This window comes from Cutibacterium sp. LaCa_286 (genome assembly GCF_057198075.1).
The window spans coordinates 2,018,504-2,076,174 of the sequence record NZ_CP191091.1 but is presented as its reverse complement, the minus strand read 5'-3'; the positions used below and the strand labels follow the sequence as shown (position 1 = coordinate 2,076,174).

Here is a 57,671-nt window from a genome sequence, read left to right as displayed (position 1 = left end):
CAGGTCTCCGCCGTCAAGGCCACCGCCCTCAAGACGGGCGAGCAGATCACCATCAACACCAAGTTCGTCCTCAACGCCGCTGGCCCGTGGGCCGGCAAGATCGCCGAGATGGTCGGATGTCACGACGTTGACGTCGTCGCCGGTCGCGGCATCATGATCGCCATGAACCACCGTCTGGTGAACACCGTCGTCAACCGGTGTATCTACCCGGCCGACGGTGACATCCTCGTGCCGGTGCACACCGTGTCGATCATCGGTACCACCGACGTCAAGGAGGAGGATCCGGATCGTCTGCCGATTCCTCGCAACGAGGTGCAGCAGATGCTCGACTCCGGCGAGGCCCTCATCCCCGGGTTCCGCGAGTCCCGCGCCGTGCACGCCTGGTCGGGCGCCCGTCCGCTGTTCAAGGACAAGCGCGTGGCAGCCTCCGACACCCGGCACATGTCGCGCGGCATGAGCATCCTCGACCACGGCTCCCGTGACGGCGTCAAGGGCATCGCCTCCATCATCGGCGGCAAGCTCACCACGTACCGCCTCATGGCCAAGAACATCGTTGACGTCATGGTCGAGCAGCTGGGCGACGATCGCCCCTGCCGCACCGCCGAGGAGGTCGTGCCCGGCTCGACCTCCGGCAAGAACTACCTCATCACCCATCGCCTGGGTGAGAACGAGGAGCGTCGTGCCGCCACCGGCCTGGTGCGCGGCGGCGACCCTGCCAAGGTGCCCGCCAAGTCCAAGATCGACGACCAGGTGATCTGTGAGTGTGAGCTCATGAGCCGCAAGGCCTTCACCGATCTGCTGGCCGAGCAGCCGGACGCCACCTTCGACGACCTGCGTCGTCAGCTGCGTCTGGGCATGGGGCCCTGCCAGGGTGGCTTCTGCTCCATGCGCGCCACCGGCGTCGCCCTCGAGGAGGGTGCCATCGACGCCGAGCGCGCCACCGGCCTGCTGCGCCTGTTCCTCAAGAACCGGTGGATCGGTCTGTGGCCGATCCTCTACGGTGAGCAGGTCCGTCAGACCGCTCTCGACGACTGGATCTTCCAGGGGACCTTCGACGTCGAGCACCTTCCGGTCCCCGAGAGCGAGGTTGTACTGTGACCGCCACTGCAGCACCTGAGTCCATCACCGTTGCCCGAGCCAATGCGCCCCACGTCGCCGTCATCGGCGCCGGTCTCGCCGGTCTCGTCACCGCGCTGCGTCTGCGCCGTGCCGGAGCACGCGTGACCCTGGTCACCAAGGGAGTCGGCGGCCTGCAGCTGGGCCAGGGCACCATCGATCTGCTGGGCTACGACCCGGAGCGGGTCACCAATCCCGCCAAGGGAATCGAGGCCTTCGCAGCCAAGCACCCCGAGCACCCGTACGCCAAGATCGGCGTCGAGGCGGTGCGCTCCGGTGTCGAACTGCTGTCCGAGATCCTCGGTGAGAAGCTCGTCAACGGCTCCGCCGACGAGAACGTCCTGGTGCCGACCGCCGTGGGCGCTGCCCGTCCGACGGCGTTCATCCCCGAGTCCATGAAGGCCGGTGTACTGCATGGCGACGCCAAGATGGTCATCATCGGCGTGGCCCAGTACAAGGACTTCCACCCCTCGCTCATCGCGCAGAACCTTTCGCGCACCGTCCTGCCCGATGGTGGTAAGCCGCAGGTCCGCGCTGTCATGGTGGACTTCGAGGCTCGCCCCGGCGAGTACGACGCCACCGGCCTCAACCTGGCTCGTCGCCTGGACGACCCCGAGGTGCGCAAGATCTTCCTCGAGGGTCTCAAGGCATTCGTCAATCCCGGAGAGGTCGTCGGTCTGCCGGCCATCCTCGGTATCGACAACCATGACGAGGTGCTGGCCGACGCTCGCGCCATCTTGGGCACCGACGTCTTCGAGATCGCCTCGCTGCCGCCGTGCGTTCCCGGCATGCGCATGAACAATCGGTTGGTCAAGCTCGCCAAGGACGAGCGCGTCGACTACATGCTCGGCACCAAGGTCGTCGGTGCCACCGCCGGGTCCGACGGCAAGCTGGAGTCGATCACCCTGCACACCACTGGACACGAGCGCGAGCTCAAGGCCGACGTCTTCGTGCTGGCCGCTGGCGGTTTCGAGTCCGGTGCCCTGCAGCTCGACTCGCACTACGAGCTGCACGACACGATCCTTGGTCTGCCGGTGAAGATGCCCGAGGGCGTCAAGACGGAGGATCTGACGCATGGCGACTACTGGGGCGACCCGCAGCCGCTGTTCCTCTCCGGCGTCGACGTCGATGAGGACATGCGTGCCATTCACGACGGCAAGCCCGTCTACACCAACGTTTTCGCTGCTGGTGGCGTGATTGCCGGCGCAACTCGTTGGCAGGAGAAGTCCGGTGAGGGAATCGCGTTGGGATCGGCGATCAAGGCCGCTGACGCCATCGCCGCCCAGCTGGGCGTCACTGCTGCGGAGAGGAACTGATCATGGGCGTCATCGAAGAGACATTTTCCGGACACGAGGCCTCCCGGGCCTCGCTGGACGCATGCGTCAAGTGCACCATCTGCGAGACGATGTGTCCGGTCGCCAAGGCGACCCCGCTGTACACCGGCCCGAAGTACAACGGTCCGCAGGCCGAGCGGTTTCGTGACGGAGCCTCGGTGGACAACTCCCTCGAGTGGTGCAACTTCTGCGGCATCTGCACCCTGCACTGCCCGCAGGGTGTGAAGATCGCCGAGCTCAACGAGCAGGCCGCTGCCAAGATGAAGCACCAGAACGGTGTTCCGTTGCGTGACCGTCTCATCCCGCTCACGGTGCTCGAGGGCAAGGTGCTCTCCCCGATCGCTCCGCTGGCCAACTGGGGCCTCAAGCAGAAGCCGATTCGCTTCGCCGTCGAGAAGATCATCAAGGTGCACCGCGAGGCCCCGATGCCCGAGGCCCACACCGAGACCCTCTCCAAGTGGATCCGCAAGCACAAGCCTGCCACCAAGCCCACCAAGGGCCCGGTGATCTTCTTCCAGGGCTGCGCCGGCGGCTACTTCGAGACCGAGACCTCCGTGAAGTCCATCGAGGTGCTCGAGCACCTGGGCTACGAGGTGCTCGTGCCCAAGCAGGGGTGCTGTGGCCTGGCCCAGCAGTCCAACGGTCTGTTCAAGCAGTCCACCAAGACCCTGCTCGACATCTGCGACAAGATCATCGCACGCGGCAAGAACATCCCGGTGGTGTCCTCCTCGGGTTCGTGCATCGGCATGATCAAGCACGAGGCCCACGAGATCATGGGTGTCGACGACCCGCGTCTGCACGACGTGTCGGTGCGCTCGTTCGACTTCTGCGAATTCCTCATGGAGGAGTACCGCAACGGCGAGATCGACCTCAGCGACCTCAAGCCGCTCGATCTCACCGTGCCATACCACCAGCCCTGCCAGGTCAAGAGCCAGGGCATGGGATTCCCGGCCGTGCAGCTCATGGAGCTCATCCCGGGCGTCAAGGTGCTGGAGTCCAACGAGCCCTGCTGCGGTATCGCTGGTACCTATGGCCTCAAGGCCGAGCGCTACGACGTCTCCCAGCGGATCGGCGCCAAGGTCTTCGAGCACATGCGTGAGTACAACGAGGGCGTCGGCGTCTGCGACACCGAGACCTGCCGCTGGCAGATCACCAAGTCCTCGGGCGTGAAGATCGTCCACCCGGTGTGGCTGCTGCACCAGGCTCTGGGGCTGTCGGACAACCTGCTCGACTGAGAGAGAACCGAGAGCCGGTTGATCGGCTGCGGTCTGGTTTGACCGAGTGACATGTGGATCCGGGGCTGCCCTGCGTGGGCGGCCCCGGATTTTGCGACCCAGCATCGTGGCTGTCTCGGGTCTGTGGTTCAGCATTGTGGCTGGTCTCGGGTTTTGCGATCCGACATCGTGACTGGCCCTGATTTCGGGCCCAGCAATTCGTGATTGGCAGCTGCCCCTGGGCAGAGGATGGGGCCACTTGGTGGCCATCGGGTCGTCGGTGACATGCCGAGCCGTCAAGTGCCAGTGGCGGCATCCTCTTCCATGACCGCGAGAGCGCCACTGGACGGTCCCCCTCTCTTGAGGCAAGGGAGTACCGAGGTAGACGCAGGCCGGTTGTCTGCCGACCCCCAGGTTCATCAGGTGTGGACGCAGGGATGTCCCACATCTCATAGCTGGCGAATGGGCGATGGATTGATGGACTCACTGGTGGGCACCGGGCAGGGTGACTGGACGGAAGAAGGTCAGACCCGAGTGCAGCGCCGGGACGTGCCCCGTGGGAGCGTGAGTATGACCCGGTCGAGTCCTGATCCTTCGATTCTTGGGGCACACCACTGGGTACGAGAGTGGACATCTTCTAGCAGCAGGTTACCCCGCCCTGTACACGTGTGGCGAGCCGTTCCGCTCCTCCAATCATCTGAGCTGTAGGGGATCGGTGGGCTGGACGGCCTCGCCGGACGTGCATCGAGGCAGCGAGTGGCCGGTCACTCCAGGACGATCGCGTCCGGAGTGGCCGTGGTGGCACGCATCGTGACGTCGATCTCGGCACCCACGGTGACGTTCACCCCACCCGGCACCCAGACCAGACTGGCCTGCATGTGGGGTGGCTCGACGAAGAACCGTTTGCGGCCCCCGATGCTGAACGGTGACAGGGCCAGCCGGGAGGCGTTGAGCAGACCACCCGCAGCAGCCGTGAGCTGCTGGCGCACCGAAGCGCCCGGGGTCGGGGCGCTCATCGCCACCCCGTGGCTCGTGCCCCCGTCGACGACGACCACCTGGCCGCCACGCGGATCGGGAACGGCGCGCTGCCAGTAGCCCACCCGCTCGCCGCGGCTCACCTGGTGCACGTCGGTGACACTCGAGGTGTAGCGGTAGGCATCCGCGCCACCCAACCACAGGTGCGTACCGACCCGGCGTCGCACCGTCACCGGCATCCGATGACGCAGCACGTCGAGCTCGTCGTCGTCCAGGTGCGAGACCCACAACGGGACCTTGCAGGCCGCCACGGCAGAGGTGGCAAGATCGGTGGCCTCCTGCAGGTGCTCACCTGTCATGGGCAGGTGGATCGTCCAGCCGACGATCTCCAAGCGATCCTGGCAGGCAGCCACCGCATGACGGAACTCCTGGGGAGCCAGCCCGAAGCGCAGCATCGAGGTGAGGACCTCCAGTATCACCCGTAGTCCGGGGCGTGACTCAGCCAACGCCTGGGCGTCCGCCACCCGCGAGACCGTCATGATGACCCCCGAACCACTCCGGGCGGCCTCGTCCAACATCTGCTCGACGATCGGATCGCCGGGTCGCCACGGCGTCAACACGACGACGTCACCGGTGAACCCACCGGCGCGTACCGCCGCGACCTCACCGGCCGTCCCCACGGCGACGACGTCCGCCGTCAGACGTGCCGCCTCACCAGCCAGCCGCTCCAGCCCGAACCCGTAACCATTGCCCTTGATCACCGGTACGGTCAGCCGGTCGCCGGCCAGAACGGCATCCTGGTGCGAACGCCAGGCTGCGGTATCGACGTGCATGACGAGACTCATCGGCTCCTCCGCTCCATGTAGAGGTCGAAGGCCTTGTAGAGCAGTGGATCGATGACGAGGTCCCACTCGCCGATGTAGCTCACGGCCTGCCCGCCCGAGCCCACCTTGAACTTGATGAGGCCGAGCTCGGGATCGTCGGCGGTCAATCCCTCGGTGATGCCGCGCATGTCGTAGACGTCGGCGTCGACCGCCATGGCGTCCTGGATCATCTGCCACTGGATGGCGTTCGATCCGCGTACCTCGCGCTTGGCGTTGGTGGAGGCGCCGTAGGAGTACCAACAGTGCCGGCCCACGTGGATCCACGTTGTCGCGGCGACAACGTCGCTCTCGTGGCGAGCCAGGTAGACGTGCATCCGATCGGGATCCTCGGCATTGAGGGCGTCCCACATGTGTTCGAAGTACTCCAACGGACGTGGGGTGAAACTGTCGCGCTCGGCAGTCTCCAGATAGACGGTGTGGAAGGCAGCCAGGTCGTCCCGACCACCGGGGACCACCTCGACGCCCTTCTTGGCGGCCTTGCGAATGTTTCGGCGCCACAGCTGATTCATTCCAGCCAGCACCTCGTCCTCGCTCAGACGTACCCGCTCACCGTCCTTCCACCGCACGAGGGGCAGCTGGAAGTTGAACTTGGGTTGGCCGGCGGCGAATCCCTGCTCATCCTTTGGTGGACGCCACCCCAGGTGGCGCAGCTGGTTGGCCAGGTAGGTTGCTCGGCGGTTCGTCCGGTCGGCAGGCACCTCGGACAGTGCCGTGACGGATTCATCGGCGATGGCTGCCTTGATGGTGTCCTTGGCCCACACGCGATGTGGCAGGGTGGGGCCGATGCGCAGGGCGAAGGCGCCGCGAGACTTCACGTGGCTGCGCAGGGCGGTGAGGATTTCCGGCAGCTCAGGGGAGGACCAGTCCATCACCGGGCCCTCGGGCAGGTAGGCCAAGTAGCGGTGCAGTTTGGGCACCTGGCGGTAGAGCACCAGGCCGACACCAAGCAGCTCGGTGCCGTCCCGCACGATCCCGATGGACTCAGAGCGCCAGTCGGTTTTCACCTGCGCCCAAGCTGGGGTCTGCAGGAAACTCACCGTTTCGCACGCCTGCGACCCCGGGCTCGCCCAGTCCTGTAGAAAAGCCAGATGTTGATCGGCAGAGATACGTCGTACCTGAATCGTCACCCCTCAACCATACGGGGTTCACGAGTGCCCAGCGAGCTCGCGAGCCGGGAGTTTTGTGCACCCGGATGCCACGAGGCGGGACGCGGCTGATCGAGAAGGGGTGGTGGAGCCGGAAAGCTCGTGGAGTCTGGGAGTGAGGTCCGTGGTGGATGCACAAAATTGTCAGGCGAGCGGTGGATGAGTCAGATGAGGGACTGTGGCACCGGTGAGTCGGGATTTTTGTGCATCGAGGCTGGCCGGCGACTGCGATCCCAGGGGGACGAGACTCGGGTGGGCGCAGAGGCGTGGGCGGTCGCCTAGGTGGGGGCTCCTGGATGGGGATGCTGCGAGCCGGGAGTTTTGTGCCTCGGGATGTGTGGCCGGTGCGTGGTCGGAGGCTGCTGTCTGAGTCGTGGAGTTGTGTCTGGGCATGGGCCTTGCCAGCGGTGTGCACATTTTTGTCAGGCGAGGGGTGGGCGAGGCACTTGAGTGACGCGACGGACGGCGTGCTGGGATTTTTGTGCTCTGGGTTTCCGGACCTGCGCCCTGTGCGCATCAGGCCCTGTGGGAGGCGCCCCGAAGGTGCGGTTCTGTTGAGGCCACGCCCCTGTGCGCATCTGGCCCTGTGTTCATCTAGCCCTGTGCCCCATCAGTGCCGGTGCCTGATCCAGCCTGGCCCTGGGCTGGTCAACGGATTCTGGGGTGAGCGGCAGGAGACCGCTGTGCAGATGGCGTCCCTGAGCCCCGTCACATTTCGTCGGGGTACGGCACCACGGGAAAGCAGACGTCGCAGGTGGGATCGTCGATGGCGGCATCGTTCCACTCACCCCAGTACACCTCGCGGGGAGCGCCGTTACGCTGCCAACCGCGATCGGTGAGGTCGGCATCCAGGCCGGCGTAGATCTCGTCGATCTCGGGAAAGGCAAGCTCAGCCCGGCTTACCGTCACCCACGCTTCCACATGCTCCGGCTCCACCCGCCGAATGATTCCCTCGGGCAGCTCCAGTCGACGCCCGAAATCGGGGTCGATGGGCTGGCACACCTCCACGGTTCCCGGAGAATCCACCGTCAGACCGTCGTGGTAGATGACGAACGGGTACCCGTTGCCCTCCAGCAGTCGCGCCATGCCGTTCATCGCCTCGTCGATGAACTCGTCGAGCCCGTCGACGCTGACCCGGCGATTCACCGAGATGATGTGTTGATCGGCAACCACTCGTCTGTGGGGCTCCTTGGCGTTCATTGTGGGCTCCTTACGATTTTTTGGGGGGTGAAGGCGGCTTGGTCTGGGTGATGCCAAGGTGAGGGGCCGGTGCCCAGACGGCTCTGGGACGAGTGGTTAGAGGCAGTTTCAGCCATCACCTGTCGACGACGGTCGGCGCGTCGTCGATCTCACTTGGAATGGGGCTCCTCACCGGCAGTTTTCGTCGTCGACCGTTCCAGGGCGAGGGTGCGGGCGTACTCGGCAAGGGTGGGCATCCCGTATGCCCGGGCGGTCTGGTCATGCAACTCGATGATCTGACGGCGCACTCGTTCGGAGAACTTGTGGGCGATCTCACCAGGGGCCGGCTCCATCGGGTGCCCGTAGACGACGTGAACCGGCGGACGCCCCTTGGGCAGCCCGCTGTCGCTGGGCATGGCGGCGAAGGCGCCAACGATGGCCACCGGGATGATCGGCACCTCACGCGAGATCGACAGGGCGGCTGTTCCGGGCTTGAACGTCCCCATGGCGCCGGTGCGGGACCGGGTGCCCTCCGGGAAGATGAGCAGCGGCACGCCGTCGGTGAGCAGGGACCCGGCCATCCCATGCGCGGTGGTCCCTCGAGTGGCCACCCGAGCCTTGCCCTTGCCTCGATCGACCGGAAAGGCATTGAAGAACATCACCGGTGTGATGGCGTGTAGCCAGTTGGTGAAGAAGTGGTCGGCAGCTGCCCCGGTTGCCAAGTACTTCGACAGCCGACGTGGCATCGACCCGAAGATGAGCGGTGTGTCCAGGTGCGAGGAGTGGTTGGCCACGACGATGTAGGCACCGTCCAGGGAATCCAGATTGGCAACTCCGTGCACGGTGACATCGGTGAGACGCCACACCAGCGGCTTGAGCAGCAGCAGGTTGGCGGCCTCTCGGCTCACTGCTGACAGAGTGCTGGTGTAGCGCCCTCGAGACTTGGTTGGCTTGGCCCCCATGTCATGTCTCATGGGTCAGGCCTCGGTGCTGTGTGTGGAGGGGGCGTCGTGCGTGGTGGGGGAATTCGTCGTTTGCGGGTGGTCGTCCTTGTCACGACTGGAACTCAGGGTGCGGGAGAGGAACCGCATTGCTGAGTGCGGGGCGTGACTGGCCACTGCGATGAACAGTTTCCACAGCGGGGTCGGCACGCTCACCACCTTGCCGCGGTCCAGATCGGCCAGGGCCTCGCGCACCAGCACGTCGGCCGGGATCCAGAAGAAGTCCGGAAGGTGGTTGGCCGTCACCCCGGCACGGGAGTGGAACTCGGTGTGCACCCAGCCGGGGCACAGGGCCATGGCGTGCACGCCGGTGCCGTGCAGCTCGTTGGCCAAGCCCTCGGTGAAGGTGAGCACCCAAGCCTTGAGGGCCGAGTAGTTGCCAGTGTTGATCCAGGCGCTGGAGCTCGAGACGTTGAGGATGGCACCGTGCCCACGGGCAACCATGGCGCGCCCTGCCGCCGCCGACAGCTCCAGAACGGCGCGGCACATCACCTCGAAGGCGCGATTCTGCAACTCCAGCGAGTCGGGATCGAGAATCTTGGCGTGCACGGCAAAACCGGCGTCGTTGACGAGCAGGTCGATGGGGCTGTCCGAGTCTTCCAGACGCTCCGCCACCGAGGCCACGGCGTGCCGGTTGGAGAGGTCGGCCTGGATCGTCTCCACGCTCACGCCGTAGCGGGCCTCGATCTGCTCCTTGATCTGCGCCATCCGAGTGGTGTCCCGGGCGACGATGACGATGTCGTCGCCCCGTGACGCCAGCTGGGTGACGAACTCCCGGCCAATTCCCGACGTGCCGCCCGTGACCATGCTCGTTGCCATGACCACCAATCTACGGCAGCTTGCTGCCTCAGACCACAGCAGCCGAGGACTCTCTGGTTAGTCTTGGCCCATGAGTGCTCATCCCATCGGTTCCCACGTCAGTCTGGACGACGTCCTTGGCGGCCGTGTCCTGGGCAATCTGGCCCAGGTGACGGTCTCGGATCCCCAGTCGTGGAAGAAGCCACGCTTCGACAACCCGGGCGGGGCTCAAGCCGTCCGGGAGGCGGCGCAGAAGGCCGGTGTCACCGTGGTGGTCCATTCCCCGTTCCTCATCAACCTCGCCTCACTCAACAACCGGATCCGCATCCCGAGTCGAAAACTCGTTCAGCAGACTCTCGACGCCGCAGCTGAGATCGGGGCGATCGGTGTCGTCGTGCACGGCGGGCACGTGCGTCAGGGTGAGCCGATCGAGAAGGGGCAGGACAACTGGCGCAAGGCCATCGACGGATTCGACTTCCCGGTGCCGCTGTTGGTGGAGAACACCGCCGGCGGGGAGAACGCCATGGCTCGCACCTTGGAGCGACTCACCGGCACCTGGCAGGCAATCGGGGCGGCGCGGGGTGCCGAGAACGTCGGATTCTGCCTGGACACCTGTCATGCGTTCGCCGCCGGTCTGGACATGGACACGCTCGTTGACGACATCCGAGCCATCACCGGACGCATCGACCTGGTGCACGCCAATGACTCCCAAGGGGCTGCGGGATCCGGACGTGATCGGCACGCCAACCTCGGACAGGGGCAGATTGATCCGCAGACATTGGGCGAGGTCGTTGCTGCCGCCGATGCCCCGACGGTGGTGGAGACCCCGGGTGACGAGTCAGATCGCAGAGCTGACGTCGAGTGGATCGAGCAGGCCCTGGAGCGGCAGTGAACAAAAATGTCACCAGCCCGGGGCGTGCGTCCCGATCGTGACTGCAGCCAGCGCGGGGCGGTATTTTTCGCAAGCTCTGGTCCGACGCATCGAGTTCTGACCTGCATCATGCTGGTCCGGTCACACCCGGTGGCTCCAATCACGTCCCGCTGAGCGGCGCTGCTCTGATTGGGTTGTCGAATTTCACCGGGCGGGACTGGGGCCGCACCGGGCAGCGATTGTCCGTGGCCCGGGCACCGTGCGCAAGGTCGTTTTCGCCGGGGCACTTGGTCTTGGCTTCACGCCCCTCGGAAGAGATGGTCAGGCCCCTGTGGGCTCCTGGCCCGTCCCCCATGGAGCGTCATGCTGGCGTTTGGAGTGTCATGCTGGCGTTTGGCCCCTGTGCGTGGGCTCCTGGAGGGGCGCTGGGGAGAAAGTCCGATGGCAATCGAGATTTTCCGGGCGGAGGCTGCCCACGGCCACACAGATTTGCCGAGGTTCGCGGTCAGGTCGGGTTCCTTGGGCAGGATCGCCCCACCATACTCGCGTTTTCACCGCAATCGTGAGCTGCCATGCATTGCAAGGACGGAGGACTGCCGGAATGGACAGTTCTGTGCAACGAGTGGCGTGGGAGGTTGCCGTGGTCGAAGTGGTGAGCTGGTGGCTGGAACAGGGCTGGGGAAGGTCTGCGTGCGATCGTGCTGCCGTCCGTCTGACGTGATCACATTCCTCGGTCACCACGGATCAGGCCTAGGAACTCGGCAGCCATTGATCGGGACGTGGTCGCATTCCTGGTTGGCCACCGGTCAGACCGCCAGTGGCCGTAGGATGGATGCCATGAATTCGCTCTGCGGTCAGGAGTCATGATGACGCAGGAATTGGCCGTCAACCACTTGGCGCATCTGTTCGCCCGCACGCGGTCCCAGCACGGTTTCCGTCCGGCCACCCGGGTACGCCGTGACGGGGAATGGGTGCTGCACACCTACGCCGAGCTGGGGCGTCGGGTGGACGCCATCGCCCGCTGCCTGGTCGATCCGGGGTTCGTCACCGACGACGGACTGTGCCGTGACGATCGCATCTCGATCTTCGCCCACAACTGCCCGGAATGGCTCGAGCTGGATCTCGCGGCGTTGACGGTCGGCGCGATCCCGGTGCCGATCTTTCCCACGAGCACCCCCGAGCAGATCGTCCACATCATCTCCGACGCGCAGGTGCGGGTGCTGGCCGTCGCCGACAAATCCTTGGCACAGCGCGCCTTGAGCGTCGCCGACCGCATGCCGAGCCTGGAACGAATCATCGTCCTCGACGGTGACCTGCCCGACGATCCTGCCATCGCCACGATCTCCTTCGCCGATCTGGTGGCTGGTGGTGGACTGGACGACTCCGGGGCGCTGACGTCAGATGGTTCGCGGTGGCCCGCCGTCGCGTCTGACGCGCAGCCCTCGCAGACGGCCCGCGTCGCTGGGCAACCAAGGAAGGGACAGTCAGAGCCAGGAGATGACCGACTGCGAGATGAACGGTCGGAGGGCTCGTCCAGCAGCGATCGTCCCAGCGCCGCCCAGGCGTCCACCGACCAGTCCGCCGGCCCCGTCCGTGACGCGCAGCAGGATCATCGTGCCCAGCTCGACGCGATTGTCGCCGAGCGGATGGCTCAGGCTCGCCCCGACGACGTCGCTGCCCTCATCTACACCTCCGGGACCACGGGTTCCCCCAAGGGAGTCCTGCTCACCCACGAGGGTGTGCTGTCCGAGATCGCGTCGCTCGACGCCTTCTTCGACTTCCAGCCCACCGACCACTCGCTGTGCTTCCTGCCCCTCTCCCACGCTTATGAGTGGGGTTGGTCGATGACGCTCATCAGTCACGGCTGCCTCAACACCTTCGTCACCAACCCCAAGACGGTCGGTTCGATGCTCGCTGAGGTGCGTCCGACGCTGTTCGTGAGTGTTCCCAAGCTCTACGAGCAGGTCATGACGGTGGCTCAGGAGAAGGTCTCCGACTCCCCGGCCAAGAAGCGGATCTTCGACTGGTCGTTGCAGGTGGGCAAGCAGTGGTGGGACGTCGGCGAGGCCGGCGGCACCCCCGGGCGCATCCTCAAGGTGCAGCACAAGCTGGCTGACGCCTTGGTGCTGCACTCCATTCGCGACGCCGTCGGTGGCCCCAAGAAGGTGCTGGCCGCCGGTGGTGCCCCACTGCGCAAGGAGGTTGAGGAGTTCTTCGCGGCCTGTGGGATCCTCGTGAGTCAGGGCTACGGACTCACCGAGGCCAGCCCACTGGTGAGCTTCAACTGCCCAGCAGCCCACAAGTTCGGTACCGCCGGACGCCCGATCCACGGTTCCAGGATCCGCATCGCCGACGACGGCGAGGTGCAGTACTGGGGCAAGAACGTCATGAAGGGCTACTGGAACCAGCCGGAGGCCACCGAGGCCGCGTTCGACGACGGGTGGCTGCGCACCGGCGATGTCGGACGTCTAGACGAGGATGGCTACCTGCTCATCACCGACCGGCTCAAGGACATCATCGTCACCCTCAACGGCAAGAACGTCGCTCCCCAGCCGATCGAGGCCGAACTGCTCAAGGACCCGCTCTTCGAACAGGCCGTGATCCTGGGCGACAATCGTCCCTGCCTCACCCTGCTCGTCAAACCGTCCCTGCCGCAGGTCGAGCAGCTGGCCGAGCGCCTCCACATCACGAGTCTGTCGGCCAACGAGAAACTGCGCAGCCCGGAACTGGCCGAGGAGATTCGCAGGCGGGTGGCCGAGCTGAGTGCCAAACTGCCCCACCAGGAGCAGATTCGGGATCTGAGCGTGCTGTGGGACGAGTTCACCACCGACAACGGGCTGCTCACCCCGACCCTCAAGGTGCGTCGTCGTGAGGTGGAGAAACGATTCGCCGAGCTCATTGAGGAGATGTACTCCAAGATCGCCATCCGACGTAGGGGCGGTGCCGGCAAGGACGCTCGCAGGAACGGCAGGGCGCACAAGGACGACGGGTCCAGCGTGAGGCATTGAGTACCGCATGAGGACGAGCCTGAGCGAAGAACTCCGGCTGGGGGAGCGGGCAACATGAGATGATTTTCGATCCGTGGTTCGGGCCAGGGTCCCGGGTGGGGGCAGGCCAGGGGAAGATCTTCAGCTCGATTTCCCCACGAACGGACCTGTCCTGCGACCGGGATCCGACCAAGGGCGCCTGCTTTCCCTCGCTCACCTCTGGGCAATCGTGCCCACGGGGGCGGGGCCAAGGATCACGTCCACCCCGACTCTCATGGCCTTCCGACCGTACCCACGTGGGGTGCGAGGCTCCATGGGGTGACTGTGCGGCATGGGGTCGGGCTGTGCGGCCTGCCCCTCTGTGCCCCCGGAAAGTAATGACAAAAATTCCCACCAGACCCCCGCCTTCCGCACTCTCGTAGACTTTCACCCATGGGACTGCGCAATTTCCTCACCAATCACGGCATGCCCTCCGACGGTGTCGACGTGCCCACCGCACTGACCGCCCTGTCGAAGGGTGGGGTTCTCGTCGACGTGCGAACCGTGGGTGAGTTCGAGGCTGGCCATGCCCCCGGCGCCCGATGGGTGGACCCCAAGGAACTGCTCGCCGACCCGGTGTCGGCCGTCTGGGCCGATGACCCTCTGGCGGAGCCGGACCCGCATTTCGTGCTGATGTGCGACACGGGACTGCGCTCCGGACATCTGGCCCATGCCGTGCGGGAGCAAGGTTTTCGAGTCGATTTCATCACCGGCGGTCTGCTGGCCTGGCGCGAGGCGGGGGAGATCCTCATTCCCGGTCCGGAACGTCGACGCTGAGACGGTCGACCTCATTCGGCGTCATATTTTTCGTGGGCACCGAGAATCCAGCTTCGCTGGTCGGTGTCATTTCCCCTTGGCTTGGTCCACGGGGCCTGAACAGATATAGTGAAAGCTCGGCGTCCTGTATAGACGTCGATGTCACCCCAGCCAACTGGAGTGGCAGGCATTACGCCCTCCTGCCACGGGACGTACCCGTGGCCGCAGAGACCAGAGGAGGTGGAGTCAGCGTATGCGTAAGTACGAGGTCATGATCCTCATCGATCCCACCGTCGAAGAGCGCCAGGTCGATTCCGTCATGGAGAAGTACCTGAAGGTTGTCACCGACGAGAAGGGAACCGTCGACAAGGTCGACGTGTGGGGCAAGCGTCGCTTGGCCTATGAGATTCAGAACAAGTCCGAGGCGATCTATGTCGTCCTCAACGTGACCTGTGAGCCGGCGACGGTTCAGGAGATTGATCGTCTCTTCGCCATTGACGAGAAGATCATGCGTACCAAGGTCATGCGTCCGGAGATTCACTGAGCAAACCCTCACGTGAGAGGACGCCCGCTGCGACTACCGGGCACTTGGTTGCCGTGTGGACCTGCTGGTCGATGAAGTTTGACAGGAAACTGTCTCACCAGTCGGGTAGACATGGAACCAACGGAGTCACGTGAGTGACCCATCGATCCACGCCTTTCTGATTCGGAGTCTCACATGGCAGGAGAAACATCCATCACCGTGATCGGCAACCTCACCGCCGATCCTGAACTGCGTTTCACCCCGTCCGGGGTTCCCGTGGCCAACTTCACGGTCGCCTCGACGCCGCGCACCTTTGATCGTCAGACCAACGAGTGGCGTGACGGCGAAGCCATGTTCCTCAACTGCTCGGTGTGGCGGCAGTATGCCGAGAACGTCGCCGAGTCGTTGTCGAAGGGCATGCGAGTCATCGTCCAGGGCAATCTGCGTGCACGCAGTTACGAAGCCCGTGACGGCAGCCGTCGTACCAATCATGAGATCGACGTCCAGGAAGTGGGCCCCTCACTGCGGTACGCCTCGGCATCGGTGACCCGAAATCCGTCCGGTCAGGGCGGGGGACGGGGTTCCTTCGGCGGCAACAACCAAGGTTTTGGCAATGGTGCAAGCCAGTCGTTCAACGGCGGCGGGCAGAGCCAGAACCAGGGACAGGGATCCTACGGGTCCTACGACCAGACCAACGACAACCGCGGCGGCGGTACGGACGTCTGGGGCCAGGCCAGCAGCGAGGAACCCCCATTCTGATCCATGTTGCCTCGTGCGAGGCAACCCCCACATTCCATCAATCCATCGTCAGGTTCCGCGCCCCGCATGGGGTAGGGACAGGCACATTCCGGCGAGAGCCGGGCTTCTCAGAAGGAGAGCACCACAATGGCCAGTCCACAGCGCAAGTCTGTGAAGAAGAAGGTCGTCCCGGTCAAGACCGTCCACATCGGAGAGGTCGACTACAAGGACACCGCAATGCTGCGCAAGTTCATCTCTGAGCGTGGCAAGATTCGTGCCCGTCGCGTCACCGGACTGTCGGTGCAGGATCAGCGCAAGGTCGCCATCGCGATCAAGAATGCGCGTGAGCTTGCCCTGCTGCCGTACGCATCGACGGCTCGCTGAGGACGGAGGGACGACACATGAAGCTCATTCTCACCGCTCCGATCGACAAGCTGGGTGTTCCCGGCGACATCGTCGAGGTCAAGGACGGTTACGGCCGTAACTACCTGCTGCCCAACAACTACGCCATCCGGTGGACCCGTGGCGCCGAGGTGCAGATCGACCAGATCAAGCGTGCCCGCGCCGCCAAGGAGATCAAGACCAAGGAGCAGGCCGAGCTGGTCCGTTCCCAGCTGGAGGATCTCAAGGTCCAGATCACCGTCCAGGCCGGCAAGTCCGGACGCCTCTTCGGCGCCGTCACTCCTGCCGACATCGCCCTGGCCGTGAAGAAGGCTGGCGGGCCGGCCCTGGAGAAGCGTTCCATCGAGATCGCCAAGCCGATCAAGACCATCGGTACGCACGCTGTGGCCGTGAAGCTGCACGACTCCATCACGGGGCATGTCAGCGTCGAGACGGTCGCCGCCAACTGAGTGCGGCCTGAACCAAACTGAGTTTGGTGTGAGGGGCTCCCGGAATCCCGGGAGCCCCTCACGCATGTTTAGGGGTGTCCGTAGCGCGGCGCTGGCAATGGGACCGGCAGAGGCGGGATCGGTAAAGGGCCCCTCCCATGTTTGGAGAGCCGTGGACGACACGGTCGACGAACGACAGGATTGGTAGTCCCATCTGTGCATGTCGAGGTGGTTCTCCGCTGTCTCGGCGGGGTGAACATCACCACCCCGGCAACGCGCACTGACTCGACGGGATACGGCCGTGGTGGTCGTCGGGATCTGGTCGTGGTGGTCACTTCGTTGGGGCCAGCCGTGGTAATCACCTCGTCGGCTACCGAATGATCGCGCAATCAGTGGGTGATCTTGTTGCGAGACTTCTGCTTAATCTCGCGCACCACTCAGTCATGTCTCGTGACGGCTGGTGCAGTCTCGGTGATCCCATGGCTGACGGATTCTGGCATGACCCGTGGTCTGGAACTTTTCTGACGATGCATCACTGGTTGGGGAATCTCTGTTGCTTCGTCTCCCCGGAGTTGACATTTTTGTCACATCGTCACTCGCCTTCGCAATGTGGACTTCTCGGTTGAGGTGGTGGTTCCTCCCTGCAGCCCACATTCTGTAGCCCACATCGGGGACTGCGGGGAGGAACCACTTTCTTGAGGCATCCATCAGGAGGGGCTTTTCGGGACGAGGCTCTTCATCAGAATCTTGACGTACCGCGGGTATGACGCTCATGGCCTGGCGCTGGTGGTCTGACACTGGGGAGACTGACAATTTTTGACACTCCCCGAGAGATGTGGGCGCTTGCGTGTCGGAACTGGGTTTCCGACGACGAAGTCCCCGCCGACTTGGACCCGGAACCTCAGTCTTGAATCCGGTGACCCCGGCACCCCAGCTTGACTCCGGAATCCCAGTACCTGATTTTGAGCTTCCCGAGTGTTGTCGGCACCGCCACCGAGGCGTTCCCGCGTCATGACCAAGGGGAGTCGACAATTTTGTCACTCGGGGCTCGGTGGCGTAGTTCGCGTGACCCCATCTGCCGTGGGGTGATGTTTTTGACACCTCTGGTGTTGGCTATCACCGCTGCCGTTCCAAGGGCCCGTTTTACTGTTCTGCGGGTGGTGTGGCGACTGTTCTGCGGGTGGTGCGACAGGGGAGGGGTACCGTCCCAAGGACGTAGCAGTCTGTCCAGGGACGAGGCACTTCACACTGCCGTCCCGTGGGAGCACGCCGCTGACAATTTTTGACGCTCCGGCGGTGCCCCAGACATGTGAGTGACTGAGCCCCAGGGGAACTGACAGTTTTGTGAAGAGTCGTTGTGGGGCTTGTGCTCGTTGTGGGGGTTCGTGCAGAGGTGGTGCAAGACCACGTCAATTTTTGATAACGATTCGTTGCGAAATTTAGGTATGCTCTCGTCCATGTCAAAGGAACAGCGCCTGGTGCGGGTTCACGACGTCCGCCACGAGATCCCACACGTCATCTCGATCGACTTCGAGCCGTGCGGCATGCCACCCATCACCTCGGTCGATGACCACGTGAAGGTGGTTCTGCCACCTGATCGCTCCGATCGTCGCCATGACGACGATTCTGTCTCCCAGCCGCTGCTGCGTACGTACACTCGCCGTCGATGGTTCGAGGATGGCAGGTGGGGTATCGATGTGTTGCAGTTTGGCCCTGAAACTGGTGCTGCGGCCCACGATGGCCCTGGAACCCAGTGGTCGAGAACTGTCCAGCCGGGCGACGAGGTTGTGGTGCGTGGCCCCGGGGGCCACTGGCAGATGCCCGATGATCTCACCCATCTGCTGGTCGTCGCCGATGCCGTCGCGCTACCAGCGGTTGCGAATACCCTGGCTGTCCTGCCAAGATCCGCTGCGGCAACCGTCGTTCTGGCTGGGGGACACCATGACTACCCCCTGACTGCCGACGAGCGGTTCACAGTCGTTCGAGTCCCTCGAAGCCCTGATGGATCCCACGACCCTGCCAGTGTCATGTCAACCGTGCGGGAACTCGAACTCCCGGATGACGTCCATGCTTTCGTCCACGGTGAGGCAACAATGGTCCGTTCGGTGCGGCGCCATCTGCGTCTCCAGCGCAATCTCACCAAGGATCACGTGCACCTGTCCGCATACTGGTTCGCCGGGCGGGACGCCGACGGATGGCGAGCCATCAAGAAGGATTTCAACCAGTCAATGGAGGCCGAGTCCGGCGACTGAGCTGCTCGGTGTCGGGCATACGCGACATCCTCGATCGGGTCTTGCCCACCAGCGATCCGGTGTCGGTGTGTCGATCCGGCTGCCGTGCTCCGACTACCGGGGTGTCATGCCTTTTCGTGCCGCGCTTTCGTCTCGGCTGACATTTTTGTCACCACGGGTTGCCGGACAGCCTTCCAAGGCTCGAACCAGGCATCTGGATGCAGTAGACGTGCGGCGCTGTCACGGGCAGCACGTGCGCTGGATCTGCCACTACCAGCCCCGTGTGCTCCCACGCGTCACTACACAGGTGCCCGTGCGAAATTTCCCGCCACAGGCGGGATAGAGGCATGCATCTTCCCGATCATGCTGTGAGCCGTCAAAAATCGTCACGGTGCGGATGACAGGGGCTCGGTGGTGATCGTCAATTGCCCAGTTGCTCATCTGCCCGGACCGCACAGTGAGGTTCTCGGGTGCGTCTGGGCGCAACGCCGCCGAGGCATGGTACGGTCTCCTGCGCTGGAAATGGAGTTCGCAGATCAGAAAGTGCCGGTGCTGTCCGTATCGATCGGTTATGGGATCCACCGCTGCGGGTATCTCGCTGATGGCGGTGGTGCTGTCCACACCGGCCAGCCACGGGATCCACACCTGTGCGAGGCTGAGTGCTGTGGATGATGCAACAGGGTGATGGAGGGCGAATGCCGACGGATGACTGGCAGAGCGACGTCGTGTTCACTCATGTCATGTCCCTCGTCCTGGATGAGGCTGCGCAGCGCACCGTCTGCCACATTCGCGAACAGATGCGTGCTCACGGGCTGCCGGTGATCGATCAGCCTGCACACATCACCCTCACCTGCGTTGACCGCATCGAGGGAATCACCGCCGAGGTGGCTGGGGACGAGTGGCCGCGTGACGTCATCCTCAACGCAGCCTGCCAGCTTCCGAACTCCCAGAATGTCGTGTCACTGTGTCCACATCCGCCAGACGCCCCGCCGAGTATCGCCGCGAACCGGGCAGACGAATCGCTTGCCAGGCCACACCGGCTGCTCCATGAACGGCTCGCTGGGACTGGTGTGACGACTTTCAACTACTACGCTCCGGGGCGCTGGCACCCGCACGTCACCCTTGGGTACGGGGTGCCCGCCGAACGTCTGGACGAGGCTGCCCTTCTTCTGCAGGAGTGGGTTCCGATGCGGGTCGGGGTCGACTCGCTCACCTTGTGGCAGGTCGGTCCGGACCACTACCGATCCACGACGGTGATGAAATTGTGAGCTGGTCGGCGACCAGAGTGAACTGGTGACACGAGACGGTGGGGTGTGTCTGGGCAGGGGCCGGTCGGCGCCCTGAGCGAGCTGATTGCCACGAGACGGTCCGGTGAGTGTCTGGCGCAGCTGGTCAGTGCCCAGAGCTGTAGCGATGGCACGGGGCGATCCGGTGTGAACGGCGCAGCTGGTCAGCAGATCCGGGAGAGGCGTTCTGCAGCTTGGTATCAGCGTCTGTCGGCGGTGGCGTGGATCGGGTGCGTCTGGGCAAGGGCCGTGCAGCGCCGTGACGTGGAGCTGGCTGCGTAGCGAGGAACGCGCGTCATCACTGCAGGCCATCATCAAACGGTCACACGAGATCGCAGCAGGTTTGAGCCAGTCACGTACACTGGCCGGGCGCGTGCCCACCCGCGCGTTGGCTGATGAAAGGTTGGACAGTGAACTGGCTCCACGCCGTCATCCTCGGCATCGTCGAGGGAATCACCGAGTTTCTGCCGGTGTCGAGCACCGGCCACCTGAGGATCGTCGAGAAGCTGCTCGGCTACGACATTCAGGGGGCGGGGATCACCGCATTCACCGCCATCATCCAGGTGGGGGCGATTCTTGCCGCGATCGTGTACTTCTGGTCCGACATCGTGCGGATCGTCGTCGCCTGGTGCAAGGGGCTGGCCAACACGTCGGCTCGCGAGGATCCCGACTACACCTTGGGGTGGGGGATCATCATCGGCTCCATCCCGGTGGCGATCGTCGGGCTGGTGTTCAAGGGCGCGATCGAGACGACGTTGTCGTCACTGTGGGTTGTTGCCGGGGCACTCGTCATCTGGTCGGGCGTCATGTGGGTGGCTGATCGTCGTACCGATCTCGATCGCGGCATGAAGCAGGTGTCACTGGTCGATGCCGTCATCATCGGATGCTTCCAGGCGCTGGCCCCGCTGTTCCCTGGTATCTCACGATCCGGGGCGACGATCTCGGCGGGCCTGTTCCGCCGGTTCGACCGTCCGACGGCCACCCGGTTGTCGTTCTTCATGGGCATCCCGGCCTTGGTCGCCGCCGGGATCTACGAGGCGATCGGGGCTTCCGGGGACATCGCGCACTCCTCGATCGGCTGGGGACCGGCGATCGTCGCCACTGTCGTGTCGCTCTTGGTGGCCTACGTCTCCATCGCCTGGCTGTTGAAGTTCGTCTCGTCGAACAAGTTCACCGGGTTCATCTGGTACCGAGTGGGGTTGGGTGCGCTCATGATCGTGCTGCTGGCCACCAATGTGGTGAGCGCCTGATCGAGACGAGGGCCCAAGACCCCCGGCATGACGCCTGTAGACGCATCTGGTGACTTGGTCCAGATGGTGCGGACGCACGATTTGAGTCTGACCGCCGGTCTGCACATCGTCGCACTTACCGGTGGACAGTGGCACGGAGGGCTTGCTGCCCAAGGCGACGCTCGTCCAAGGCTTCTGGGCCTCCGTGAGGTTGTGAGCAGGGCCAACTCGGGGGGATTCTTCTGCGGCCGGGCGATATCTCGGGGGTGCTTGGTCACCCCTGCTGGGCGACGACGTTGTCACCCAGCACGGGTCGAGGCTCAGAACGGGAAGTTCGTCCGCCATTCACGTACGCTGACCACGCGGACGGCGTCTGCCGGGTAGGGGTCGGGGGCCATGAGCTGGTCGAGTTCTGCGCGGTCCTTGGCGAGGTAGACGAGCACGGCGCCAGTACCGTCCGCCAAGGGGCCGGCGTTGGCCAGCTGGTGGCGTTCCATGAGGCCGTCAAGGTATTGCAGGTGCTGGGGACGGATCGCCAGGCGCTCTTCCTCGTGCGCGGGATCGTAGCGAGTTTCGACAATGAAAGCTGACATGGCGACAGCGTAGCGCCGCGCGTCCAGGTACGCGGGGAATTGATCGATTCATGATGACGATTCTGTGGCTGTGGCGTACCGGGAATCTCATTGGTGTGCGGCACATGGTGACGGGGCTCTCTCCGCGTCACCGAGGCAGCCGCGTCGGGAAGTTCCTACGATCCCCATCACGTGACCCGTCAGGACACGCCGAGGTGGGCTGGCTGGCACCAGGTGGCACCTGTTGTCCCCATGCCTCCCGTCGCTCGTGAGCGGATGGTGTGTCGACCTGATCGGACCAGGTCAGATCGGTATCAGTCCGTCCTGGATCGGGACCAAGCCGATCTGATCGGCACCAGTCCGTCTTCGGATCGATACCAGCCAGATCGGACCGGGCCAGATCGGAACGGGCCAGATCGGACCGGTGTCAGGGGTGTGGGAAAGTACTCCACAACCATCGCCTTCCTGTGGATAACTTTTCGGAACGTGGGGACAACGGCGATGGAGCGCGGCGTGGCAAGGTTCGTTCGTGGTGGCATACTGTGCTGAAAAACCGCGTCATGTCGCGGTTGTGGAATGACACCGATGTGTTTTCCCCAGCCAGACAGGTTATCCACAACCCAGCTGTGTACAACCTGGGAACAGACGGTGGAAACGGTGGATTACTCCGATGTGAGCAGCGACTCACTGCCTGCCGACTCATTCCCGGCGACGTCGTCCGGATCGACGGTGGGCAGGTGCATGGTGAACAGGGCACCACCGCCAGGGGCCCGGGAAGCCTTGATCCATCCGCCGTGGGAGTTGACGGTGTGGGCCACGATCGACAGCCCGAGTCCGGTGCCCGGGGTGTTGCGGGACTGGTCGGATCGGTAGAATCGGTCGAAGATGTGAGGCAGGTCCTCGTCGCTGATGCCCGGCCCCTCGTCGGCCACGGTGATCGTCTCGTCTGCCATGCGCACGGTGATCCTGCCCCCACTCGGTGAGAACTTCACGGCATTGTCGAGCAGATTCGTCACGGACCGCTCGATGGCCTGCGAGTCGCCGAGCACCAGCTGCGACTCGGTCTGCACGTCGAAAACCATCGTGGGGCCGCGGCGTTTCGCCCGCTGGACGGCTCTGGCCACCACATCGGCCAGATCCATGATCTCTGGACGGGGTGGTGGGGCGTCCTCACGGGAGAGCTGCACGAGGTCGCCGATGAGTGAGGAGAACTCCCCGAGTTGGGCGGCAATGTCGGTGAGGATCTCGCCGCGTGCCTGCTCGGGAAGCATTCCGGTCTTCTGATCGGCCAGCAGCAGCTCGACGTTGGTGCGCATTGAGGTGAGGGGGGTGCGCAGCTCGTGGGAGGCGTCACCGATGAGACGTTTCTGGCGCTCCCGCGACTTCTCCAGGTTCGTCAGCATGACGTTGACCGAGGCGGCCAGCTCGCCCAGCTCGTCGTCGGAGTGCACCTTGATCGGGGTGATCTCGCCGGTCTCGGCCACCTCGTGCACGGCCCTCGAAAGATCACGGATGGGGCGGATGGTGTTGTTGGCAGCCCACAGTCCGGTGAGCGTGGTGGCAATGACCCCCACCGCTCCGGCGACGATGAGGATGATCCACAATGACTGCAGCACACCATATGTGGTGTCCAATGGTTCTCCGATGACCAGGGCGTAGTGCTCAACGGGGTCGGAATTGCCCCGGTCGATGCTCAGGGGTACGGCGACGATGCGGATCGGCTCGTTCTGCGAATCCACGCCGGTGCGCGAACTGATTCCCCAACCCAGTCGGGCAACAGCGAGTTCACTGGGTTCGGTGACGACGGTCCGGTTGGTTCCTGACACGGCTGTGATGGAGTTGTCGGCCCGTACCAGGTTGACGATGACCTCGTCGGTGACGTCGACCGAGCGGGAGCCCACACCGTCGAGGTTCTTCATGTCGACCTGGATCGGCCCGGAGACGGTGCTGGCGATCCGCGTGAGTTGGGAGTCAAGTTTGTTGAACAGCGTGATGCGGGTGGTGATGTAGGCGGCGACTCCCATGGCAATCACCGAGAGCGCCACGCTCAGGGAGACGAGCAGGGCGACACGTCGCCCCACCGTCATTCGGACTGTCCTCGTGCGTGGGTGCCAAGCTCGCAGTCGCATCCACCAGCGGCGAATCACGAAGTCGCTTCCCGCATGACGTAGCCGACTCCGCGGACGGTGTGGATGAGCCGGGGCTCACCGTTCTGCTCGGTCTTGCGGCGCAGGTAGCCGATGTAGACCTCCAGGGAGTTCGCCGTGGTCGGGAAGTCGAATCCCCACACCTCGTGCAACAGCCAGGATCGCTCCAACACCTTCTCCGGGTTCTGCATGAAGACGGCGAGCAGCGCGAATTCGGTTCGGGTCAGGGAGATCCTGCGCCCGGCACGGGTGACCTCTCGGGTCTGTGGGTTCATGCGCAGATTGGCGAAGGTGAGTGTCTCGGTGTCGGGTTCATGCTCGCTCTCGTTGCGGGAGCGGCGGGTGAGTGCGCGCAACCGAGCGAGCAGTTCGTCCAGGGCGAAGGGTTTGACCATGTAGTCGTCCGCGCCGGCGTCGAGTCCGTCCACCCGGTCGCCGACGGCGTCACGGGCGGTGAGGATGAGGATGGGGACGTCATTGCCGTTGTCGCGCAGCATTCGCGTGGTCTCCAGGCCGTCGAGCCGGGGCATCATGACGTCCATGATGACGGCGTCGGGATGGTTGCCGGACAGCCAGGCCAAGGCTTCCACCCCGTCCTCGGTCGTCTCGACGCCGTACCCGCTGTACTGCAGGGATCGTGCCAGGGACTCGCGTACCGCACGATCATCGTCGACCACCAGAATCGTCATTGCCATGTCCGCACCTCCTACCGATGGTTTCAGCTCTCGATGGTTGCGCCAGGGCCGCCGACTGGGGACGTGGGCACATCGGGTGCGGTGCCGTTCCCAGCATCACCGGCCCGAGACGCATCGGGGGCCTCCGGTGCAGTGGGGTTCTCGGCGGCAGTCGAGGCCGGGGCGCTGGCGGCGCTTGAGCCTTTTTTGGTGTGTGCTCGGTTCTTGCTCGTCGCTTTCGGTGAGTTCCGCTGGGTTGGTGTGGAGCTCTTCGTGTCGGCGGTCTCGGTGGCAGCCTCGTGCACCTTGGCGGCTTGCCGAGCAGCCCGTCGGGATGCGGCGGCAACCTTGGCGAGACCGTCGAATCGGGGTGGTGCCGGAGTGTGCGACGTGGTGGTCTTGGGAGCCTGGCCATGCTCGGTGCGTACCAACACGCCGTCCGCCTGGGGGGTGAACCATCGCACGATCCCACTGCCCATGACGTGGCACCGACCCGAGGAATGGTGCACCACCAGACAGGTTTTCTCGTCGATGGACACGGCCGAGCCCAGATGACCGGACTCAATCGCGCTGACGAGCACCCCTTCGGGACTCAACTGGTCAAGATGGGTGCTCACCGTCAGACCGATGAACCCCAGACCCTCGACGATCGTGAGGTCCTCGAACCCCCTCGAACCGGCCTCGGGGCCAATCTGACGCCCATCCAGACGCCATCCTCCGGCCAGGGTGGAGCACGAGCAGATCATCGCTCCGCCCGAGAACCCCAGCCACGGGGCGCCGCTGCGCACCATCCGGGAGAGCTGCTCGGCCGCTGGCCCCAGCCCGGCAAGATAGCCGGGTACCCAGCCGCCGCCGACGATGATTCCTGCCAACTGGTCGAGATCGGCGGGAAGCTCGTACTGGGGGTTCTCCGGCCAGGTGGGCACGCCGTCAACGATGGATGAGGTTCCCGGGCCATCCAGGTGAATAGGGACGATGGTGGCTTGAGGCCATCGGGAGCTCACGATCTGGCTGAGCTCCGCCATCTTCTGCTGGTTCTGCTCAGCCGGCCCGGTGACGGCGATTCCGACACGATCACCATGTGGGCGAGCCTCGTCGATGAACTCGTCATAGACCTGCTGCAACGATGCGTCATGGGGGCCGCCGACCAAGAACAGACTCATGGGACACAGCCTAGCCGGGATCGGCGTCACAGGCCGTTTCGACGCTCGCGGCAGCTGCTTACCGACCGGCACTTTTGGCAGCCAGCGCATCTCTGCCCGTGCCCTCCTCGGCATGGGCACTGTGCCCTCCACGGTGTGGGTGGATGTCATGGAGATTTCCCCTGTGGCTGCAGATTCTGCTCACCGGTTCTGTGCAGGTGACGCTGGTGTGCTTGTGCGGGTGGCGTCGGTGTCTGTGCGGTGGTGTTGGTGCGTCTGCCCCGGTGTGTGGATCGGGGGCGGTGTCTCATCGGGGCTCCGGGGGATGTGTGCTGAGTGACTGTCTCGTTGCGTGGGTCGAGGGCTTCGGGGGACGTGCTGAGGGGCTCCTCGTTGTCCTCGTTGCGTGGATCGGGCTGGTGTCAGCTCCTGGGGATAGCTGAGGGGATGCCCCGTTGTGCAGGTCGGGGCGGGGCTTGCAATGTCTCGGGGCTCGGGTATGGAAGTGCTCGCATCGGATGGCAATTTTTGACGGTTGCGGCCCCACTCAGGCAATCCACGTGCATGAAGGGGCTTGGCCTGTCAATTTTTGACAGGTACCTCTCGGCCACGTCTCTCAGCAGATTCTCGCTCGTAGGGCCTTCCCTCGGCAGAACTTTGCCTCAGCCAGAGTCTCGCTTGTGGCCCTCGCCTCAGCGGAGCCTCGCCTGTAGGTCTTCCCCCAGCGGGGCCTCGTAGGCCTCGGCTCGTGCTCTCGCCATCGCAGCGGACACTTCACCGTCCGTGCCGACACGGATTCCGTGCTTCCCAGATCCCCGCGTGCCGTGTCTTTCGCAAGTCACTGAGGTCTTCCGCAAGTCGCACCAGGTGGGGGAGTGTCGATTTCTGACAGCACCGGCCCCCCTCGGGCACATCATTTACCCGCAGGGGCTGGGCTGTCATTTTTCGTCAGTGGTCACCGCACCGAGCATGTTCTTGACGCAGACAGGGCATGCTTCTGGTGCGGATCGGGCATGCTCCTGGTGCAGAACCTGGTTCCGGGTGTGGGAGACACCTGGTGCAGGATGCGGAAGGTATGGGCACGGTCGCGGTGCCGGGGTCATTTCCTGATGGCTGCGACAAGGCCGGGCATGGCCGCCTCGATCTGGTCAGCGATGGTCTCGAATCCTGACGCGTCGCCGAACCAAGGATCATCCAGTGGGGTGCCGGGTGTCACCGAGGGGTCGTAGTCGCGCAACAGGACGATGTTCCTCGTCGACGGTGCCATGCGGGCCATGGTCTGCACCTGGTAGGGCTCTGCTGCCACGACGAGATCGGCACGGCGAATCTCCTCAGCACTGATCTGGTGGGCCGTGTGCGGGCGCACGTCGTAGCCGCGGCGGTTGAGCACCGCGCGGGCCCGAGGATCCATCGGGTTGGCGTGCTCCTCGTCGGTGATCCCGGCACTGGTGACCTCAACGTCCAGCCCGGCATCGGCGAAGAATCGCTGGGCGATGCGCTCGGCCATGGGAGAGCGGCAGATGTTTCCTCGGCAGACGAAGATGACGTGCAGGCTCATGCTCCCACGATGCCACATGCAGCGCACTGACGGGGAACTCCAGAGTGGCACTCAGACACACGCGTCGACACGGGCTGTCCACATCGACACAGGGCTGTCAATCTGGTGTCATCGACGCGGGGTTGTCCAATCGGGTGTCAATGAGGACGCGGATTGTGCCCATGATGTGTGCGAGACGCTGATCCATCCATCTGAGTCGGCGGGCAGTCACTTTTTGGCAGTCACTTTCTGTCCACGAGCGTACGGACTCTGCCGAGGATGCGTCGGCGAAAGGCCGAGCGCTGCCCACGTCGGCACTGCACAATCCGGGAGCCCTCTCTGGAGGAGATGTGGCTCGCCCCTGCCGTTGAGGTCGACGGTGCCGAGATAGTGGGTGAACACGTCCTGGAGTTGTTCGGTCTCGGTGAGGAAGCCGTCGTGGCCCACGTGGGAGACGATCGTGTCCAGACCGATGGGGTTGCCGAGATGCTCGGCGAGGAACTCCTGCTGGTGCAGGGGGTACAGCAGGTCGGTGTCGACTCCGGCCACGAGCACCGGGATGGTGATCGAGGCGAGGGCCTCCTTGACCCCGCCGCGCTCACGTCCGACGTCGTGGCGATTGACGGCGTGGGTGAGGGCGACGTATGTGCCGGCGTCGAAGCGTTGGAGCAGCTTACTGGCCTGGTGGTCGAGGTAGCTCTCCACGGCGAAGCGTCCCTGCGAGCTGCGGTAGGCGCTGAACGGTTCCTCACCTTTCTGCGGAGCCGATCCGAAGCGGGCGTCGAGCTCACGCTCACCCCGATACGTCAGGTGGGCGATCCGTCGCGCTGCCCCCAAGCCCCGGTCGGGGCAGCGTCCGGTGTCGTAGTAGTCGCCGTTCTGCCAGTCGGGGTCAGTCTCGACCGCGCAGATCTGGGCGGTCTGGATACCGATCTGCCAGGCCGAGGATCGCGCTGAGGTCGCGATGACGCAGGCCGACCCAGCCATTTCGGGGTACATTGCCGCCCACTCCAGGGCTCGTGCGCCACCCATCGAGCCCCCGACAACTCCCAGCAGCTCATCAATGCCCAGAAGCGCAAGGAGCTGCCTTTCGGCAGCCACCATGTCTCGAATGCACAGAGCGGGGAACCTCGACCCCCAGGCCCGCCCGTCAGGGGCTGGGGTTCCGGGGCCCGTCGATCCCGAACATCCACCCAGGACGTTGGTGCAGATGACGCAGTACCGGTCGGTGTCGATGACCAGACCCGGCCCGATGAGCCCGGGCCACCAGGAGCATGCGTCGGCGTCCCCGGTGAGCGCGTGCTCCACGAGGATGACGTTGTTCCCACGCTGCTGCCCCCACATCTCGTAGGCAATCCTCACCTGCGGGATGATGGCCCCGGCCTGCGTCGTGAAATCGCCGAGTTGAACATACTTCATCACCATGCCTCCTCTCCTGGGTGTGCGGATGGTGTACATACATGTGCTGCGGGCGTTGCGGCACATGGCATCCACGACGTACGCGATACGCCGTGGATGGGTGTGGGACGTTGCAGGTTGACGCCGCCCCGGGAGGGACGGCGTCAACAAGAGATGTGATCAGGCCTGTGATAGTGCGGCGAAGCCGAGCTTGAGGTCGTCGATGATGTCCTCGGGGCTCTCCAGACCGATCGAGAGTCGGATGGTCGCCTCGGTGATACCGGCGATCTCCTGACCGCGCTCGTCGCACTGCGCGTGGGTCGTCGTGGCCGGATGCACCACCAAGGACCGGCTGTCGCCGATGTTCGCGACGTTGGAATGGAGCTTGAGCGCGTCAATGAAGGCCCAAGCTTCCTTGCGTCCACCCTTGATGTCGAACGACAACACTGCGCCGACCCCGTCGAGGCCGAGCTTCTCCTTGACCGGGTACCACGGCGAGGACGGAAGACCCGGATAGTTGACCTTCGTCACCTGCGGCTGATCGGCGAGGAACTGCGCCACCTTGAGGGCATTCGAGCAGTGACGCTGTATCCGCAACTCCAAGGTGTCGAGGCCCTGCAAGGTGACCCAGGCGTTGAACGGCGACAGGCAGCCGCCGATGTCGCGCAGGACACCCACGCGCAGCTTCACGCCGAACGCCATCTCGCCCAGATCGGCGTACACAATGCCGTGGTACGTCGGATCGGGGTTGACGAAGCCGGGGAAGATCGGCTGTCCGTCGCGGGTGACGGTCCAGTCAAAGGTGCCGCCATCGATGGCGATGCCGCCGATGCCAGTCGAGTTGCCCGTGTAGAACTTCGTCAGCGAGACCACGACGACGTCGGCCCCCAGCTCGAGCGGACGGATGAGCGCCGCGGTGGGGACGGTGTTGTCGACGACGAAGGGCACCTTTTCCTCGTGGGCGACGGCGGCGACCGCGGGGACGTCAAGGATGTCGGCCAGCGGGTTGGCGGTGCTCTCGGCGAAGAACAGCTTGGTGTTCGGGCGGACGGCGTCACGCCAGGACTGCGGGTCGTCGGGGTCGTCGACGAAGGTCACCTCGATGCCCAGTCTCGCCAGGGTGAACTCGAACAGGGTGAGGGTGCCACCGTACAGACGCGGGGAGGAGACGATGTGGTCACCGGCGCTGGCGAGGTTGAGAACCGTCGCCGTGATCGCGGCCATGCCCGAGGCGAACGCCACGGCGCAGCTACCGCCCTCCAGGGACGCCATTCGCTCCTCGAGGGCGGTGATGGTGGGGTTGTTGAGACGCGTGTAGATCGGGCCGTCCTCCGCCAGGCTGAATCGCTTCGCGGCGTTCTCGCAGGAGTCAAAGACGTAGGAAGCCGTGTTGTAGATCGGCATGTTCCGGGCACCTGTTGCATCGACGGGCTGACCCGCGTGAATGGAGCGGGTGCCGAAGGCCCACCGGTCGACCTCGGAATTGTCGTAACGGTACGTCATATCAATGTTCACTTCCCCTCGAGGGCGTAGGAAAATTTTTCTGCAGCATAGAAAATCCATTGTCGGCCCGCAATGGATTTTCCCCGATGTGGAAGTGGTGAGGAGGTGCCCTCGGTCAGCGGTATCCTATGATGATCGTTTGTGCCCAAACCCGTTTTCAGACGCTGGTGGTCGATGGATTGGGAAGATCACAGGTGGGAGGACCCACGCGTCGGCTGGCCAGATCGTCTGAGCCTGTCACCGCCACCGAGCTGATCATCGAGGTCGCGCACGGTGCGACGCGATGGCACGACGGTGCGGGTGTGGCCATGTCATCTGCCAATGGCGGCGTGGTGATGAGCCGGCACGTTCCACCGCCCCCGTTGCAATGTGCTCAGCGCACGGGGATCGGGAAGGCAACGGTGATCGGGAATTACCATCGCGAATCCGACTCAGCTGTCGATCCCCTCGGGCTCTCGTCGGTGTACCCCCGCGGGGGTGTGGGCGCCCGATGAGTCGGTGGCCAGGTCGAACCCGCCCCGGGAACAGTACTGACGTGTGGTGAACATTTCTGACGCCAGAGCGAGGGGCAGGGCATTGTCCTGACACGTGTGGCCGTGCGGTGGGAAAAATGTTCACGCCGTGAGGTGGAAATGAGGAGAGCTGCCCCACCGGTGGGAACGTAAGCACAATCATTCTTGACCTACCGGGGCGAGTGCGCGAGAAAACAATGGCGGGGTCTCGGGAACGTTCCCGAGACCCCGTCATGAACTGATCAACCGATGTGATCAGTCCGAAACACGTCGGTTCTGGACCACCTCAGTTGCCGGTTCGTGGCAGGGCAGGGGTGGCTCCCGCGGAGGTGACGTCGCTGCCCGGGATGGTTCCGGTGGCGCCAGCACCCGACTCCACACCCACAGCGGCGCTGGTACCCGCAGCAGCGCTGGGCGTTGTGCTTGGTGTCGCGGAATCACTGGGCGTCGCAGTTGCACCGGTTGCATCGGGCGTCTCGTCTGCCCCCGGGTGACGTCGACGCTCGGGCTGGGATTGCTGCTCGGGGTGCCCGCCGTGGCACTTGGCTCGGGCGTTGAGGCGTCGTCCCTGGTGATGGTCACCTCCACCGGGATGACGGTGCCAGACTCCTCGGCGGTGAAGTAGACGACGTGCGTTCCGGACTTCAGCGAGGTCTTGGAGAAGTCGATCGTGCCGGTAGCGACACCGTCCTTGACGTCGAAGGTGGCCAAGGCCTTGGCGTTCGCATCCTGGGAGGTGCGGGCGACGAGCTTGGTGTTCGTCGGGGCGCCCTTGGAGGTGAGATCCAGGGTGTCGGGGGCGATGCCCTTCTCGGCGGTCTGACCAAAGGTGAACGAGAATGCGGTGTCGCTCACGCGCTTGGCGGAGACCGACACACCGCGACGGGCGAAGGACGGGGTGAGCTTGCCCTGATCCTTGATCCAGCTCACCCAGGCGTCCAGATCGACCTTGCCGGTGTCGACCGGCCTGGATCCCTTGGCGAGGGTGTGGAAGTTGTCGCCACCGTTGATGAGGAACGAGCCGGACCCCACGGTGTAGCTGGCCTTCGGGCCGATCGGCTTGCCGTTGACCCAGACGCTGGTGATGCGCTGCCCCTCCGGCAGGTTCTCGTCGTAGGTGTAGGAGACGTTGTTCGACAGCCCCAGGGAGAGGAACGGGCGCGAGGGCACTTGGCCCTTCTCGTCGTGCTGCCACTGTTCCTCGAGCACCTGCTTGAACTGCTCGCCGGTGATCTTCGTGGTCATGAGCGAGTTGGCGAACGGCAGGACGAGGGCGGCGTCCTTGTAGGTGATCTCACCGGACTGCAACGAGGCACGGGTGCCACCGGGATTCTGGATGCCGATGAAGTTCGGGTCGTCCTTGCCCAAGGTGTCCTTGAACATCTGGGCAACCATGTTGCTCATGGCCGATTCGCGATTGCGCACGCTGGAGCCGAACGACGAGTCCTGCGCGTCGGAGGCGGTGGTGATGGGCGCCGTCGCCGTGCCGATCACCTTGGCACCGATGACGTCGGCCTGCTTCCTGGCGGCCTCGGTGTCGGAGTTGATCTTGGCGATCACCGGGTCGGCGAGGTTGGCCTGTTTGGGGGCCGGCACCGTCCTGGCGGCGGTGGAGCACAACTGGGCACTCCTGGTGTCGTAGGCGAGGTCCACCTGGGCCAGGTGGGTGCCGTAGGATGCGGCTTGCAGCAGCGGTGCGCCGTTGCGTCCCTTCCATGAGTACAGCTGGTGGGTGTGCCCGTTGAAGGTGACGTCCACATCGGTGCTCAGGTTGTTGTAGATCGGGGCGAAGTTGCCGTTGACCTTGGCAGGGGCGAAGTCGCCACCGGAGGCAGCACCCTCATGGATCGAGGCGACGACGACGTCGGCCAGGTGCTCGGACTTGAGACGTCTGGCCTCGGCGTTGACGGCCTCGACCGGATCGCCGATCGTCAGGTCGGCAATGCCGGCCGGGGAGACCAGCGAGGGCAGGTCCTTGGTGACGGCGCCGATCACGCCGATACGCACCCCACCCTTCGTGAAGACGGTGCTGGCCCTGAGATCGTCGGTGACGGTCGTGGTGCCCTTCTTGTAGACGTTGGCTCCCAGGTATGGGAAATCCCCGTCAATGCGTTTGTTGACGTGCTCGGTGAGATCGGTCAGTCCCTTGTCGAACTCGTGGTTGCCCACCGCCGAGGCCTCCAGACCGGCGTCCTTGAGGATGTCGATCGTCGGGTTGTCGTCCTGGGAACCGGACTCGAATGTCGATCCACCGATGTTGTCGCCGGCCGAGGTGAGCAGGACGTGGTCGGCCCCCTTGTCGGTGCGGGCCTGCTGCACGGGGGTGAAGAGCTTGGCAGCCTCACCGATACGACCGTGGAAGTCGTTGAAGCTGAAGACGGTGACGTCGGAGTCCGGGGTGCAGGTCGCCGGGGAGCTGCTGGCCTGGGCAGAGCCGGTCGCGGCGCTGGTCGACGGGGTGGCGTCCTTGCTGGGTGAGCTGCTGGCCGATGCGCTCGCTGACGGAGCGGCGCTGGCAGATCCGGTGGGGGCTGCGCTGCCGGTGGGGGTGCTCGCGCCACTCGGTGTTGCGGACTCACTCGGACTCGGCGACTCGCTGGGGGTGGCACCTGCTGCCGGACCCGTCACGGCGATCGAACCGATCATCGCGGTGAGGCACAGTGCCGACAACGCGATGCGGTGCGTCGGGATGTTGATCATGTGTTCTTCTCCCGGGGTGGTGAGGTGGCGCGTCATGGGTGACGGACCATCATCACCATCTCACCCCGTGAGAAGTCCTGGTGGCAAGGCCCGGGGGAAATTGTCACCAAGAGTTCAAGCGCCGGATCGCCCCCGGAACCAGCGGCTGAATCACCGCTCGATGCCCTCGGGCAGCTCGCCGGTGTACCCCGCGGGGATGTGGGCGCACGACGGGTCGGAGGCCAAGTAGTTGCCGGTCATGGCGTAGGCCGTGGACCTGGATCCGCCACAGAAGTGGTTGAACTCGCAGGCCCCGCACTTGCCCTCGAACCCCGACGGGTTGCGCAGTGCCCGGAACACCTCCGACTCGCGGTAGATCTGTGGGAACGGCGTGTCCTTGATCGAGCCACAATGGATCGGCAGGAACCCCGACGGATAGACGTCGCCGGTGTGGTCGATGAACGCGAATCCCGATCCGGAGTTGATGGCGAGTGGGGTGCGTGGGGGACGCGGCTCCTCGATGTTCTCACCGAGCAACTCGTGGGTCTCCTTGGTGAGCCAGTGGTACAGCTCCCCGTGCTTGGCCGGGGCAGCCTTGCCCTGCCGTACTGCCTCGCGCTGGAAGGCGATGCGGCGATACTGCGGTGCCTCGGTCGTCTTGATGGCGATACGGGTGGAGTTGTCGTGCAGCCAGTGCAGGACGTCCTCGCGCTCGTGGGGTGTGAGCATGTCGAGGTGCTGGCCGCGGCCGGTGGGCACCAGCATGAACGTGTAGAACATGAACGCCCCGAGGTCGATGGCGTTCTTGAGCATCTGGGGTGCCTCGTGGATGTTCTTGGCGGTGAACACCGTGTTGAGCTGGAACCGCATGCCCAACTCGTTGAGCATGTGGCACGCCTCGATGGTGCGATCGAAGGTTCCCGGGAATCCACGGAAGGCGTCGTGGGTCTCGGCCGATCCACCGTCCAGCGACATCGACATCACCGACACCCCGGCGTCCTGTACCGCCTTGACACGTTCGCGGGTGAACAGCGGCGTCACCGATGGTGAGATCGACACGTGCAGGCCCTTGCCAACTGCGTACTCGATGAGATCGACGAGGTCGGGGCGTTCGAAGCAGTCGCCGCCAGTGAGGACGAGCATGGGGTAGGGGCGTTCGTAGCTGGTGAGCTGGTCGATGAGCTCGTGGCCCTCGGCGTTGGTGAGCTGCCCGGGGGCGGCACGGTGCTGGGCCTCGGCCCGGCAGTGCTGGCACACCAAGGCACAGGCCCGGGTGACCTCCCAGATGACGAGGAACGGTTTGTCGTTGAGATCGTGCTTGATCTCGCGCACCAGCGGGCCGTGGCCGGGATGCCCACCCGGGTGGCCACCGGGATGTCCTCCCGCAGCTCCAGGATGACCACCAGAGTGTTCGGGGTGGCCGGTGGAGCCGTGTCGGGGTGTCGCGAGTTCAGTCATGCAGTTTCTCCTCCAGGACGTCGGTGGCCACTGGCTCATCGGCAGGTGTTTGGGTACTCCTCACCTGTGGAAGGCTACGGGGCAGTGGCCACCCATCCAACCTACCTCCTGTCAGACTCGCGAGAGATCATGCAGCGTACGGAATTTGGTGATCTGCTATTTGTAAAGATGCATAAATACAGTTTATGCTGGTAGTCGCTCCTGAAATGAGAGAGAAGAAGCCGCGCAGAAGACTACCGACCGATGAAGACTGGCATTGAATGATAAGAATTGATCACGTATCGCATCGTTATCGACGACGCGTGAGTCTTGACGACGTCTCTTGTGAGTTGAGTTTCGGGCTGTGGGGGCTGCTCGGCTCCAATGGAGCTGGGAAATCAACTCTCCTCGGTATTCTCTCCACGATGATGACGGCAAGAAGCGGGTCGGTGACGATCGACGGTGTCGACATCCACGATGTCGACACAATTCGACGCATGGTGGGTTTTCTCCCTCAGCAGTTTCGCCTTCCGCCCCTGTTCCGGGTGCGAAGAGTGGTGGAGTATGCGGCATGGGCCCGGGGCGTCGCTCGCGGTGACTGCTCGAGTGCTGCCAGCGGTGCCTTGGATCGTGTCGGTCTGTCTGGTCGACAGGGTGATGTCGTGAAGTCGTTGTCCGGAGGTATGCGTCAGCGTCTCGGGATCGCCTGTGCGATTGTCGCTGATCCCGCCGTTCTGTTGCTTGACGAACCAACGGTGGGGCTGGACCCTGCGTCACGTATCGGCATTCGCAATCTCATGGGTGAGCTCGCGGAGGATCGTACCGTCATCGTCTCCACGCATCTGCTCGAGGACTTTCAGGGATACGTCTCCAATCTCATCGCTCTTTCTGACGGACGCCTGGTGTTCACGGGCACATACTCTGAGCTGGAACGGATCGGACGCGAACATCCTGCGAAAGGAGCCAATGCTGCCGAGGCTGGATATCTGAGCCTGGGGGCGGCATGAGCTCCGCATCCACACGCCGCGGCATGGCCTTTCCCCTGCAACGCCGAACGTTCGTCAGCCTGGTCATCGTCGGTGCCCTGTGCAGCATCGTCGCGCTGAGATCGCAATGGTCGTGGGGGGTGTGGCGAGTACAGGACGTCACGGTTTCCCTGCGTGAGACCAGCATGCTGTGGGCACTCGTCGCTGGGTTGGTGGGAGCAGCATCGGCTGCGCGGCTGCGCCCCACTGACATGATCGTTGGAGGATGCCCGGCACGACCCCTGTCCGCCATCCAGTGGCAGTGGCTCTGGCGAGAAGCTGCGGCGATCCTTATCGGGACATGCGCAGGTGCTCTGCCACTGCTCATCAAGGGTTGGCGCACCACCACACCTACCCTGTTCGAGGCACTGGACGTGTTCGTCGTGGCACTGTCCGTCGTGGCTCTGCTGGCGATCGCGCACCTGGTTGCAGCGATGATCTCCCATCCAGTGGTGTGGATCGTTGCCCCGCTCGTCTGCCTGCTCGTGACGACGATTCCCATGACGGTGAACGAGAATGCGCTGGCCAACACGGGACGCAGCTCGGTCACCTTCGCGTGGTCACTGGGCATGATCGAGCCGACGGGTGACCATGTCGTCACTGGTGAGGCGGTAGTGTGTCGGGCACTGTTCTTCCTCGTGGTCACCGCGTCCTGCATTGCCGTGGCAGCTCGATGCATGCGAGTGCGCACCGACGGAGTCGGGTGGCAGACCGTGACCCCGTGTCTGGCATTTCTGCTTCCCCCGGTGCTGCTCGTGGCAGCAGGCATGGTGCGGCCTCTCTCACTGTTCCAGGACGCACCTGCATCCGTGACGTGCCATGAGAGCCGTGGGGTGCAGGTGTGTGTCCATGACGAGCACCATGATTTGATCCCGCTCTATGAGCAGGCAGCGACTGCAGTCCTTGGGATTGTTCCGGCGCAGAACCGGCCACACAGAGAGGCTCTCGTCGAGTCCGGACTTCCCGCCCCGGCCGGAGCGTCGACGACTGACGTCGGCACGCCCACCGCCTTCGACTCGCGGGATCAGCTCCTGCAGAACGTCGGTGCGAACCTCGCTGAGAAATTGTCAGGTCGTGAGTCCTGCGCGACCTCGCAATCAGGCTTGGTGGATGAGCGTGCTGGGGCCCAGCGCGATGCCGCCATCGCTGTGGAGAGGACCATTCTTCGACTGGCTGGTCTTGGGTACGAGCAGGTTGCCAGCTCGCAGACCACTGCCCTCGACAGCGCAAACCTGACCGAATTCCAGAGATGGTATTCCGCCCATCAGACTGCCGTGCAGGAATGCTCCCTGTTGCCTGCAGACGTTGGGCATCTGTGAGGTGGCGGCGGTGACATTCCTCAGAGGTCGACATGCCCTCACGCTTCTGGCAGGTCCGGTCGTCTGTCTCCTCATGGGCCTCCTCGCCTGGACACAGGTGTTCTCGCTGGCACCGGGAGACGTCTGGGATCGTCCGGTGTGTGCCGTGGAGGTCGTGGTACTCCTCGACACGGCTGTCCTTCTCTGGGGTGGATCCGCCAGCCTTGCGTGGATGGAGAGAGTCGCACCGCGACCCCTGCGGTTCTGCTACGCCTGCACCGCCGTGTGGACGTGTCTGTGTGCCATCGGGCTGCCGCTGCTCATGTGCCTCGTGCTGCGGACGTTGCCTCCCGATGCCCTACCAGGGTCGGAGAACGTCCTCGTTGACGGCATACCGACTCGGTTCCAACTGCCCTGGGGAGTGTTTGAGAGGTACTCGGTGGTGTGTCTGTTGTGCACGGGCATTGCACTCATGGCCACGGGGTTCGTCTCGCGGAGCTTCGGTCCGCTGCTGGGGCTGCTCTCATATGTCGTCATCGTTGTCGTGCAGTCCAACACCCTGCTGACGTTTCTGCCAGGTGGGTATCCCGGTGAGGCCGCAGCCATGACCGGTGAAGCTGCACTCACGATCAGTCCTGCTGCGATCGTGTGCGCAGTCACCGTAGCAATACTTGGTATTGCCGAATACACGTGGCGAGTTGGAGGGGTGAAAGCGCTGTCGTCTTGATCGGCGCCCCAGCAACCAGCAACTCGTCCGTCCCAGTGCCGCCCTGGCACCGTCGCCCCTGAGCCAATCGTTCCTGGGCCAATCGTTGCCGACAACCTGTCGACGAGCCGGGTCGGGTGACGATCGTGATTGACCGCCGATGTCAGGGGTATGTCAAGGGTTCTGTGGGAGCAGCTTCTCCTCAAGGACGTCGGTGGCAACCTTGTTGCCAGCGATGATGGCATTGGGCACACCTGCCCCGTTGACACCGGCTCCAGCCGCGAACAGCCCGGGAAGCCTGCTCAGGCCGGTACGCACGGCGTCGATGCGTTCGTGATGTAGTGGACCGGGCTGTGGCATGGCGGCGGTGAATCGGTGCACGAGGTGGTTGTGTGGATTCACCCGCAGCCCGATGCGTCCCAGCTCCTCCACCGAGGCGGCGCCGAGTTCCTCGTCGGACCACTGGTCGATGTTGATTCCGCGGTCTCGTCCGACATTGAGCCGCAGCAGATGTGTGTCGGCAGGGTGTCGGTCGGGCCACTTGTTGGTGAGGTTGACCACCTGGCGGATGAGTGGTGACCAGGCCGAACCGACGAACCAGTCCACCGCCTCGGCGAGGGGATGCGTCGGACGGTCGATGCGCAGGACGACGGCAGCCACCGTCACTGCGCGCTCCCTCGACAGTGTCGAGGCGGTGTCGGGGGCAACCGAGCGCAGCAGTTCGGCGCTCACGGCCGTCGGGGTGGCCAGCACCACGGAGTCTGCGGTCAGGGTGCGTCGCCCGGACTCGTCGGCCACCTCCAGCAGCCAGCGGCCTGACGTGCCCTGCTGTTCCCGACCATTCGCCGAGGCGGTCCTGTCCTCGGTACGGGTCACATCGTCTGTGTCCATCCCGCTTCGCGTGGCGTCCTGAGGTGTCTCTCCCCGGGTCAGTGCCACGGCACGGGTACCCGTGAGTACGGTGACGTTGGCCGACAGGGCAGTGGTCAGCTCGCCCATGCCTTGACGCCAGGACCCCATGGTTGGTGTGCGCGGGGCCTTGGTGGGGTGTTTGGCGTGACGGCCCAGGCGTGATCCGTTCTCGCCGAGTCCCAGCTCCCGGCGCACGGTCTCCTGAAGAATGGAGTCTCCCGAGGTCGCCGTCCGCACCAGGCCTGGCGAGACACTTTCCAACGCGAAGGCATTGATGTCCGCGGCATGGATCGCCCCCACCAGGGGATCGACGATCGCCGTGGCAACCCCCTTGCCGAATCGTGCCCCGATGAACTCACCCACGGTGACCCCGGCAGGCTGGGGGCGTGCCAGAACCGGTTCCAGACCAGCTCGCAGCAGGTCGGCCGGGGAGAGCACCCGCGAGGCGATGGTGGGGAACAGCTTGGTCGGCCCCACCGGCGTCACCCCGTCGGGCAGTGGCACGACTCCGTGCCGGCTGGACAGCAGCGAGGTTCCCTGGGCGGGGTGGATCATCGAGGCGTCAAGACCGAGTTCGGTGATGAGTTTCTGGACTCCCGGAGCGCGCAGCGGTGCGGCCTCGGCACCCAGGTCGACAGCCTGGCCGTCCAGCTGGGCTGAGCGGACCTGTCCACCCAAGCCGTCCGAGGCTTCGACCAGTGTCACCTGGCATCCAGATTTCTGCAGACTGTGTGCGGCGACGAGGCCACAGACCCCGCCGCCGACGACGATGACCCGGCGAGCATTCACGTCGTCAAACGTACCCCAACCACGGCGCACAATCCTCCCGGGGGACGTGCCTGGTCGAGGGTTCCTCCCACCGGCGAACTGCCGGTCTTTCGCAAGGATTGTCGGGGGCAAGTCATTGCCGAGTGGGCGACGGCGTACTACATTGGCTACCGATCGGTAACTTACCGTTCGGTAGGTATGTGAGTCACGCACCCGACCCTGCTGGGAGGCAGTACATGGTTTCGCACGGCGACGCCACACACGGCAAGGGGTCATCAACCCACCACCTGTCACGAGGGGACGCGTCCCAGCCGCGCAGCGCGGCCGGGCACGACGGGTCCGAGCCCATGCAGCAGGGGCAGTCGAACCCCATGCCGTCGGACCCGGCGCAGTCTGGTCCGGTTCAGCCGGATTCCGGGCAGCACGACACAGCCACCTCGGCAGCCGGCACCTGCCCGTTGTTCGCCGATCTGGCCCAGCAGTTCCCGGTGGACCAGCCCGCGTCCGACATGATCCAGATCCTCTCACCCGACGGGGTGCGCACAGATCGCGACGACCTCCCCGTGCACGTGAGTGACGCCCAGCTCGTCGACGCCTACGAGAAACTCGTCATGGCCCGGCGGCTCGACATCGAGGGTACGAACCTGCAACGACACGGGGAACTCGGCCTGTGGCCGCCCCTCATCGGCCAGGAGGCCACCCAGGTGGGCGCCTGGCTGGCCCTGGGCAGTGCGGACCAGGTCTTTCCCACCTATCGCGAGCAGGCCCTGGCCGCCTGGATGGGTGTCGAACTGTCCCAGGTGCTGGCCACCTGGCGGGGAACCGCACACTGCCCGTGGGACACCGTCGCCACACACTTCTCGGCCTACCCGGTGATGATCGGCTCGGGCACCCTGCACGCCGTCGGCTACGCCATGGGCATCCAGCGTGACAAGGCCGCCGATCCGAGCGTGGACGCCGCCGTGCTGGACTTCCACGGCGACGGGGCGATGAGCGAGGGCGACACCAACGAGGCCTACGTCTTCGCCGCCGCCATGAAGGCCCCGGTGGTCTTCTGCGCGGTGAACAACCAGTGGGCGATCTCCGAACCGACCAGCGTGCAGGCACCAACCTCGCTGTACCGACGCGGACTGGGATTCGGGATTCCCTCGGTACAGGTGGACGGCAACGACGTCCTGGCGGTGGCAGCCGTCCTCTCAGCGGCCTTGGACCACGCCCGATCCTGCCGGGGACCGGTGATGGTGGAGACGTGGACCTATCGCACCGGAGCCCACACCACCACCGACGACCCGACCCGCTACCGCACTGCGCAGACCGACGAGTACTGGGCCGGTCTGGACCCGATCGTCCGGATGCAGAAGTATCTGCGCTCCCGGGAACTCATCGACGACGATTGGCTCGCCGAACTCGACGAGCGAGCCGAGCAGTTCGGCGCCCAGGTGCGCGACGCCGTCCACCAGCCCGACCCGGACCCGGTGGCCCTGTTGGACGACGTCTACGCCGAACCCACCCCGGACGTACGGGCCGATCAACGCGAACTCGCCGAGTGGCTGCAGGGAGGTCAGTGATGACGACGATTGCCAAGGCCCTCAATGCCGCGATGGCCGACGCCCTGGCGGCCGATCCGAAGGTGCTCGTCATGGGCGAGGACGTCGGCACCCTGGGTGGTGTGTTCCGCATCACCGACGGGCTCAAGAAACGGTTCGGCGGGTTGCGCGTCATCGACACCCCGTTGGCCGAGTCGGGCATCGTCGGCACGGCGATCGGCATGGCGATGCGCGGTTACCGCCCGGTGGCCGAGCTCCAGTTCGACGGGTTCACCGCCCCGGCCTTCGACCAGATCGTCTCGCAGCTGGCGCGCTACCGGGCCCGGGTGGGCGGCCAGTGGTCGCTGCCGGTGACCATCCGGGTGCCCTACGGTGGCGGGGTGGGATCCCCCGAGCACCACTCGGAGTCACCCGAGGGGTTCTACGCCTCGGTGCCCGGCCTCAAGGTTGTCACCTGCGCCACACCCGACGACGCCTACTGGATGCTGCGGCAGAGCATCGACTGCGATGACCCGGTGATCTTCTTCGAGCCCAAGCGGCGCTACTACGTCAAGGGTGAGATCTCCCCGGCGGCGTCGACGGGGCTGCACCAGGCCAGGGTGGTGCGCCCGGGGACCGACGCGACCCTGCTGTGCTACGGGCCGATGGTCGACACCTGTCTGGCTGCCGCCGAGGCTGGCGAGCAGGAGGGGATGAGTCTGGAGGTCGTCGACCTGCGCTCCGTCTCACCGATCGACATGGCCACCGTCGAGGAGTCGGTGCGATCCACCACCCGGGCGATCGTCGTGCAGGAGGCAGCTCGTACCCAGGGCATCGGCGCCGAGCTGTCCGCTCGCCTCACCGAGTCGCTCTACTACGTCATGGAGGCACCGGTACTGCGGGTCACCAGTCCGACGACCCCCTACCCGCCGTCCCGGGTGGAGTCGAGTCATCTTCCCGACGTCGACCGCATCCTCGACGCCGTCGACCGATCACTTGCATACTGAGTTCTGTCATTGTCAGGAGACCAGGAGACACCGTGAAGACGTACACCATGCCCGACCCGGGCGAGGGACTCACCGAGGCCGAGGTCGTCTCGTGGCTGGTGAACCCCGGCGACACCGTGAAGATCAACGACGTGCTGTGCGAGGTGGAGACCGCCAAGTCGATCGTCGAGCTTCCCAGCCCGTTCGCCGGAACAGTGCACAGCCTTGCCGCAGACGAGGGCCAGACGGTGCCGGTGGGCGGAGCGCTCATCGTCATCGACGACGGCTCCGGTGCCGACGATTCCCACCCCGGTGACGGTGCCGACCAGGCAGGGACCGACGACGCGGGGAAGCCCGGGGACAGTGCGGCCACAGACGGTGAGGAGAAGCTGCTCGTCGGCCACATCCCGGCGGCCGAAGGTGGTCGACGTCGTCGCCGTCGCGGGGCCGGAGCTGGGCAGCAGGCGGCCGTGGTGCGTGGCGCCACTCAGTCGGCCGGTTCCGATGAACGCCCAGCTGCAGCCGATGGGTCCGCGAGCCAAGGGCACCAGGACGGGGCCACGTCACCCTCGGCCCCGGCTGGACAGGATCGGAGCGCCATCTCCCCACGAGGTCAGGCGCATGACACTGCGCCCCAACCCGATCCGTCGAACCCGCCACGCATGGACGCGAGCACCGGCCCGGAGCACGTGCTGGCCAAGCCCCCGGCCCGTCGGTTGGCCGCCGAGCTGGGTGTGGACCTCGCCACCGTCACGGGTACCGGGCGGGACGGCGTCATCACCCGCACCGACGTCAAGCAGGCTGCGACCGATCGAGGGGTGACGGACTCGGCGCCCCAGCCATCTGACCAGCGAGGTGCGACCCGGTCGAGCTCGGACGGGCAGCCCCAGTCGGTCACCCCGGCCCAGACCAGCGGCGACGCCCAACTCTTCGCCCAGTCGTGGATCTCCCGGACCATGCTCGGCGGTGAGCCGACCGCACCGGGGGAACGGCGCGTCCCTATCCACGGGGTGCGCAAGGTGACCGCAGAAGCGGTCAAGACGTCCATGGACACCAAGGTACTCGTCACCGCCTTCCTCACCTGCGACGTCACCCCGACGATGGACCTCGTCGCCCGGCTACGAGCCGACCGCGCCTTCCGCGGGCTGCGAGTCTCCCCACTCACCGTGTGGTGCAAGGCCGTCACCCTGGCCATGCGACGCACCCCCGTCGTCAACGCCAGCTGGGACGACGAGACTGGCCAGATCGTCCACCACGAGCAGGTGAACCTCGGCATTGCCGCCGCCACGCCACGTGGACTCATGGTTCCGGTGGTACGCGATGCCCAGGACATGACGATGCTCGACCTCGCCCAAGAGCTCACCCGTATCATCGCGGTGGCCAAGGAGGGCCGTCTGCAACCCGCCGACTACACCGGCGGCACCTTCTCCATCACCAATGTGGGGGTGTTCGGGCTCAATGCCGGCACCCCGGTCGTCAACCGCGACGAGTCCGCCATCCTCGTGCTCGGGTCGATCGATCGACGACCCTGGGTGGTGGGCACCGGAGACGACGAGCGGATCGTCCCGCGCTGGGTGACGACGATGAGCCTGGGATTCGACCACCGCCTCATCGACGGGGAACAAGGCTCGACCTTCCTGCACGACCTGGCAGAGATCCTCTCCGACCCGACCGCGGCGCTGCTGTACTGACCGGACTGGTGCCCGAAAAGCGCGGAGCAGGGCGGGGTGCGGCGGTGACGCGGTGAACGACCCGCGACGCGGTGAACGACCCGCGACGCGACGCAGCCATCTCGTCATCGTTTCGGTCTGGCCCAAGGAGATGCAGTGAATCCCACCAGCAACGCGAACCATCCACGGAACCATCGGCCGGACGCGGGCCGCACCCCCGATCCCGAGGTCTGGGCCGGGAGGGCACGTCTGGCCCATCGCACCCTGCGGCAGTACTTCCGAGCCGGTCGGGTGCTGCTGCACGAGGCCGTGCCACGTCGCCGCCAGGACCGACGGCACAGCTACGAGTGGCCGCATTCCCAGGTCACGGCCGCCGCCACCGACCTGGCCTGCGTCGGAATCGGCCTGGCCACTGCCCACGACGCTGGCCAGGAGACCTACTGGAGCCCGTTGCGGGGTGCCTACACATCACTGCCGCGCCCGCCGCACGGGGTGGGTGGACGCATCTACATCGACGACAACGCCTGGATGGCGCTCATCCACGTCCAACGAGTACTCGCTGGAATCGGCTCCGACAAGGACCTTCGTCGCGCCCAAGCCATCCATCGCTTCATCCAGCGCTCCCGGGACACCGATCCGAGTCATCCGGCTCCCGGCGGGGTGTTCTGGATGGCCCAGCCGATCTGGGCCACACTGCTCAGCCATTGCCGGTCGGGCGATGGCTCGGGCCGTGGGGATTCACGGTTGCGCGCTGCACCAGACAGGCGGTGTTCTGGGATGCGGGTTGGATCGGCGCTGTCCGGGGGCCTGTTTCGCGCGTCGCACCTGCTCGGCGCGTCGGCCTCGGGCAACCACAGTCGCAACACGGTCTCCACCATGCCGCCGACCCAGTTGGCCCTGCGACTGCACCAGGTCACTGGGGAGGATTGCTTCCTGCGCGACGCCCGGCCCATCTACGAGTGGGCCAGGGAACACATGCTCAGCCCGGACGGTCTGTTCTGGGACAACATCGACCTGGCTGGGAACATCGACCCCACCTTCTGGAGCTACAACCAGGGGGTGCCGATCGGTGTGGAGGCCCTGGCCTGGCAGATCACCGGGTCTGTGGTGCACCGACGTCGCCTCGACGAGATCATCGAGGCGTCCCTGGCGTATTTTCGTCCCGAGGAGCCGGACGGGCCGTTCGACGGGCAGCCGATCTTCTTCAACGCCATCTTCCTCAAGAACCTGCTGCTGGCCTCGGCGATCGTCCCCGATGACCGTGCCATACGGATCACACAGTGCTACGCCGAACGCATGTGGCGCACCCGCTGCGACCAGGACTCGGGACTGTACCGACGCCCCAGTGCCGATCACACCGAGCTGCTGGAGCAGGCTGCGATGGTCCAGCTCTGCGCGGTGCTCGCGGCGGATCCGCGCTGCTGGACGTGGCTGTACTGACGTGCAGGTGTCATCGGGTGTGGGCCGCCCCTGCGCTGATGACTTTCGGAATGCCCGGCAGCGCTCGCCATCGTGCGGCATGGTGTCACTGGCTCGCGTTGATCCAGTACCGATCCACCCGCGCGGTGAGACCACTGGTGATCTCGTAGCTGATCGTCTCGGCAGCTGCGGCCATGTCATCGGCGGTGATCGTCTCGCCTGACTGACTGCCGATGAGGACGGCCTCGTCGCCCACCTTGGTTCCGGCGTGCGGGCCGACGTCGACCATGATCTGATCCATGCAGACCCGTCCGACCACCGGACAGCGCCGGCCACCCAGCAGCACGACGCCCCGGTTGGAGAGCAGCCGGGGAAATCCGTCGGCATACCCCACCGGGATGGTGGCGATGGTCGTGCTTCGCTCGGCGGTCCAGGTGCGTCCGTACCCGATGCTGGTGCCGGGGGCCACCTGTTTGACGAATGACACCCAGCTGCGCCACGCGAGGGCAGGGCGCAGGTTGGCGCGCTGCAGGCTCGGATTGGGGTCGTAGCCGTAGGCGGCGATGCCGGTGCGCACCATCGTCGTCGCTCCCAGGTCGTGGCCGAGGACGGCACCGGAGTTGGCCACGTGCACTTGGGCGATGGGTCCTCGGGACGTGGCGGTACGCTCCACGGCAGCCAGGAAGTCCTCGATCTGGTGGGTGGTGAAGTCCTCACCGTCAGGGGTGTCTGCCAGGGGAAGGTGCGTGAAGACTCCCTCGAGCTCGAGGCTGGGCTCTCGGTCGACGAGGTCTGCCAGACGCAGCAATTCCTCGGCTGGCAGTCCGATGCGTCCCATGCCCGTGTCCACGCCGATGTGGACCTTGACGGTGCGAGCCAGACGGCGTGCGGCTCGACCGGTGGCCGCAATGTTCGTGTCGTCGGTGACGGTGAGCCGCATTCCCGATGTGGCGGCGGCATCGAGGTCGTGTGGCAGGGCGGGGGAGAGCTTGAGGATTGGTCTGGTGATGCCGGCGGCGATGAGTTCCTGGCCCTCGGCGACGTTGGCGACGGCGAACCAGTCGGCGGCGTTGGTGCGTTGGGCCTCCAGGGCACACTGGCTGGCTCCGTGACCGTAGCCGTCACCCTTGACGGCGAACATCACCTGTCGCCCCCCGGCCTGCTCACGAACCTGCCCCAGATTGTGGACGATGGCTGCAAGGTCGACGACGGCTTGGGAGGGCGAGGGGCAGTACGGCATGGGTGTCATTGTCCCACTGGTTGCCCCCACGACGGGAACCTGCACGGTGGCCCCAGACGGTGGGAAGCCTGCGGGGTGATGCTGGTGGCTCAGCCCATCCGCCGGGACGGGAACTGCTCCTTGGCGTAGCGTGCGACCTGCCAGGTGGCCATGCCGTCGGTGCCGGCACCGATACCTCCACCGAGCAGCGGGATCTTCTTCATACCCATGACAGCCACCCGTTTGCCGGTGGCCAGGCTGCCCAAGGTCTCGACGACGTGGGTGGCCACGGTCTTCTCCAGCTCCGGGTCGCTCACCGGGGCGGTGGCCATCGCCATGGGTGTGCTGGGGATCTTCTCGTTCCGGATGAGCTCGTCCACGTTGTCCTGGGTGAGCAGGCAGGTGAAGATCGCCGTGCGCACCCGGGGATCGTCGACGTCGTAACCGCGCAGATGGGAAATCGCGGCGACCATGCGTGCCTGCAGGGTGGCAAGGGCACTCATGTTCGCTGGTAGAGCCACCGGGATGGTGACCCAGCCGCCCAGGTTCGCCAGGAACCCCTGGGCCCCGGCCATCCCGATGTGGTTGCGCACCAAGACGTCGATGGCGGCCTCGACCTCACCCTTGCGGTTCAGCGTCGTGCCAGCGGCCTTGCGGGCTCCCGGCAGCGGCCCGGCACCGTCGATGGCGACGTCCATGATGGTGCGAAACACCGACAACGCCGCGTTCGGTGCCACGACGAGGGCCTTGGACAGGGCTTCGCCAGACTTGCTCATGGCCACGATCCTTCCTGAGACTCTCCTCCAGCCTATCGACGCCCGCAACCGGCGTGACGCAGCTGGGCGAAGACTGCACGACGGACTCTCCCGATGACCGTTGCCGCCACGTGGTGTGAGAGGGCCGGGGTGGCCTGAACCATGATGGGGTGTCGGGATGCGCGAATCTCGGCGCAGCTTCGGCCGCCGATGGCGTCATGCCTCGCTGTTCTGCCGAGGCTGGCTGCCTAGGCTGGAGTACATGGACCTTTTCGGTGACCCGGACCAGTGGCCTGACTCCGACCTGCTGTGTCTGACGGGGGTGCTTGGCCCGCATCTGGTGCTCGCCGCCCTGCACGAGGGCGTCTTTCCCATGCCGCTGGGTGATGACGCACCGCGTGAGTACCGGGGTGCCACGGCGTGGTGGTCGCCGCAACGTCGCGGCGTCCTGCCCTTGGACCGCCTCAGCCTCTCCTCCAGCCTGCGCAAGACCACCAAGCATCGCACGACCACGGTGGACCAGGCCTTCGACCGGGTCATCGAGCGCTGCGCCGACCCGTCTCGACCGGGTGGCTGGATCGACTCGACGATCATCGACAGCTACACCGAATTGCACCACAACGGCTGGGCCCACTCGGTGGAGACGTGGGACGAGGACGGACGGCTGGTCGGTGGGCTGTACGGGGTGAGCGTCGGCGGGTTGTTCAGCGGCGAATCCATGTTCCACGACTCGGTGCATGGCCGGGACGCCTCCAAGACCGCGCTCATTCGGCTCGTCCTGGAGCTGGGGGAGAGCAGCCATGCTCCGACGGTCGACCAGGAGTCCTGCCGCGACGCCACATCACACACCTTGTCTGAACCGTCCGCGTCCGGTGAGCCGACCAGTGCCGCCCAGGCTGCCCCCTCCGGCTGCCCTGCCTCCGGGTGGCGGCCTGTGCTCGTCCACCCCACTGCACTGCTCGACGTGCAGTGGCTCACACCCCATCTGGCCAGCCTGGGAGCAGTCGAGATCGATCGTGCCGAATACCTCCACCAGCTCGAGGGCGTCTTGGCTACTCCCGGGCCGCGCTGGCGTACCGATCGTCTCACTGGCCCCCAGATGCTCACCGAGCTCGCACGGCGCGGCTAGACTCCTACCCATGATCGACCCCAAGCTGCTGCGCACAGATCCAGACGTCATCCGTCGTTCCCAGATCGCCCGGGGTGAGGACCCATCGGTGGTTGACGAGCTCATCACCGCCGACGAGACTCGCCGGCACGCGATCGCGGCTCATGAGTCGGCCCGTGCCGAGCAGAAGGGTCTGGGCAAGAAGATCGCCCAGGCCAGGGGTGACGAGAAGGCCGCCCTGCTGGCCCGTACCAAGGAGCTCTCCACCCAGGTGGGCCAGCTCAAGGACGAGGCCGCCGCAGCCGAGGAACGATTCACCGAACTCGCCAAGACCGTGGGCAACATCGTCATCGACGGCGTGCCCGCTGGTGGTGAGGACGAGGGCGTCGTCATCGAGACGATCGGCACCCCGCGCGACTTCGCAGCCGAGGGATTCGAGCCCAAGGACCATCTGGAGATCGGTGAGGCGCTGCACGCCATCGACATGGAGCGGGGCACGAAGATCTCTGGGTCGCGGTTCTACGTGCTCACCGGCATTGGCGCACAGCTGGAGTTCGCCCTGCTCAATCTGGCCATGTCCAAGGCCGCCACGTGGGGATTCACCCCGATGATCCCCCCGGCGCTGGTCAAGCCGTCGGCCATGGAGGGCACCGGATTCCTCGGCCAGGCCGCCGACGACGTCTACTACCTGCCCAAGGACGAGCAGTACCTCGTCGGTACCTCCGAGGTGGCCCTGGCCGCCTTCCACTCCGGTGAGATCCTCGACGACGCCGAGCTGCCCAGGCAGTATGTGGCGTTCTCCCCGTGCTACCGACGCGAGGCCGGTTCCTATGGCAAGGACACCCGGGGCATCTTCCGCGTCCACTGGTTCGACAAGGTCGAGATGTTCGTCCACTGTCTGCCCGCCGATGCCGAGGCATGGCACGAGAAGCTGCTCGGATTCGAGAAGGAGTTCATCGAGGCCCTGGAGATCCCGTTCCAGGTGCTCGACGTGGCCTCCGGTGACCTGGGACTGTCTGCGGCACGCAAGTACGACTGCTACGGCTGGCTGCCGACCCAGAACCGCTACCGCGAGATCACCTCGACCTCCAACTGCACCACCTTCCAGGCCCGACGCCTGTCCATCCGCCACCGCGGCCCCGACGGCGTCGAGCCGCTGGCCACCCTCAATGGCACCCTGTGCGCCATGACCCGCATCATCATCATGGTGCTGGAGAACCATCAGCAGGCCGACGGCTCGGTGCGGGTGCCGCAGGCCCTGCGCCCCTTCCTGGGCGGTGCCGAGGTGCTGCGTCCCCAGAACTGAGGCAGGTGGGCGCGCAGCAGGATCGATTCATGGGCGACGAGGTCGACGACTACTATCGCGAACTGCCCGACGGCACCATCAAGCAGCGTAACCCGTTCACCGGGACGCAGGTGTGGACGGTGCCGGGGCGGGCCGCCCGACCGCTGGGCGGGCCCGTCGACAATCCGCGTCCCCTCACGCACGCCGACCGAACCTCGGCGTGCGCGTTCTGCGTCGACCGGTACCTGCAGACGCCGCCGGAGAAGGCGCGTCTCGTCGACGACCCGGAGTGTTCTGCCCCTTCTTGTTCTGACGCCGCAGGGGCTGGCGGCGCAGGAACTGACTGCGATCCGCGCTGGCCGGGACGCCGTCTGATCCGTCAGGTGCCCGCCGATCAGCTCGATGCGACCACCGCGCAGTTCCGTCGCATCCCGAACCTGTTCGAGATCCTGCCCTGGCAGTACTGGCAGATGAACCACGGGCTCGTCATGCCCGAGTCGGCCCGCTCCTGGCAGGACGAGTACCTCGCCGACCCCGCCGGACGCGCTCACGTCCAGGCCGTGCTCGACGCCCGGTTCCGCGCTGCGGGGCGGCAGCTGCGAGCCGAGGACCTGTCCGACGACGCCCTGCGTGACGAGTCCGCCGCTTTCTTCGCCGGGGGACACGACGTCATCGTCGGCAGGCGTCATTACACCGACGACGCCACGACGACCGCCGATCTGGCCGGTTCGGGAACCCTCAGCGTCGCCGAGCACCGTGCATTCATCGCCCTGACGGTCGCCACGATGGGCGACCTCTACGCACAGAACCCGCGGGTGCGGTTCGTCGTGGCCTTCCAGAACTGGCTCAAGCCGGCCGGGGCGTCCTTCGACCACCTGCACAAGCAGTTGGTGGCCATCGACGAACTGGGTACCCGGAACCAGACGGTGCTGCCCAAGGCCGTGGTCGACCCGGACATCTACAACCGCTTCGGTCCTGACTTCGCTATCGACCACGGACTCGTCCTGGCCCGCAACGAGCACGCCCTGGCCACAGTCGGGTTCGGGCACCGCTACCCGTCGGTGGAGATCTGGTCGACCAGCGCCCTCGACCAGCCCTGGCGCATGGAGCCCGAGGAGGTTGACGCGATGGCTGACCTCGTGCACGCCGTGCACGTGGTGGTCGGGCCGCACGTGCCGTGCAACGAGGAGTGGCACCACCGCCCGGTCGGGGTGGGGGCGCCCGTCCCGTGGCGGATCAACCTCAAACTGAGGGTCTCCACCTTGGCCGGTTTCGAGGGGGGCACCAAGATCTACGTCAACGCCATCTCCCCGGCCAGCCTCACCTCCCGGCTGCTGCCCGAGATGGTGCGCGCCCGCGAGGCGGGGCTCATCGCCCCGATGGACCTGGGCGACGAGTGCAGCGTGCCGCGCGGGGTGCTCGCCTCGACGCGGGTGCGCGGCTGAGGAAGATGCGTGTGCCCGCGGCCCCACTGTGCCCGCGCCCGCGTGTGACATGAGGCACGATCTCGTTGCCGTATGTGGGGTGTTCCACATACTCGGGCGCAGCTGAACCAAGAATTCACCTTCGTGTAGCCCTCACGTCGCCCAATATTCTTCGGATGTCACTTGACGGCATATATCTTCTCCGTGGGCGTGCGGGGTATGAGTATTCCGCCCTGACGAAGGAGCGGCGTGTCTGAAACGGCTGTGGAAAGGCCTCTGGCCAAACAAGGAAAACGTCAGGAGAGGCTTCTCTTCCTGGCTCTCATCGCCCCTAACCTCATTCTCATCCTGTTGTTCGTGTACCGCCCTCTGGTGATGAACGTCTATTACTCGACGTTGGACTGGACGCTCGGTAGTCCGACGGCCAGAAAAGTGGGCTTCGCCAACTACGTCGAGTTCTTCTCGAGTCACGAGGCGGCTGACGTCCTGCGTACCACGGCGATCTTCACCGTGGGCACGGTCGGTGGCGCGATGGCGCTCGGGCTGGCGATGGCGGTGGTCCTCAACCGTAAGCTCGTCGGGAGGACCCCTGCGCGAACCACGGTGTTCGCACCCTACGTGCTGTCAGGAGTCGGCGTCGGGCTCGTCTGGTCGTTCATCTTCGACCCGGTCGGAGGCCTTCTCGCCGCTGTTCTGCGAGGCTGGGGAATGCGCTCACCGGAGTGGTTCAACCAGCCCGGCTTGGCCCTGACGATGATCATCATCGTCTACGTCTGGAAAAACCTCGGTTACTGCGCCGTGATCTATCTTGCCGGGCTCCAGTCGGTGCCTCGTGACCTTCTCGAGGCGGCCTCTCTTGACGGCGCCTCAGGGCATCGGCAGTTCTGGTCGATCATCTGGCCACTGCTCTCACCGACAACATTCTTCCTCATGCTCACGACGATTCTCTCGTCGCTGCAGGCGTTTGACCTCATCCGCATCATGACTCCCACAGGACTGGGCACGACGACTCTCATGTACGACGTGTACATGCAGGCCTTCGGTGGCTACAACCGGGCCGGATACGCCTCGGCGGTGTCCACCGTGCTGCTGGTCATCCTGCTGGTGCTGACGGTGATCCAGTTGCGTTACCTCGAGAAGAAGGTGCACTACGCATGAGTTCCCCCGCTGTTGGCGCTACTCGTCCTGTGTCATTGATGGGACGACGGAACTCCGGACACCACCGCAAGTTCGCATCCCGGGTTCTCGGTGGATACCTGCCGATGATTGTGGCGAGCCTCATCATCATTCTGCCGCTGTTGTGGATGGCTCTCGGGTCGTTCAAGCAGGCCTCCGAGGTCGTCACGCAGACGCCCGTCTGGTGGCCGCACCACTGGAGTTTCGACGCGTATGTCCAGGCCTCGCACAAGGTCAATTTCCCGCGCCTCTTTCTCAACTCGATGATCGTCACCCTCGTGGGGTCCGTGCTCAAACTCGCCCTCGCAGTCACCAGCGCCTACGCGCTCGTCTTCGTAGAGTTTCCGCACAAGAAACTGATCTTCCTGGGAATGCTCGTCGCCCTCATGGTGCCGCCCCAGGTGTCGCTCATTCCGAACTACGTTCTCGTCGCTGACCTCGGTGGAGTCGACACGTACTGGGGAATTATTCTCCCCGGTCTCGGCACGGCGTTCGGCACGTTCCTGCTGCGTCAGCACTTCCTCTCCCTTCCTGAGGAGGTCCTCGAGGCGGCGGCGCTCGACGGGGCCGGTCACATGACCCGGCTGTTCCGCATGGTGCTGCCGATGTCGACCCCCTCCGTGGCGACGGTCGCCCTCGTCACGATCGTCGACGAGTGGAACAACTACATCTGGCCGTTGGTCATCACGAACTCCGCCAATCACATGACGCTTCCGGTGGGTCTGACCATGCTGCGCAACATCGAGGGCGACCCGAGTTCGTACCCGGTTCTCATGGCCGGTTCCGTGGTCGTCATCCTGCCGATTCTCGTCATCTTCATGTTCCTGCAGAAATACATCGTCGCCGGCCTCACGCAGGGCGCCGTCAAGTGACGTCCTGACTTGTCTTTCCTCGCCATTCCGCTCTCACTTCAAGGAGAACCATGTCCATCGAACAGCTCACGACTGCTGCACTCGGGCGTCGGAAGCTACTCAGCGGTATCGGCCTCGGGCTGGGGGCGTTCGCCCTCGCCGGGTGCTCCGGTCCGTCCACTGATTCCAGCAATTCGTCCTCGACCTCCGCCGACCCGAACGGACCCGATTTCAACGACGTCGAGCCGGCTAAGTCGATCACGTTCTGGTCGAACCACCCCGGTGGCTCGGAGGCCGTGACGAAGAAGATCATCGAGAAGTTCACCGCCAGCAGCGGCATCGAGGTCAAGCTCGTCACCGCCGGCAGCACCTACGAGGACGTCGCCCAGAAGTTCCAGAGCGCCCAAGCCGGCGGGCAGCTGCCCGACATGGTCAACCTGTCCGACGTGTGGTGGTTCCGCTACCTGCTGCAGGACTCGATCATCCCGCTGGGCAACGTGCTCAAGGCCGCCGGCGTCAAGACCGACGACTACCGCGAATCGCTGCTCGCCGACTACCAGTACAAGGGCAGCCAGTGGTGCGTGCCGTGGGCCCGCTCCACGCCGATCTTCTACTACAACAAGGAGCACTGGAAGAAGGCCGGGCTGCCCGACCGCGCCCCGAGCACCTGGGAGGAGTTCGACTCCTGGACCAGCAAGCTCAAGAGCGCCAACACCGGCGCGCAGCACGTCTACGAGTACCCGGCGCTGGCCGACTACGCGGGATGGACGCTGCAGAACGTGCTGTGGGGCTTCGGCGGAGGCTGGGGCAGCAGCGAGAACTTCGACATCACGTGTGACTCCCCGGAGTCGGTCAAGGCGCTGAAGTTCGTGCAGGACAGCGTGTACAGCAAGGGCTGGGCGGGCGTGTCGTCGAAGGAGAGCACCGACGACCTCGCTGCCGGGGCGTGCAGCGCGACCATCGGTTCGACGGGCTCCCTCGTCGGCGTCCAGAAGGCCGCCAAGTTCGGCGTCGGCGTCGGCAACCTGCCCGGTGGCCCCGCCGCCTCGACCAAGATCTGCCCGACCGGCGGTTGCGGACTCGGCATCGTCAAGAAGTCCGACAAGGCCCATCAGTTGGCCGCTGCCAAGTTCATCGGGTTCCTCACCAACCCGCGGAGCACCGTCGACTTCTCCGCGGTGACCGGTTACATGCCGGTGCGCAAGTCGGCTGACACGAGCAAACTCCTCAAGGACGACCCGCTCATCGGCACCGCGATCAAGCAGTTGGACGTCACCAAGATCCAGTCGTACGCGCGTGTCTTCCTGCCCGGCGCCGACCAGGAGATGGCCAAGGCCGTGAGCAAGATCCTCACCCAGAAGGCTGATGTTGACGCCACGATGAAGCAGCTCAGGACCACGCTGCAGAAGATCTACGACTCGCAGGTGAAGCCCAAGCTCCACTGAGGTCGGCGGTCCAAGACCTCCATGGGTGTGGCCCACCGGGAATTCCCGGTGGGCCACACCCATGTCTCGCTCAGGAAGACCCGTGTGCCCGCGGCCCCACGGCGCCTGGACCCCGGGCCGATCCGCACCCCGACCCATCGCGTGGGATCCGTGTGCGAATGCCGCATCGGCCCGGGAATATTTGCCCGCCCTGCTAGGTTGAGTCTGTGTCACTCAAGTTTTGACGCCACCACCGTGGTGGCGCGCTTGGGAGCTGACCAAGTGAGGCATCCATGGACACGAATTTGACCACCATGAGTCGTGATGCGGTGACCGCCGCGTCACGGCACGCGTTGGCTCACGGAAACCCGTCCGTCGAGCCGTCGCACCTTCTGCACGCCCTGTTCACGATCCCCGACAACACGGTTGGACCGCTCGTCTCGAGGCTCGGCGTCGACCCCTCAGGGGTGGACTTGGCCGCCATCACGGCCATGCGGCGCCTGCCGTCCTCGTCGGGCGCGTCGGTGTCGCAGCCGCAGCTGTCGGGAGCGTTCGCCCGCGTCATCGCCGACGCCCAGAACCGCGCCGAGCAGATGGGCGACTCCTTCGTCGCCACCGAGCACCTGCTCATCTCGCTGACCGCGGTCCCCTCGGACGTCCAGCCTGCGCTGGCTTCCCTGGGTCTCAAGCCGGATTCCCTGGCGCGCGCCTTCAACGAGAGCCGCGGCGACCGCCGCGTCACCTCGGAGGAGTCCGAGGGCGGAGAGTCGGCGCTGGCGAAGTACTCGGTCGACCTCACCGAGCGCGCCCGCGCCGGCAAGCTCGACCCCGTCATCGGCCGCGACGCCGAGATCCGGCGCGTCATCCAGGTGCTGGCGCGCCGTACCAAGAACAACCCGGTGCTCATCGGCGAACCCGGCGTCGGGAAGACGGCCGTCGTCGAGGGGCTGGCTCAGCGCGTCGTCGCTGGGGACGTGCCCGACTCCCTCAGGGGTCGCCGAGTCGTCGCCCTCGACCTCGCGTCGATGGTCGCCGGCGCCAAGTACCGCGGTGAGTTCGAGGAGCGCCTCAAGGCCGTTCTCAATGAGATCAAGGACGCTGAGGGGCAGGTCATCACTTTCATCGACGAGCTCCACACCGTCGTGGGCGCCGGTGCGTCCGGCGAGGGCGCGATGGACGCGGGCAACATGCTCAAGCCCATGCTGGCGCGCGGCGAGCTGCGCCTCATCGGCGCGACCACTCTCGACGAGTACCGCGAACGCATCGAGAAGGACCCGGCCCTGGAGCGCCGCTTCCAGCAGGTCTTCGTCGACGAGCCGTCGGTGGAGGCGAGCATCGCGATCCTGCGCGGCCTGCGGGAGCGCTACGAGGCCCATCACAAGGTGCGCATCACCGACGGTGCGCTCGTCGCAGCAGCCACCCTCTCCAACCGTTACATCACCAGTAGGCAGCTTCCTGACAAGGCCATCGATCTCATCGACGAGGCCGCGTCCCGCCTGCGCATGGAGATCGACTCCTCACCCGAGGAGATCGACACCCTGCGCCGCGACGTGGACCGCATGAGGATGGAGGCCTTCGCCCTCGACAAGGAGGACGACCCGGCCAGCGCGCAGCGGCTGGAGCGACTCAACTCCGAGATCGCCGACAGCCAGGAGAAGCTGCGGTCGCTGGAGTCCCGCTGGGAGGCCGAGAAGGCCGGACTCAACCGCGTCGGCGAGCTCAAGACCCAGATCGATGAGCTGCGCACCAAGGCCGAGAAGTTCCAGCGCGAGGGCGACTTCGGCCGTGCCTCCGAGATCCTCTACGGCCAGATCCCCGGCCTGGAGAGGGAGATGGGGGCGGCCGCCGAGGCTGAGGAGCAGACCCCGCGGATGGTCTCCGAGGAGGTCGACGCGCAGGACGTCGCCGAGGTCGTCTCGGCGTGGACCGGCATCCCGGTGGGCCGCATGATGGAGGGCGAGCAGGAGAAGCTGCTGTCGATGGAGGCGCGTCTGCACGAGCGTCTCATCGGCCAGGACCGCGCCGTCAGCTCGGTCGCCGACGCCGTGCGTCGCTCCCGGGCTGGCATCAGCGACCCGAACCGTCCCACCGGCTCGTTCCTCTTCCTCGGCCCGACCGGCGTCGGCAAGACGGAGCTGGCCAAGTCGCTGGCCCAGTTCCTCTTTGACGACGAGACGGCGATGGTGCGTATCGACATGAGCGAGTACATGGAGAAGTACTCCGTCTCGCGCCTCGTCGGTGCGCCCCCGGGATACGTCGGTTACGAGGAGGGCGGCCAGCTCACCGAGTCCGTGCGGCGTCGTCCGTACAGCGTCATCCTGCTTGACGAGGTGGAGAAGGCCCATCCGGACGTCTTCAATATCCTACTGCAGGTGCTGGACGACGGCCGTCTGACCGACGGTCAGGGCCGCACGGTGGACTTCCGCAACACGATCCTCGTGCTCACCAGCAATCTGGGCTCGCAGTTCCTCTCCGACCCGTCGATGGACGACGAGGCCAAGCGCGAGGCGGTCATGGGTGCGGTGCGTCAGGCGTTCCGCCCCGAGTTCCTCAACCGGCTCGACGACATCGTCATGTTCGACCCGCTGTCCGAGGCTGATCTGACGCGCATCGTCGACATCAACCTGGAACGCCTCAACGCGCGGATGGCCGAACGGCGTATCAGCGTCGAGGTGACGCCGGCCGGCAAGCAGTGGCTGGCCCGCACCGGTTTCGACCCGGTCTACGGCGCCCGTCCGCTGCGTCGGCTTATCCAGACGAGCGTCGAGAACCCGCTGGCGCGCTCGGTGCTGTCGGGCGAGGTGACCGAGGGCAGCACGGTGTCCTTCGACGTCGACGAGGACGCGGACAAGCTCGTCATCGTCTGACGTTCCCCGGCTTGACGTCCAGGGCCCCACGGCTGTGTGACGAGGGGGTCGGCGGCGCCGGGAGTGTTCGCTCTCGGCGCCGCCGGCCATTGCTGTCGTACCTGCCGGGTAACGTGCTGGCCGACACATGTCTTGGGACAGGGACGAGGAGAAGTTTGTGACGGATGCCGGGCCTAGCGACAGGACGATCACCTCGCTCATCCCCGCACGGATCGACCGATTGCCGTGGGCGAAGTTCCACACCATGGTCATCGTCGGTCTGGGTGCGGCGTGGATCCTCGACGGCATCGAGGTGCAGATCGTCGCCGCCAACGGGTTCGCGTCGTCCCTGCACATGTCGACCGCACAGGTCACCGCGGCCGCGACGTTCTACCTGTTCGGGCAGGTGCTCGGCGCGCTGTTCTTCGGCAAACTCACCGACCGCGTCGGCCGCAAGAAACTCTTCACGCTGACCCTGCTGGTGTACCTGCTCGGCTCGGGCATCGCCGGTCTGTCTTTCGCGCCGTGGTTCCTCT

Annotated in this window: 45 protein-coding genes and 1 pseudogene (2 of these 46 running past the window's edge); 29 read left to right on the top strand and 17 right to left on the bottom strand. The window is 65.2% G+C overall.

Features of this window, described 5'->3' with window-relative positions; genetic code table 11:
• The 3 genes in view from glpA to ACP8JZ_RS09015 are tightly spaced (at most 2 nt apart) and all read left to right on the top strand, a layout consistent with a single transcriptional unit that may run on beyond the window.
• Positions 1-1,098, top strand: partial view of an anaerobic glycerol-3-phosphate dehydrogenase subunit GlpA gene (gene glpA, locus ACP8JZ_RS09025; protein ID WP_484482448.1) — the 3' portion only. 537 nt of this gene lie to the left of the window's left edge; 1,098 of the gene's 1,635 nt are visible here — the last part of the coding sequence; the start codon falls outside the window, past its left edge; it ends in the stop codon at positions 1,096-1,098.
• Positions 1,095-2,432, top strand: a complete 1,338-nt coding sequence (gene glpB / locus ACP8JZ_RS09020) for a glycerol-3-phosphate dehydrogenase subunit GlpB (RefSeq protein ID WP_484482447.1) — start codon at positions 1,095-1,097, stop codon at positions 2,430-2,432. The genes glpA and glpB overlap by 4 nt, the downstream gene beginning before the upstream one ends.
• Before the next feature lie 2 nt (positions 2,433-2,434).
• Positions 2,435-3,685, top strand: a complete 1,251-nt coding sequence (locus ACP8JZ_RS09015) for an anaerobic glycerol-3-phosphate dehydrogenase subunit C (protein ID WP_484482446.1) — start codon at positions 2,435-2,437, stop codon at positions 3,683-3,685.
• A gap of 743 nt (positions 3,686-4,428) precedes the next feature.
• Here the strand turns inward: ACP8JZ_RS09015 and ACP8JZ_RS09010 are convergent.
• The 5 genes from ACP8JZ_RS09010 to ACP8JZ_RS08990 form a co-directional block, all read right to left on the bottom strand.
• Entirely contained in the window at positions 4,429-5,484 is a 1,056-nt protein-coding gene (locus tag ACP8JZ_RS09010; protein WP_484482445.1) for an alanine racemase, read from the bottom strand.
• Positions 5,481-6,650, bottom strand: coding sequence for a lipid II:glycine glycyltransferase FemX (locus ACP8JZ_RS09005; protein ID WP_484482444.1), 1,170 nt, complete (start codon positions 6,648-6,650; stop codon positions 5,481-5,483). Before ACP8JZ_RS09005 ends, ACP8JZ_RS09010 begins: the two co-directional genes overlap by 4 nt.
• Before the next feature lie 726 nt (positions 6,651-7,376).
• A complete protein-coding gene (locus tag ACP8JZ_RS09000; protein ID WP_021105234.1) occupies positions 7,377-7,868 on the bottom strand; it encodes a GyrI-like domain-containing protein in 492 nt (163 codons plus the stop codon).
• A gap of 149 nt (positions 7,869-8,017) precedes the next feature.
• A complete protein-coding gene (locus tag ACP8JZ_RS08995; RefSeq protein ID WP_286322267.1) occupies positions 8,018-8,809 on the bottom strand; it encodes a lysophospholipid acyltransferase family protein in 792 nt (263 codons plus the stop codon).
• Between the two features lie 15 nt (positions 8,810-8,824).
• Positions 8,825-9,667, bottom strand: coding sequence for an SDR family NAD(P)-dependent oxidoreductase (locus tag ACP8JZ_RS08990; protein WP_484482443.1), 843 nt, complete (start codon positions 9,665-9,667; stop codon positions 8,825-8,827).
• A gap of 70 nt (positions 9,668-9,737) precedes the next feature.
• Here ACP8JZ_RS08990 and ACP8JZ_RS08985 point away from each other — a divergent pair, with 70 nt between their 5' ends.
• From ACP8JZ_RS08985 to ACP8JZ_RS08935, 11 genes and pseudogenes are all read left to right on the top strand, one after another.
• A complete protein-coding gene (locus tag ACP8JZ_RS08985) occupies positions 9,738-10,538 on the top strand; it encodes a deoxyribonuclease IV (RefSeq protein WP_484482442.1) in 801 nt (266 codons plus the stop codon).
• An 842-nt stretch (positions 10,539-11,380) separates the two neighbouring features.
• The gene (locus ACP8JZ_RS08980) at positions 11,381-13,525 is read left to right on the top strand and encodes an AMP-dependent synthetase/ligase (protein ID WP_484482441.1); all 2,145 of its coding nucleotides are present in this window, start codon (positions 11,381-11,383) and stop codon (positions 13,523-13,525) included.
• Between the two features lie 411 nt (positions 13,526-13,936).
• The gene (locus ACP8JZ_RS08975) at positions 13,937-14,320 is read left to right on the top strand and encodes a rhodanese-like domain-containing protein (RefSeq protein ID WP_484482440.1); all 384 of its coding nucleotides are present in this window, start codon (positions 13,937-13,939) and stop codon (positions 14,318-14,320) included.
• Between the two features lie 232 nt (positions 14,321-14,552).
• On the top strand, positions 14,553-14,843 hold the full coding sequence (rpsF, locus tag ACP8JZ_RS08970) for a 30S ribosomal protein S6 (protein WP_021103558.1): 291 nt from the start codon (positions 14,553-14,555) through the stop codon (positions 14,841-14,843).
• A 174-nt stretch (positions 14,844-15,017) separates the two neighbouring features.
• The gene (locus ACP8JZ_RS08965) at positions 15,018-15,581 is read left to right on the top strand and encodes a single-stranded DNA-binding protein (protein WP_021103557.1); all 564 of its coding nucleotides are present in this window, start codon (positions 15,018-15,020) and stop codon (positions 15,579-15,581) included.
• Between the two features lie 126 nt (positions 15,582-15,707).
• Complete coding sequence (gene rpsR / locus ACP8JZ_RS08960; protein WP_021103556.1) at positions 15,708-15,944, top strand: 30S ribosomal protein S18; 237 nt, start codon at positions 15,708-15,710, stop codon at positions 15,942-15,944.
• A 17-nt stretch (positions 15,945-15,961) separates the two neighbouring features.
• On the top strand, positions 15,962-16,411 hold the full coding sequence (rplI, locus tag ACP8JZ_RS08955) for a 50S ribosomal protein L9 (RefSeq protein WP_023034587.1): 450 nt from the start codon (positions 15,962-15,964) through the stop codon (positions 16,409-16,411).
• A gap of 1,424 nt (positions 16,412-17,835) precedes the next feature.
• Positions 17,836-18,141, top strand: a pseudogene (locus ACP8JZ_RS08950) (siderophore-interacting protein); the annotation flags it as partial.
• A 66-nt stretch (positions 18,142-18,207) separates the two neighbouring features.
• Positions 18,208-18,642, top strand: a complete 435-nt coding sequence (locus ACP8JZ_RS08945; protein ID WP_484482841.1) for a siderophore-interacting protein — start codon at positions 18,208-18,210, stop codon at positions 18,640-18,642.
• A 674-nt stretch (positions 18,643-19,316) separates the two neighbouring features.
• A complete protein-coding gene (locus tag ACP8JZ_RS08940; RefSeq protein WP_023034585.1) occupies positions 19,317-19,889 on the top strand; it encodes a 2'-5' RNA ligase family protein in 573 nt (190 codons plus the stop codon).
• Positions 19,890-20,317: 428 nt separating this feature from the next.
• Positions 20,318-21,157, top strand: a complete 840-nt coding sequence (locus ACP8JZ_RS08935; RefSeq protein WP_306516672.1) for an undecaprenyl-diphosphate phosphatase — start codon at positions 20,318-20,320, stop codon at positions 21,155-21,157.
• A gap of 299 nt (positions 21,158-21,456) precedes the next feature.
• Here the strand turns inward: ACP8JZ_RS08935 and ACP8JZ_RS08930 are convergent, their stop codons facing one another.
• The 9 genes from ACP8JZ_RS08930 to ACP8JZ_RS08890 all read right to left on the bottom strand — a co-directional run bounded on the left by ACP8JZ_RS08930 (position 21,457) and on the right by ACP8JZ_RS08890 (position 34,758).
• A complete protein-coding gene (locus ACP8JZ_RS08930; RefSeq protein WP_023034583.1) occupies positions 21,457-21,729 on the bottom strand; it encodes a YciI family protein in 273 nt (90 codons plus the stop codon).
• A gap of 641 nt (positions 21,730-22,370) precedes the next feature.
• A complete protein-coding gene (locus ACP8JZ_RS08925) occupies positions 22,371-23,795 on the bottom strand; it encodes a sensor histidine kinase (protein WP_306516671.1) in 1,425 nt (474 codons plus the stop codon).
• A gap of 56 nt (positions 23,796-23,851) precedes the next feature.
• Entirely contained in the window at positions 23,852-24,544 is a 693-nt protein-coding gene (locus tag ACP8JZ_RS08920; RefSeq protein WP_323459904.1) for a response regulator transcription factor, read from the bottom strand.
• Positions 24,545-24,573: 29 nt separating this feature from the next.
• Positions 24,574-25,692: a type 1 glutamine amidotransferase family protein gene (locus tag ACP8JZ_RS08915; protein WP_484482439.1), complete on the bottom strand. Its 1,119-nt coding sequence runs from the start codon at positions 25,690-25,692 to the stop codon at positions 24,574-24,576.
• Between the two features lie 1,078 nt (positions 25,693-26,770).
• On the bottom strand, positions 26,771-27,229 hold the full coding sequence (locus ACP8JZ_RS08910) for a low molecular weight protein-tyrosine-phosphatase (RefSeq protein WP_484482438.1): 459 nt from the start codon (positions 27,227-27,229) through the stop codon (positions 26,771-26,773).
• Positions 27,230-27,436: 207 nt separating this feature from the next.
• The gene (gene metX, locus ACP8JZ_RS08905) at positions 27,437-28,633 is read right to left on the bottom strand and encodes a homoserine O-acetyltransferase MetX (RefSeq protein ID WP_484482437.1); all 1,197 of its coding nucleotides are present in this window, start codon (positions 28,631-28,633) and stop codon (positions 27,437-27,439) included.
• A gap of 153 nt (positions 28,634-28,786) precedes the next feature.
• Positions 28,787-30,121 (bottom strand): aminotransferase class I/II-fold pyridoxal phosphate-dependent enzyme, encoded by a 1,335-nt coding sequence (locus ACP8JZ_RS08900; RefSeq protein ID WP_484482436.1) that lies wholly within the window; start codon positions 30,119-30,121, stop codon positions 28,787-28,789.
• 755 nt (positions 30,122-30,876) lie between these two features.
• Positions 30,877-33,321, bottom strand: a complete 2,445-nt coding sequence (locus ACP8JZ_RS08895; RefSeq protein WP_484484255.1) for a bifunctional metallophosphatase/5'-nucleotidase — start codon at positions 33,319-33,321, stop codon at positions 30,877-30,879.
• Positions 33,322-33,471: 150 nt separating this feature from the next.
• Positions 33,472-34,758: a TIGR04053 family radical SAM/SPASM domain-containing protein gene (locus ACP8JZ_RS08890; RefSeq protein WP_323458414.1), complete on the bottom strand. Its 1,287-nt coding sequence runs from the start codon at positions 34,756-34,758 to the stop codon at positions 33,472-33,474.
• 260 nt (positions 34,759-35,018) lie between these two features.
• Between ACP8JZ_RS08890 and ACP8JZ_RS08885 the strand changes: the two genes are divergently transcribed.
• From ACP8JZ_RS08885 to ACP8JZ_RS08875, 3 genes are read left to right on the top strand one after another with little or no spacing between them, the layout of a single operon-like run.
• Positions 35,019-35,744 (top strand): ATP-binding cassette domain-containing protein, encoded by a 726-nt coding sequence (locus ACP8JZ_RS08885; protein WP_484482434.1) that lies wholly within the window; start codon positions 35,019-35,021, stop codon positions 35,742-35,744.
• A complete protein-coding gene (locus ACP8JZ_RS08880; protein WP_484482433.1) occupies positions 35,741-37,081 on the top strand; it encodes an ABC transporter permease in 1,341 nt (446 codons plus the stop codon). Before ACP8JZ_RS08885 ends, ACP8JZ_RS08880 begins: the two co-directional genes overlap by 4 nt.
• Before the next feature lie 10 nt (positions 37,082-37,091).
• Positions 37,092-37,787 carry a hypothetical protein gene (locus ACP8JZ_RS08875; RefSeq protein ID WP_323459876.1) on the top strand — a complete coding sequence of 232 codons (696 nt, stop codon included), beginning with the start codon at positions 37,092-37,094 and terminating at the stop codon, positions 37,785-37,787.
• A gap of 153 nt (positions 37,788-37,940) precedes the next feature.
• On the opposite strand, the gene hemG is transcribed toward ACP8JZ_RS08875, so the two are convergent.
• On the bottom strand, positions 37,941-39,467 hold the full coding sequence (gene hemG / locus ACP8JZ_RS08870) for a protoporphyrinogen oxidase (RefSeq protein WP_484482432.1): 1,527 nt from the start codon (positions 39,465-39,467) through the stop codon (positions 37,941-37,943).
• A gap of 488 nt (positions 39,468-39,955) precedes the next feature.
• On the opposite strand from hemG, the gene ACP8JZ_RS08865 reads away from it, so the two are divergent.
• The 4 genes from ACP8JZ_RS08865 to ACP8JZ_RS08850 all read left to right on the top strand — a co-directional run bounded on the left by ACP8JZ_RS08865 (position 39,956) and on the right by ACP8JZ_RS08850 (position 45,068).
• Positions 39,956-41,014, top strand: coding sequence for a thiamine pyrophosphate-dependent enzyme (locus tag ACP8JZ_RS08865; RefSeq protein WP_484482840.1), 1,059 nt, complete (start codon positions 39,956-39,958; stop codon positions 41,012-41,014).
• Positions 41,014-41,979: an alpha-ketoacid dehydrogenase subunit beta gene (locus ACP8JZ_RS08860; protein ID WP_323458418.1), complete on the top strand. Its 966-nt coding sequence runs from the start codon at positions 41,014-41,016 to the stop codon at positions 41,977-41,979. The genes ACP8JZ_RS08865 and ACP8JZ_RS08860 overlap by 1 nt, the downstream gene beginning before the upstream one ends.
• A 47-nt stretch (positions 41,980-42,026) precedes the next feature.
• A complete protein-coding gene (locus ACP8JZ_RS08855) occupies positions 42,027-43,649 on the top strand; it encodes a dihydrolipoamide acetyltransferase family protein (protein WP_484482839.1) in 1,623 nt (540 codons plus the stop codon).
• 135 nt (positions 43,650-43,784) lie between these two features.
• Complete coding sequence (locus ACP8JZ_RS08850; RefSeq protein WP_484482431.1) at positions 43,785-45,068, top strand: glycoside hydrolase family 76 protein; 1,284 nt, start codon at positions 43,785-43,787, stop codon at positions 45,066-45,068.
• An 85-nt stretch (positions 45,069-45,153) separates the two neighbouring features.
• Here the strand turns inward: ACP8JZ_RS08850 and alr are convergent, their stop codons facing one another.
• Both alr and ACP8JZ_RS08840 read right to left on the bottom strand, forming a co-directional pair.
• Positions 45,154-46,287, bottom strand: coding sequence for an alanine racemase (gene alr, locus ACP8JZ_RS08845; protein WP_484482430.1), 1,134 nt, complete (start codon positions 46,285-46,287; stop codon positions 45,154-45,156).
• 89 nt (positions 46,288-46,376) lie between these two features.
• Positions 46,377-47,042, bottom strand: coding sequence for an EcsC family protein (locus tag ACP8JZ_RS08840; RefSeq protein WP_306516660.1), 666 nt, complete (start codon positions 47,040-47,042; stop codon positions 46,377-46,379).
• 241 nt (positions 47,043-47,283) lie between these two features.
• Here ACP8JZ_RS08840 and ACP8JZ_RS08835 point away from each other — a divergent pair, with 241 nt between their 5' ends.
• From ACP8JZ_RS08835 to ACP8JZ_RS08800, 8 genes are all read left to right on the top strand, one after another.
• Positions 47,284-48,150: a leucyl/phenylalanyl-tRNA--protein transferase gene (locus tag ACP8JZ_RS08835; protein ID WP_484482429.1), complete on the top strand. Its 867-nt coding sequence runs from the start codon at positions 47,284-47,286 to the stop codon at positions 48,148-48,150.
• Between the two features lie 10 nt (positions 48,151-48,160).
• On the top strand, positions 48,161-49,435 hold the full coding sequence (gene serS, locus ACP8JZ_RS08830; protein WP_306516659.1) for a serine--tRNA ligase: 1,275 nt from the start codon (positions 48,161-48,163) through the stop codon (positions 49,433-49,435).
• A 29-nt stretch (positions 49,436-49,464) separates the two neighbouring features.
• A complete protein-coding gene (locus ACP8JZ_RS08825; protein ID WP_306516658.1) occupies positions 49,465-50,859 on the top strand; it encodes a DUF4921 family protein in 1,395 nt (464 codons plus the stop codon).
• Positions 50,860-51,087: 228 nt separating this feature from the next.
• The gene (locus ACP8JZ_RS08820) at positions 51,088-51,996 is read left to right on the top strand and encodes a carbohydrate ABC transporter permease (protein ID WP_306516657.1); all 909 of its coding nucleotides are present in this window, start codon (positions 51,088-51,090) and stop codon (positions 51,994-51,996) included.
• 38 nt (positions 51,997-52,034) lie between these two features.
• Positions 52,035-52,886: a carbohydrate ABC transporter permease gene (locus tag ACP8JZ_RS08815; protein ID WP_306516656.1), complete on the top strand. Its 852-nt coding sequence runs from the start codon at positions 52,035-52,037 to the stop codon at positions 52,884-52,886.
• A 50-nt stretch (positions 52,887-52,936) separates the two neighbouring features.
• Complete coding sequence (locus ACP8JZ_RS08810) at positions 52,937-54,310, top strand: ABC transporter substrate-binding protein (RefSeq protein WP_277102073.1); 1,374 nt, start codon at positions 52,937-52,939, stop codon at positions 54,308-54,310.
• 272 nt (positions 54,311-54,582) lie between these two features.
• Positions 54,583-57,156 (top strand): ATP-dependent chaperone ClpB, encoded by a 2,574-nt coding sequence (gene clpB, locus ACP8JZ_RS08805; protein WP_306516655.1) that lies wholly within the window; start codon positions 54,583-54,585, stop codon positions 57,154-57,156.
• A 127-nt stretch (positions 57,157-57,283) separates the two neighbouring features.
• Positions 57,284-57,671, top strand: partial view of an MFS transporter gene (locus tag ACP8JZ_RS08800; RefSeq protein ID WP_323458166.1) — the 5' portion only. The gene runs 1,157 nt beyond the window's last position; 388 of the gene's 1,545 nt are visible here — the first part of the coding sequence; it begins with the start codon at positions 57,284-57,286; its stop codon lies off the right edge, out of view.

Excerpts from the sequence above, each read along its gene's own strand:
- rplI (WP_023034587.1), top strand. The coding sequence starts at position 15,962 with ATGAAGCTCATTCTCACCGCTCCGATCGACAAGCTGGGTGTTCCCGGC.
- ACP8JZ_RS08885 (WP_484482434.1), top strand. The coding sequence starts at position 35,019 with ATGATAAGAATTGATCACGTATCGCATCGTTATCGACGACGCGTGAGT.
- ACP8JZ_RS09010 (WP_484482445.1), bottom strand. The coding sequence starts at position 5,484 with ATGAGTCTCGTCATGCACGTCGATACCGCAGCCTGGCGTTCGCACCAG.
- ACP8JZ_RS09000 (WP_021105234.1), bottom strand. The coding sequence starts at position 7,868 with ATGAACGCCAAGGAGCCCCACAGACGAGTGGTTGCCGATCAACACATC.
- ACP8JZ_RS08930 (WP_023034583.1), bottom strand. The coding sequence starts at position 21,729 with ATGTCAGCTTTCATTGTCGAAACTCGCTACGATCCCGCGCACGAGGAA.
- ACP8JZ_RS08910 (WP_484482438.1), bottom strand. The coding sequence starts at position 27,229 with ATGAGCCTGCACGTCATCTTCGTCTGCCGAGGAAACATCTGCCGCTCT.
- ACP8JZ_RS08940 (WP_023034585.1), top strand. The coding sequence starts at position 19,317 with ATGCCGACGGATGACTGGCAGAGCGACGTCGTGTTCACTCATGTCATG.
- ACP8JZ_RS08840 (WP_306516660.1), bottom strand. The coding sequence starts at position 47,042 with ATGAGCAAGTCTGGCGAAGCCCTGTCCAAGGCCCTCGTCGTGGCACCG.
- ACP8JZ_RS08990 (WP_484482443.1), bottom strand. The coding sequence starts at position 9,667 with ATGGCAACGAGCATGGTCACGGGCGGCACGTCGGGAATTGGCCGGGAG.
- ACP8JZ_RS08890 (WP_323458414.1), bottom strand. The coding sequence starts at position 34,758 with ATGACTGAACTCGCGACACCCCGACACGGCTCCACCGGCCACCCCGAA.
- ACP8JZ_RS08855 (WP_484482839.1), top strand. The coding sequence starts at position 42,027 with ATGCCCGACCCGGGCGAGGGACTCACCGAGGCCGAGGTCGTCTCGTGG.
- ACP8JZ_RS08915 (WP_484482439.1), bottom strand. The coding sequence starts at position 25,692 with ATGAGTCTGTTCTTGGTCGGCGGCCCCCATGACGCATCGTTGCAGCAG.
- ACP8JZ_RS08835 (WP_484482429.1), top strand. The coding sequence starts at position 47,284 with ATGGACCTTTTCGGTGACCCGGACCAGTGGCCTGACTCCGACCTGCTG.
- clpB (WP_306516655.1), top strand. The coding sequence starts at position 54,583 with ATGGACACGAATTTGACCACCATGAGTCGTGATGCGGTGACCGCCGCG.
- alr (WP_484482430.1), bottom strand. The coding sequence starts at position 46,287 with ATGCCGTACTGCCCCTCGCCCTCCCAAGCCGTCGTCGACCTTGCAGCC.
- ACP8JZ_RS08895 (WP_484484255.1), bottom strand. The coding sequence starts at position 33,321 with ATGATCAACATCCCGACGCACCGCATCGCGTTGTCGGCACTGTGCCTC.
- metX (WP_484482437.1), bottom strand. The coding sequence starts at position 28,633 with ATGGTGATGAAGTATGTTCAACTCGGCGATTTCACGACGCAGGCCGGG.
- ACP8JZ_RS08945 (WP_484482841.1), top strand. The coding sequence starts at position 18,208 with ATGCCCGATGATCTCACCCATCTGCTGGTCGTCGCCGATGCCGTCGCG.
- ACP8JZ_RS08815 (WP_306516656.1), top strand. The coding sequence starts at position 52,035 with ATGGGACGACGGAACTCCGGACACCACCGCAAGTTCGCATCCCGGGTT.
- ACP8JZ_RS08985 (WP_484482442.1), top strand. The coding sequence starts at position 9,738 with ATGAGTGCTCATCCCATCGGTTCCCACGTCAGTCTGGACGACGTCCTT.
- ACP8JZ_RS08920 (WP_323459904.1), bottom strand. The coding sequence starts at position 24,544 with ATGACGATTCTGGTGGTCGACGATGATCGTGCGGTACGCGAGTCCCTG.
- ACP8JZ_RS08995 (WP_286322267.1), bottom strand. The coding sequence starts at position 8,809 with ATGGGGGCCAAGCCAACCAAGTCTCGAGGGCGCTACACCAGCACTCTG.
- ACP8JZ_RS08860 (WP_323458418.1), top strand. The coding sequence starts at position 41,014 with ATGACGACGATTGCCAAGGCCCTCAATGCCGCGATGGCCGACGCCCTG.
- rpsR (WP_021103556.1), top strand. The coding sequence starts at position 15,708 with ATGGCCAGTCCACAGCGCAAGTCTGTGAAGAAGAAGGTCGTCCCGGTC.
- rpsF (WP_021103558.1), top strand. The coding sequence starts at position 14,553 with ATGCGTAAGTACGAGGTCATGATCCTCATCGATCCCACCGTCGAAGAG.
- ACP8JZ_RS08825 (WP_306516658.1), top strand. The coding sequence starts at position 49,465 with ATGGGCGACGAGGTCGACGACTACTATCGCGAACTGCCCGACGGCACC.
- ACP8JZ_RS08975 (WP_484482440.1), top strand. The coding sequence starts at position 13,937 with ATGGGACTGCGCAATTTCCTCACCAATCACGGCATGCCCTCCGACGGT.
- serS (WP_306516659.1), top strand. The coding sequence starts at position 48,161 with ATGATCGACCCCAAGCTGCTGCGCACAGATCCAGACGTCATCCGTCGT.
- ACP8JZ_RS08865 (WP_484482840.1), top strand. The coding sequence starts at position 39,956 with ATGATCCAGATCCTCTCACCCGACGGGGTGCGCACAGATCGCGACGAC.
- ACP8JZ_RS08925 (WP_306516671.1), bottom strand. The coding sequence starts at position 23,795 with ATGACGGTGGGGCGACGTGTCGCCCTGCTCGTCTCCCTGAGCGTGGCG.
- ACP8JZ_RS08965 (WP_021103557.1), top strand. The coding sequence starts at position 15,018 with ATGGCAGGAGAAACATCCATCACCGTGATCGGCAACCTCACCGCCGAT.
- ACP8JZ_RS08980 (WP_484482441.1), top strand. The coding sequence starts at position 11,381 with ATGATGACGCAGGAATTGGCCGTCAACCACTTGGCGCATCTGTTCGCC.
- ACP8JZ_RS09015 (WP_484482446.1), top strand. The coding sequence starts at position 2,435 with ATGGGCGTCATCGAAGAGACATTTTCCGGACACGAGGCCTCCCGGGCC.
- ACP8JZ_RS08880 (WP_484482433.1), top strand. The coding sequence starts at position 35,741 with ATGAGCTCCGCATCCACACGCCGCGGCATGGCCTTTCCCCTGCAACGC.
- ACP8JZ_RS08810 (WP_277102073.1), top strand. The coding sequence starts at position 52,937 with ATGTCCATCGAACAGCTCACGACTGCTGCACTCGGGCGTCGGAAGCTA.